Source organism: Salicola sp. AFF1 (assembly GCF_056783195.1).
Window position 1 is genome coordinate 1 of sequence record NZ_JBXAYL010000022.1, and the last position, 54,846, is coordinate 54,846.

Here is a 54,846-nt window from a genome sequence, read left to right on the forward strand (position 1 = left end):
CCGTTGTCACACCGGGTACGCTGAGCGCGGATATAGCTTGCTGGTGGGGGTGGTTTTGCTTAAGTTGATGGCATTGGCGACAGGGCACCGGCGGCTTATTGGGTCTTTGCGGAGCCTATTATGCTGGAGCTGCCTGAGACAGGGAGAGAGCGATTTAAATTGAATCGTTGCTGATAGAAAAGTAAAACTGAAATTTAATGATTTGCTCATTTTTGATTTCTGGTTATTGGGTTTGTGGTCAGGGTGGTTGCGGAGTTATAATGCTTCTAATTAGAATTGTTTTGTTGATTTTTGTTTTGTATTCTGATGTTGGTGTCAGCCATGCTTCAGCCTCCTGCTCATCGGGTGAGGTTGTAAAGAAAACACTTAAGAAGGATGGTATGACCCGCAACGTTGAAATGTCTCCGGATTGTATAATCGAAGGAAGAATGCAGTCCGATCTATCAAAAAAGAATAAAAATAACCTGAATCTCCTTGTAGAAATTCCTGGATTTAATAGGTGTGATTACAAAGATGTAGGTGTATCTTTTTTGGCAAGCAATAACTGCCATAGGCTGGTTCTGAGTCTAAAAACAAATTCAGGAAAAAAGCCTTTCGCAGATTCAAAAAAAGCTTGGAAAATTATTGGTGGCTCAGTTGAAAACGTGGCTTCCTATGAATCCTATGTTAGGAGTGAAGAAGGATCGGAAAGTCAGGCGTATTACCCAGAAGACTCTCATGATTTCTATGTCCAGTGCTTTTCGGAGCAAGAGTTTTGCGTAATGAAAGGATGGATTCAAAATTATAACATTTTTTATGTGACCTGGGTATCGAAAGGTGAGTTTCGGGAATGGCGGGGTATACATCACGAGATCGAAAAAGCGTTCCTCTGATATTTTGTATTGGATGATTTTGGTTAAATGGAGGTTTTTGTGTCTAATTCAAGAAATGGAAGTTTGGATATTAATTCTTCTGCTCGTGACCTTGTTGAGGTCGAGAAGAAAATGAATGAATCGCATCGCAAAACTATTGAAATTATGCGCACTGCGGTTGACAAGCTAGAGTCTGGGAAGGCTCTCGTTGAAGAGGGTGCTAGTTTGAGGGCGGGCGCCATTAAAGGTCTTTCAACGGGGCTAAAATTCTTTTTTACAGAGGTTATTGCTAAGGAGACCACAACTGTACCTGATGATGCTACATTTGAGGAAAATATAAAATATACTGAGAGGTATATAGAGCAAGCAGAACGTGCCATAGATAATAATGATATTTCGGATAGGGTTAGTCCAGAATCTTTTGATTATGTGAATTCTCAAATACAGAAGGCGACCATTAATAGACAACAAGAGCTTATCGAGCAGCAAGACGTCTCGAGCAAAATTAGTTTGGCGGTCGCGGAAAAGAGGTTTCAGGAAAAGAATCAGGCGTTTCATGACTTTAATGAAGACCTCGCAGGAGGTGAGATTACGAATGACGAACAATCAAAGAATGCGGAGCTGGCCCAGGAAGTCGCGGAAGCAAAGCAGAACTGGGTGGAAGCTCAGGATATTCGGAACACTATAGAAGATAGAAATAAGGACATTCAAAATAAGTTGGATTGGTTTAAAAACGAGGATGGGGATCTTAATCCGGATTCTTTGAATAATTATGAAAGGAATTATGTCCAAGATATACTTGACGGGTTTGATGAATACACGGTTGATAGTCAAAGCACGATTAAGGACACCGATGGTGACGGCGAAGTACTATTCGATGGCACTAGACTAGCAGGAGGGACCCGATCAGAAGACGATCCGGAAAACGTTTTTGAAAGCTCAAGCGGCCGCTATACTTACCGATTAGAGGGAAACACCCTAACCGTCAATAACGGTTTGACCATCGAGGGTTTTGAGAATGGTGAGTTGGGCATTCAATTGACCACCACGAGTCCGACCCCTGTTCCCGTTCCTCCGGTACCCGTACCCACCCCAGTGCCCACCCCGGCATCCCCGCTAACCCTGGACCTCGACGGCGATGGCGTAGAAACCGTTGGTCACGAAGCAGACATTCACTTCGACCACGGAGGCGACTCGTTCCACGAACTCTCCGGTTTCGTGGCTCCCGATGATGGGCTGCTTGCTATGGATCGCAATCAGGATGGCCAGATCAACAACGGCCGGGAACTGTTCGGAAGTTCTACCCTGCTTTCGGATGGTACGACGGCCTCCAATGGTTTCGAGGCGTTGAGCGAACTCGATTCCAACGCCGACGGTGTCGTGGATGCCAGCGACGATCTCTTTTCCGAGCTGGTTATTTTCCAAGATCAGAATCAAAACGGCGTTACCGACGAAGGTGAGCTGCAATCCCTGTCGGAAGCCGGCGTCGAAGAGCTGTTCCTCGATTACACTGAGCAGGCGTTTGAGGACGAGGCGGGTAACGAGCACAAGCAGACCGGTCGTTACACAAATGCCGAGGGACAGACCCTGACAATGACCGATGTTTGGTTTGATACCAACGTCACGGATTCTGTGGGTGAAGAGCTTGAACTTTCCCCGGAGATAACACTTCTGCCGGACGCCCGAGGGTTTGGGCAAGTGAACTCGCTGCACCAGGCGATGGCGCGTGATGACTCTGGCGAGCTGCAGGCTTTAGTTGAAAAATTCACCCAGGCTACGGAACATTCTGAGCGAATTCATCTCGTCGAAGAGGTCATTTTCAAATGGACTGGCCAGGAAGGAGATTACCAGAATCACTACCATTCTCCGGTGGATACGCGGAAAGTCCAGGCGATAGGCGATTTCCTTGGCATGGAGATTGATAATCCGAGAGGAACCGGTCAGGTGTACGCGAGAATGTATAAGGAAAAATTTGATGGTTTGGTATCCACTGTCTTCTTCCAAATGTCAGCGGATAGTCACCTCAAACCGTTCTTCGAAGATATTACCTGGACCGAGGATGCGTCCGGAATCTGGCAAGGGGACTTTTCGGAGGTTGTTCCGGAATTGTTTTCCTTCGCCGACGCCAACCCTGAGGCTGTGCAGGACACGATTGTTGGTTTTGTAAGGGCTGTCCAGGGTGTCAATATCAAAAACACGGTTAACCTTGAGCGGCTTCGCGATGCGGCCTCACAGTATGCTCAGGATCCCGCCAATGGTATTGATCTGACAAGCCCCACCCATGCTTTGGTGTATGCAGCGCTTAATCATGCTTCGAACGATCGTGATTCCGTTGATGGAGGAGCCGGCGACGACTACCTCTTTGGATTAAACGGAGACGATTCGCTTTATGGTCGTAGTGGCGACGACATTATGGTCGGCGGTAAAGGTGACGACGTCCTGAGGGGGCACTCAGGCAGTGATACCTACCGCTTTAGTGTAGGTGACGGACGAGATCGGGTGGTTAATAACGATTCGAGTGATGGCCGTGAGGACCTGGTTCACGTCTATGGTGGCTTGACGCCGGATGACGTTACCGTCTCCCGGCAAGGCAATGACCTTGTTGTTGAGCTCAATGTTGCCGATGACGCCATACGGGTATCCTCTCACTTTCGGGGTGAGGGCTCGGAACACCATCACATCGATGCGATCGTCTTTGATGACGGCAGCCGTATTGAAGTTGGACCGGATCACTTTGAGGAGATCAACGTCAAATCGCAGGCAATCACGGACGGTGACGATGAGCTCCATGGCACATACGTTAATGATGAACTTGATGGCTTGTCGGGGGAGGACCGAATCTACGGAAAAATCGGCGACGACCGCCTGATTGGAGGAGAAGGTGGCGATGAGCTCCACGGCGATGGTGGTAATGACACCCTGGTGGGAGGCCTGGGCGATGACCAGATCCATGGTGGCACCGGGAACGATGAACTTCGCGGTGGCAAAGAGCACGACAAAATCAAGGGCGGTGATGGCAATGACACCCTGATTGGTGGCGCTGGAGACGACCACCTGGTCGGTGGTGAAGGCGATGATACCTACCAGTTCAATCTGGGGGACGGCCTGGATTATATCGATAACCGCGGCAGTGACGACGATGTCGATGTGATCAAGTTCGGTGAAGGCATTCGGCCGGAAGATGTCCTGGTGCGTGGAACCGGCCGGGATCTGCTGCTGATGTTCCCGGAGTCGGGCGAGGAAATTCGGATTGCTGACTACTTCCGGGATGACGCTAAGAAGATCGACGCCGTGGTCTTTTCCGACCCTGACAGTTCGGCCGCTCAGTGGTCCTCGCAAGATCTGGACGTTTTGGCATTCACCGCCGGTGATGAGGATGACGAGCTTCATGGCGATGGGGAAGCGAATACGTTGGATGGCCTCGCGGGCGATGACAGCCTGTTCGGCCATAAAGGCAACGACACATTGATAGGCGGCGCCGGCGATGACACGCTCAAAGGCGGTGATGACAGCGATACTCTAAAAGGTGGTACCGGTGCGGACCAGCTCTTCGGTGGTCGGGGAGATGATACGCTCGAAGGTGATGCGGGTAACGATGTGCTCTCTGGCGGTTCAGGTAACGATGTCTACCTCATCAAGTCGGATGGCAGCCATGATGTGATTCAGGATTACGATGGCTGGACTACCGACATCGACAAGATCAAGCTGGAAGACGGGCTGACAACTGAGAATCTTAGCTATAGAAGAACAGCCAAGGATCTGGTCATTGAGATCACGAAGAACGGTGTGACGTCGTCGGTGACCGTCAAGGATGCGTTTGTAGATCCAGCGAATCTGGTCGATACGCTGGAGTTTGCAGATGGTTCCTCGATTCAGCTGATCGACGTCCTGCCTGAGAACGCGGAGTATGGAGGCAACAGCAGCGCCGAAGACATCTACGGCTACGCCGGCAACGACAAGCTTTGGGGTGCTGGCGGAGCGGACCGCCTTTACGGTCGTGAGGGTGACGACCAGCTGGTTGGCGACGAGGGTAATGACGCTCTGTTTGGCGAGGAAGGTGATGACCTCCTATTTGGGAAAGAGGGTGACGACTCCCTGAGAGGCGGCAATGGCCTTGATGAGCTCCAGGGCGGCTTGGGAAGTGACGATCTCAACGGCGGTGATGGCGAGGATAAACTCTTTGGTCAGGAAGGTGCGGATCGGCTCAAGGGCGGTGCTGGCAATGACAGTCTGAGCGGTGGTCTGGGCAATGATGACCTTTCTGGGGGCGCCGGCGACGACGACTATTACTTCACTCAGGGGCATGGACAAGACAGCATCCGTGACCATGAAGGCACGATCACCATCTATGTGTCCGAGATTGAGCTGGATGACGTGGTTTTCCGCCGTAACGGACTGGACCTGGACATTCTTTTCCAGGGATCACCGGACGACCAAATTACGATAGAGGATTATTACCCTGCCATCGGTCAACTGGCTTCCCGAGCTATCAGCTTCTATCAGTCGGGTTCGGACTACAGCCAGGTGTTCTCCGCCGAGGACATCAATAGCCGCTCAATGGACGCCACCGATCAAGACGACCTTATTCGGGGGGATTTCCAGGGCAACAGCATCGACGGACTAAAGGGTGACGATACCCTGTATGGCGGCAACGGAAACGACACCCTGAATGGAGAGGCTGGCAACGACACGCTCTTTGGTGAAACCGGTAACGATACTCTGAATGGGGGCGAAGGTGCGGACCATCTGGAAGGAGGTGACGGAGACGACACGCTCTCGGGCGGCGCCGGCGACGATCATTTCAGAGGAGGAGCAGGGAACGACACCTTCGTGGTCGGTTTCGGTGGTGGCGTGGATACCATCTATAACCGGGACATCGACGGTGCCGACGTCATCAGGTTTGCGCCGGGAGTGGCTCCGGCAGATGTGACCGTGACCCGGAGTGGTGTTGATCTGGTCGTCAAGCTGGGAGAGCAGGACCAGACCATTGTGCAACGGTTCTTCGTTAGCGAGGGCGTTAACGAGCACGTGATTTCAGCGATCGAATTCGAGGACGGCACAAGCTGGGATAAAGAGCAGTTGCTGGACATGGCATTGATCGGTCAGGAGTCGGACGACTTGCTGCTTGGCTACAGCACTGACGATCAATTGGCTGGCAATGGTGGAGCTGACGAGCTGCGTGGTGGTCAGGGCAATGACCGACTGGAAGGCGGCTCCGGGGCTGACGAGCTATTTGGTGGAGAGGGTGACGATACCTACCGTTTTGCCAAAGGCGATGGTGCCGATGTCATTTCTGATCTTGGAGGCCAAGACCGCATAGAGCTGGTTGATATAGCCTCAACGGAAGTCACTGTCAGGCGTGAAGGTGACAAGCTGAAAGTCATTGTGCCCGGCACCGCCGATAGCCTGCTAATTGAGAACCAGTTCGATGCCAGCGCTTCCGCTATCCAGTCGTCCAGCATTGAGACAGTTCAGTTTTCCGATGGTGTGTCACTGAGCTTTGAGGAGCTAGTGGCGCAGGCCACGGCAGGAACCGAAGCGGATGATGTCATCGAAGGCTTCGATTTAGGTGAGAGCATCAACGGCGGGGGCGGCGCCGATCATATCCAAGGCTTCGAGGGTGACGACACCATCCACGGTGGAGTTGGAAATGACACCGTGGAAGGAGGGCAAGGTCTCGACACGCTGCATGGTGATGCCGGTGACGACGAGCTGCATGGCGGCGGCTCCAACGATGCCCTGCATGGCGGTGAGGGCGTCGATACCCTGTACGGTGAAGCATCAGATGATGCTCTATTCGGTGAGCGAGGCCAGGATGCGCTTTACGGCGGTAATGGTGACGATGAACTCCACGGTGGCGTTGATGAGGACGAGCTATTCGGCAACTCAGGCAGTGACACCCTGTCCGGGGGAGAGGGTGCCGATACATTGCATGGCGGCAGCGGCAACGACTCCCTCAATGGCGACACCGGCAACGACCGGCTTAACGGCGACGGCGGTGTGGACCAGCTCTCCGGCGGCGGCGGCGACGACAAGCTGTACGGCAACGGAACGTTGAACGGCGATGCCGACCAGGACTACCTGGAAGGCACCGGCACCCTCTCCGGCGGTAGCGGCAACGACGAGCTGCATGGTCAGGGCTCGGATACCCTCCTCGGCGGCGCCGGGGCGGATACCTTGGTGGCCAATACCGATGCCTGGACCGAAACCATCAATACCCTGGCAGGAGGCAAAGGAAATGACACCCTCCGCGGTTCCTACGGCAACGATACCTACCGTTTCAACCTGGGTGATGGACAGGATACTTTGATTGAAACGCCGGAAGGCGAAGCCTACAGCAATGTTTCTCCATCGAAGGATACGTTGGAGTTCGGCCCCGGCATCTCGGCGCAAGACTTGTCCTTTGTCCGCTCCGGCAAAGAGCTTCAGATCAATCATGCCAACGGCACTGACAGTATCCGTATTAAAAACTGGTTCCAGGAGCCAAACGACCACTACAAAGTGAATCGTTTTGTCTTCACCGACGGAACAGAGTGGACGGATCTGGATGTGGAAAAAGCGTCCGTCACCGTCGGCACCGATAATGCCGACACACTGAGCGGCTATCGCAGCCTGAACGAAGAAGTGTTCGCAGGCGATGGTAACGATGAGGTCTGGGGCAGTGAAGGGAATGACATCCTTCGTGGCGAGGCCGGTGACGATTATCTCGACGGTGAAAAGGGGGATGATCGGCTGCTTGGTGGTGTCGGGAGCGACAATCTGGTTGGTCGAGCCGGCGAAGACAGCCTTGAAGGCGGTCTGGGCGACGACAAGTTGCAGGGCGGTGCTGGGCAAGATTCCTTGCTTGGTGGTTCTGGTGAGGACAGTCTGTTTGGTGGTGAAGGCAATGACCAGATCAACGGCGGTGCTGACAACGACTTCGTAGAGGCAGGTGGCGGAAACGATGTTGTTGAAGGCGGCGAAGGCGATGACCAGATCAACGGTGGTCTGGGTGACGACACTCTGACTGGTGGTAGCGGAGACGACAAATACGTTTTTGCGGCCGGTTCAGGTCATGACACCATCCATAACTCAGGCGGTGGCAAAGATGGTGTCTTTCTTTCAGGGGGAGCCACTGAAGATCGCATTAGTTTCACCCGCGAGGGGGACGATCTCGTTCTGCTGATCGACGATGGAGCTGAAGGTAGCCTCCGGGTAGTCAATCATTTCCTGGGGGGAGACGATGCCATCGACTGGGTACAGCCAGATGGCGGTAACATGATCCCAACGACCGAGATCAATCAGCGCGTTGCTGCTGGCGAGGCTAACGGTGACTTTGATTCGGTTGTCACGGGTACCAGCTCTGGTGAGGAGTTGGTCGGTGGAGGTAACAGCAACCTGATGGAAGGCCTCGAGGGTGACGATACGCTTTTTGCCATGGGAGGTGACGACCAGCTGAAAGGTGGAGCAGGTGCTGACCAGCTGTACGGTGGCAATGGTACTGGCTCTGGAAGTGGCAACGACACGCTGATCGGCGGTGGTGGCAATGACACTCTAGTTGGCGAAGACGGTGACGATTCGCTGGTAGGTGGCGCTGGCAACGACAGTTACTACTACAAAGCCGGGCAAGGAGTCGATGTTATCGATAACAGCGGCGGTGGTTCCGATGGCGTGTTCTTTCAGGACGGTCTCGACCGCAACCGCTTGAGCTACCATCAAGATGGAAACGACCTGGTTATCCTTGTTGACGAAGACCGCGGGCAGCAAGTCCGCGTTACCGATCATTTCCTTGGTGGTGAGAATGCCATCAGCTACATCCAGCCTACCGATGGCGGCAATGCCATTATGGCGAGCCAATTGCCAGAACTCCTGTCTGCAATGCCGGACGAGGACGGCAGCTCTGGCGGCGAAACGGGTGGTGGTTCTGAAGACGGTGATACCTCGGGAGGAGATGGCGATACCGGCTCCGGTACAGATCCCGGGACCACGCCGACACCTGAGCTTGGTGGTGACGATGTCCTGACGGGGGGTTCCGGCAATGACATTCTGATTGGCGGTGCTGGTGATGACACGCTCAGCGGTGCTCAGGGCAGTGACCGGCTTGAAGGCGGTAGCGGTACTGATACCTATGTCTTTACAGGCGGTCAGGATGTCATCACAGAAACAAGCGGTGCTGACACACTGCGATTCGGCGCTGGTATCAACTTTGATCAGGTTGCTTCGGATTTGAGGAAGTCTGGTGATGATCTGATTCTTAGGGTCAATGGTGGTCCGGATCAGGTGACACTGAACGACTTCTTCCTTGGTGGTGGCTCGGTCGTTGAAACCATCGAGTTCGAAACGGGCGGTCAGCTGACGTCGGACCAGGTTTTCGGCGCGTTTGGTATGTCGGAACCGACACCGGATTCTAGTTCTTTCCAGGTCACTGAGGGCACCTCCGGTGATGACAGTGCCTTAGCAGGTGGTGCTGATGCGGATTTGGTTCAAGGATTCGGGGGGGATGATAGCCTCTCAGGTGGTGCTGGCCATGACCAACTGGAAGGCGGTTTCGGCCACGATAGCCTCAGTGGTGGTGTCGGTGCCGACACCCTGATCGGTGGGCGCGGAAACGACACCTACTTGTTCAGCTCTGGCGACGGGCAGGATGTTATCGATAACAGGGGCGGTGGTGATGACACCCTTCGTTTTGAGGACATCTCCTTTAACCAGGTGGCTAGTAACCTGACGAAATCCGGCAACAACCTGGTGCTTGAGGTTGGCGGGGGATCGGACTCGGTCACCATCCGGGATTTCTTCAATGGTGGTGATCAGTCCATCGACCAAATTGAGTTCGGGCCCGGTGGCCAGATGTCATCGAGCGAGATCTTTAGTGCTTTCGGTTTGAGCAACCCCGATCCTCAGGGCTCGCCAGATGATCAGGATCTGCCTGACCAGCGTGGGTTTGGCAATCTGGTGAGTGGAACGGCATCTGCCGACAGCATTCTGACTTCATCCGATGCTGACTTTGTTGATGGCGGTTCAGGGGATGACGTTATCACTGCTGGCATTGGAGATGACTATCTACTCGGTGGTGATGATTCCGATACCTTTGTCTTCGAAACGACCAGTGAATTCGGGGATATTATTGGCGACTTCACCGTCGGGGGCACCGATGACGCTCTGGACACCAATGTTGCGGTCAGTGGTTCTGGCTTCAATACCGAAACCGCTGCTTCAGCCCTGGACTTTGGTACCAATGGCGTTAACGTTATCCAGGCGGATAGCGCGAGTGTCGGAAGCACCATGTCCGCTACTGAGGTGGCAACCGCCGCTATTAGTGGCTTCGGCAACATTGATGCTGATGAAGACTCCTACGTCGCCCTGACGGCCGACACTGATGCTGCTAGCCGGGTTGAGATTTACCAGATGACCGCGAACGCCGCCGGCGATGATATCGCAAGCGTTAACCAAGTGGTTACCCTGACCGGCGTGGTGGCGGATGACATCACTGCGGCCGATTTCGACGGTTTTTCCTAAACCAGGAAGGGAACTTTCCCTTGAGTAAAAGGTGAATGGCTTAGCCTATTAACCTCTCCGATACTTGAATCGGGGAAACCTGAAACGCCCCACTGCATCTGCGGTGGGGCGTTTTAATTGGTCACTAACAACGGGCAGCCGGAGAGCGAGTGCCCCGTAGGCCAGGATCAGAAGCGTGAGCAGGTTGCTGAGCAGGCGAATCGGCTTGCCAGGGCCATGTTGCATACCGTCCGGGTTGGTGTGTGCAGTCCAGCTTAGCATCGGCGCATCAGCCCGCCTAAGGCTGACGTGGCGCTACGCGCCCTTGTTGATCCCAAACCCGGCATGGCTGTAGAATCAAGAACCTGAGATAAAGCGGGCGTAGCTCAGTTGGTAGAGCATCAGCTTCCCAAGCTGAATGTCGCGAGTTCGAGCCTCGTCGCCCGCTCCATTCCTTCCTTCCCTGTTTCATTCATCCCCTTTGCCAAAAACGAATCGTGTCCCTGTGATAGGGATCACTGGAGCCGTCGGCGTTTCGACCAGCTCGGGGGGGGGGCGCCATTGGTGACTGATTGTACTGGGGCGTGGCATACTGCCGCTTCATTCTGCTCTGTGTCCTGACATGTCCCATACGCTCGTCAAACGTCTGTCCGGCCTGGCGATTCTGGGTGCCGCCGTGGTGGCTGCCCTGATTCTCGACAGTCTGGGCGAAGCGCAGCAGCCCAGCACCTACCGGGTTGGATTCGACGGTGGTGTGGACCTGGCCGAGGGAGCACTGCCGGAGATTGAGCGGGCGATTGAGGATGCCCTTGTGAGGGAACACGCGCGGGTGGTCATCAGTGGGCATACCGGCACGCGCGGCGATACCGCCGCCAATCAGGCGCTGTCTGAGAAACGGGCAGAGGCCGTGGCACAAAAGATGCTGAAAGCCGGGGTGGACGAGGACCGCGTTACCACCCTGGGCAAGGCGGGGAGTGAGCCCCTTGAGCAGCGTCCGGATGAATCCGAGCGGGCTTTCCAGCGCCGGCTCCCGCGTGCGGAAATCGTGGTGGCTCCGTAAGACGGAACTGGTGTGGCGATTCTGGCGATGGTGAGCAAGCTGTCCCCCGGAGTCGCACGCATGGCTTTATTCATCCTGCAAAGGAACTGAAAACAATGACGCGACAAGTAATCAGGCTGTCACTTCTGCTATTGGCCCTGGTGGCCGGCAAGGGGGTTGCGGTGGAGTTCATTACGCCCCAGCCGCTGGTTGACTCCGTGGACACGGCCGTCAAATCTTGCCGCCAGGCGGACCAGCTGCGGGTCCCCATGCGCACCTCGGGGATGGACCTGGTGCCGCTCTATGCCAACGACTACGCCCTTGAAACCCCCGAAGGGAGTCTGTTCGCGCGGAATGACCTGGACGTTAAGCTTCACCTGGAGAATGACATCCGCGCCCAGCTCGATGCCTACCTGAGCTGTGATGTCCCGATCATGCGCGGCAGCCAGAGCATGCTCAACGCCGTGGCCGATATCACCGAGGCGGATGCCCGCACCGAAATGGTGGGCATTTATCAGCACGGGTTCTCCAACGGTGCGGATGCCCTGGTGACGCGCGAATCCATCGAGAGCGTGACGGATCTTTCCGGCGCCCGTATCGCGATCCAGGCACATGGACCGCACCTGAATTACCTGAACCGGATTCTATCCGATGCCCGTGAGCAGGTTGAGGATGATGGCGGTGAATGGGAAGAGCCTACCCTGGCCTACACTGAGGAGCTGGTTGGCCTTTACGGCGATACGCCTGGCGCGGCCCTGCTGGAAGAGTCGTCCGTGGATGCCGCCGTGGTGACCGCCACCGATGGGCGCACCCTGACCAGTGGCGGCGAGGTGGGCACCGGCGCCGAAGGGTCGGTCAAGGGTGCCGAGATCATGCTTTCGTCGCGCTCGGCCAACCGGTTGATCTCCGAAGTCTATGTGGTGCGCGCGGATTATCTGGAACAGAACCGCGATCAGGTGCGGCGCTTTGTTAAATCGCTTCTGAACGCCGAGGAATCCGTACGCGAAGATGTGGTTAAACAGGTCATTGAATGGTCGTCGGTGGCCGGGGCGCTTCTGGAGGACCCCGGTGCCGTTGAGCCCGCGCGGCAGCTATGGCGGGATGTGGAAACCGTGGGGCTGCAGGGCAATATCGACTGGAATACCCCTGACAAGCGCCATTCCTGGAAGAACCTTAACGATTCGGTTCAGAGCACGCTGGTGGACAGGGGGCTGCTCAACAGCGCCTATACCCTGGGCTCGGCGGAGTGGAACTACAACGATTTCGCTGGCGGGATCTTTGACCAGCGGCGCAGTGAACTGCCGGGCTTTGACAATGACAAGGCCGCCTCCGTGGTTGAAGACATGCGTTCGGGGAAGGGCCTGGAAGAGAACGCGCTGGTGGAGTTCGAGATCCATTTCGAGCCCAATCAGACGCGCTTTGAAAGCGACGACTATCAGGACGAGTTCGACGAGGTACTGGAGCAGGCGGCGACCTATGGCGGCGCGGTCCTGATCGTGGAGGGCCATTCGGATCCGCTGAATTACCTCAAGAAAAAGCACAATGGTGCCAGCGCCCAGGAGCTGAAATCCATTCGCCAGGCCACCCGCAATCTGTCGATGAGCCGCGCGACCGAAGTGCGCGACGCATTGCTGTCCTATGCCCGGGAGCAGGGTGAGTCCATGGACAAAAGCCAGTTCGTGACCATGGGGCACGGCATCGATGAGCCCAAGACGGGCATGTGTGACGGCGATCCCTGTGCTCCGGAAACCAAGGCCGAATGGAAATCCAATATGCGGGTGGTTTTCCGGGTGGTGAACGTCGAAGCCGAAGCGGATACCTTTACGCCGGCCAATTCCTGGTAAGGAGAGACACGATGCGCCAAGGAACCGTGCTGCTTGTGCTTCTGGCTGGCCTGATGCTCAGCGGCTGCAGTGATAACAGTGGCACCACGGGTGAGGCTGGCAACAATAAGCCCGCTGATTTCACGCTGGCCAGCGCGAAAGCGCGCACCTGGCCGGAGGCCGGGGATCAGCCCGAACCCGAGCGGCTCGATACGCAGCTGACCCGAGCCAACTACATGGTGGTTCTGGATATGAGCGGCTCCATGTCCGCGCCGGAATGCGCTGGCTCGCACGAGTCCAAAGCCCATGCCGCCAAAGTCGCCATGGAGCGCTGGCTGGCCGGGGTGCCTGATGAGGCCAACCTGGGCCTGATTGTTTTTGGCCAGCAGGGCACTTCCATCCGCACACCGCTGGGGCGCAACAACCGCGGGCAGTTCCTCGAGGCCGTGAACGACGCCAGCCCCAAAGGTGGGACGCCGCTGCAGAGCGCGGTGGCCATGGCGCATCAGGAGCTTGAGCGCGGGGCCCGGCGCCAGCGTGGCTATGGGACCTATCGGCTGGTGGTGATCACCGATGGCAAACACAGCCGGGATGAGGACCCGCGCGAGGAAGTGGGGCTGATTGCCGGCAATCCCGCCAACCCCATTGAGATTCATACGCTGGGCTTCTGCATTGAGGATTCCGCGTTGAACCAGCCCGGGACCACCATTTACCGCAGCGCCCAGAACCCCGAGCAGCTTGCCCAGGGCCTTGACAGCGTGCTCGCGGAATCGCGTTCCTTTGTGCCGACCAAGGAGTTTGCTCAGGATGATCTTTAACACAAAGCGACTGACACAGAATCTCGGGGGCGTCGCGCTTGCAGCCACGCTGCTGGGCGCGTTGGCCCTGGTGCCGGCTGCGGCGCAGCAGCGCCAGCCGGATGTGGCCATTGGCTGGACCACCTGGGGCGATGCCGAGGTGGTGTCCAAGCTGGCTACAGTGATCCTGCAACAGGGCATGAACAAGGATGTGGAGCTGACGCTCGCGGACATTGCCATCCAGTACCGCGGCGTGGCCAATGGGGACCTGGACGCGATGCTGATGTCCTGGCAGCCCCAGACCCATAAAGCGTTTCTTGACCAGTATTCGGACCGGCTGACGGATCTCGGGCCGATTTATGAAGGTGCTGATCTGGGACTGGTCGTGCCCGCGTCGGTGCCGGAATCACAACTGAATTCCGTGGCCGACCTGGCGAAGGCGGGCGTCCGGGAAGAACTGGGTGGCCGGATCCAGGGCATCAGTAGCAACTCCGGCGTCATGGAGATGACCCGCCAGGCCGCCGAAGCCTATGGTTTTGACTATGAGCTGCAGACTGGAACAGGCCCCAGAATGGCCAAGGAGCTGGGCAAAGCGATCGACCGGGACGAATGGATTGTGGCTACGGGGTGGCGTCCGCACTGGAAATTCGACAGATACAAGCTGCGTTATCTCAAGGACCCGAAGGGCGTGTTCGGCGGCAGTGAATCGGTCCACGCCATGGTCAACAAGGGCTTTGAAGAGCGCCAGCCCCAGGTTGCGGGCTTTTTCCGGCGCATGGAGCTGAGCATTGCGGAAGTTGAGGCCCTGATGGCCTCAGCCCGGGAAACCAGCCATCGCCAGGCGATCCATGACTGGATCACGAACAATCGCGACCGGGTTGATTACTGGATGAACGGGGATCAGTGAGCCCGCATGGCCTTTGACGCAATGGATCAATGGCGGCCCACCGAGCTGCAACGCTCACTGTTGGCCGGTGCTGGGGCGAGCGTTGCATTCGGCGTGGCGCAGGGTGTTCTGACCATGCCATACCCGTCCATTCTGTATGCGACGGGGCTGGGTGTCATGGTGTTTGCGGGGCTGGGCCTGGTTCTGCCGAGACGGCGCAGCCTTTCCGAGGTTCTGGCGCAACGCCAGAATCTGGAAGGGGGCGACCTGACCAATGTGAGCCGCTTCGTGGAGGAGAACCGGGCCCAGGTTGCCCGCATGGAGGCCCTGCGCGATGACATGGACGAGCAGACCCGCGAGGTGATCGACGAGATTGTTGCGTGGGCGAACCGAATTATTGATGGTGTGGTGGACGATCCCGGGGATATTGCCCGATCCACGCGCTTTGAAGTCCATCTGGAAACGGCTGTGGAAGTGACCCAGAAGGTCGTGGACCTGCGGCGAACGGATAGCGCCAATGCCTCGGAAAGCGTTCAGGATGTGGTTGCGAAAAGCTACACGGTATTGTGCGACATAAGGGATCTGTTCATCCGGCAATACGAGAAGAATCTTGAAAACGACGTCCTGGATGTGGATGTGGATCTGGACGTACTGTCCAAGACGCTGAAAAGGGAAGGGTACTGAAAATGACGGAAGTGAGTGATGAAACGCTGCAGGATGTCACCGAGGCACAGACGGGCCTGGTTGATGACGAGGGCCAGCCGGGCAAGGATCTGTCGGAACTCAGCGAGGAGGAGCGCACCAGGGTCGAAGAGTTGATGGGCGAGCTTGTCCCAGGTGACTCCCATTCCATCGTGCACTTTGGCTCCGGCGCCCAGTCGGAGATGACCACCATCTCCCAGAACATGATGGAAGGCGTCAAGAACAAGGACTCCGGTCCCGCTGGCGACATCCTCAATGACATGATGACCAAGGTGCGGGGTCTGGATACCTCAGAGATCAAGGAGGGCAAGAAGCCGGGGTTCTTCCGCCGGATGCTGGGGGCCGTGGAGCCCATCGCCAAATTCATGCAGCAGTATGAAAGCGTTGAATCCCAGGTGGTGAGTGCCGAGAAACAGCTGCATAAGCAGATCCAGAAGCTCAGTGGCGATGTGGAGAAGCTGGATCGGCTTTATAACTCGACCCTGACCTATTACCGCGAACTTGAGTATTACATCATCGCCGGCGAGATGCGCCTTCAGAAGCTGGATGAGGAGGATATTCCTGCTGCGCGCGAAAAAGCGGAGCAGAGCGATGACATGGTCGACGCCCAATCGCAGAAGGACCTGCAGACCGCGCGTGACGACATCGAGCGCAAGATCCACGATCTCAAGCTGACCCGCCAGGCGGTGATGCAGTTCCTGCCCACGATCCGCATGACCCAGGAAGTGGACAAGTCGCTCATCAACAAGATGAACAGCTCCATCGTGAATACGCTCAACCTGTGGCGTACCCAGATGGCCCAGGCGATCGCTATTGCCAATACGCGCGAGGCAGCCGGGGTCCAGAAGACCGTGACCGATGCGAATAATGAGTTCCTCACGGCCAACGCGGAGAATCTCAAGGAAGCCAACGCCGAAGCGCGTAAGGAAATAGAGCGTGGCGCCTTCGACATTGAAAGCGTGGAGCAGGCGAACCAGACCCTGATCGACACCATTGAGGAATCGCTCGAGATCACCCGCGAGGGCCGTGAAAAACGCCAGGAAGCCGAACAACGGCTGGGCGATTGCGAAGTCTCGCTCAAAGAAGCGTTACGTACGGCCACATAGGACGCGTTTGTTTTCCGGGGGCACCGCGCACAGTGCTCCAGTTGGAGAGGGACACGTCCGCCAGAAGGTGGTATGACAGACAGTACCGAATAGTCACAGACCCAATCTGTTTGAGGTTCTAGAACAGTTTTTCCAGCAGGGCCCGCATCTCTGTGGCGAGCGATTGATGCTCACGGGGCGTGCCGGTGAGTTGGTTCTGCATCTGGCAACGGAAGAGCCCGTCAATGAGCGCGTAGCTGAACGTGCCGATGTCGGGGGTGGCTGTACCCGCTCTCTCGGCGGCTGTTTCGCTAATCTCGATCAGCGCGGCTTCCAGCTCACGCACCATGGGCCGGAAGGCCGGGTCGAACAGGGCCTGGCCTCGGATGTCGTACCAGAGGCGATGGGTGGAGGCGTCCTCGACGATGGAGGTCGCCAGCGCGTTGGCCAGCGTGTTGATGACCGGCTCCCTGCCACTGACGTCGCTGAGCGCCTCTTCCAGCCCGGAGATGAACGCGGCCTTGTAGAGCGAGACGCAGTGCAGGATCAGCTGGGTCCGGTCCTCGAAATAGTAGTGCAGCATGCCGAGCGACAGGTCCGCCTTGGCCGCGATATCGCGCAGGCTGGTGTTGGCGTACCCCAGCTCCTGGAGCGCCTGCATGGCACTGCGCGCGATCCGGTCCTTCTTCTCCTGGCGCTTGCGCGTCTTGCGGTCCGCGCGTGCCTGCAGTTTGTCGGGGGCAACCGTGCTCATGCGTACTACCTCGTCTGACCGTCCACGTGGAGCGCGGAAACTAGCCCATCAGCGCATTCAGGAAAATACCCGGAATCCGGTGCCAGGCCGGTCTGTACTCGAACTGGGTCAGCAGCTCGCCGAGCTTGTGCTGCCGGGTGTTGGTGATGAACCAGGGCGGCCGTGGCAGCAGGCTCCAGTGACCGGCGGCGACCGAGCGCGGGAAGGGCCGGAAGGGGGCTTCCACCACTGAGCGTTCGGCGGCGTCGAACATGAAGGTGTTGTGGACGGTGCCGATGCCGCTCTGGACGTCGTCCAGGGTGTGGCCGGGGAAGGCGCCCCAGGGGCAGACGGTGTTGAGGAAGCCCAGGCCCGTCCAGGCATTGATGGCGATGGTGCCGTAGTGCAGGTCCGCCAGCAGGGCCTCGAACCGCTCGCGGCCGATGGCTCGGATGGTGTCCGGGTGGATCACGATGTTGGCGCCCAGCGTGCCGTGGAGCTGGTTGTTGGCGAAGTCGATGGCGTTGCGCAGGTACTGTTCCGGGTCCGGGGCCTCCAGGTGCTGCACGGAGAGGGCCGGGGCGAACACCTCGTTCCAGCGGAACCGGTGGTGGTCTTCAAGGTTGTTGATCAACAGCTCCGGCGCCTGCCCCCGGCTGACCGCCTCCACCTCGCTGGCGTGCTCCCGGAACGCCGCCAGACGCTCCTCGGCGCCAGGGTAGTAGGTCGGGCGGGCGCAGTGGCGGATGACATCGCGGAGCTCGCCCATCAGCGCCTCTTCCTGGTCCCAGCCGCGCGGCATCAGCAGGGCCTGGCAGGCGACGCAGTTGAAGCCGGAGTTGTGCAGTTTCTGGGTGGCGATCTGTTCCGCCTGGAAGCGGATGTCCGCCTCTGACCAGTTGCCCGGGACCACGATGGTGGGGCAGACCGCGCCCAGCTCCGAGGTGATGCGTTTGTTCACGCGTGGCGTCCCGGCGGCGCGGCGCTGCTCGCCTTCCTCACCCTTGCCCCAGATGATCATGTCGTGGGTCGCCTGGGAGCCGGTGATGTGGATTTCCTCGACCAGCTCATGTTCCGTGAGCCAGGCGCCGACGTCGCCGCCGCCTTTCACGATGCGCAGGGCGTTGCGTTTGATCAGCGGGGCCAAGGCGGTTTCCAGGACCTCGGCGAGGTACTCGTTGACCGGGTTCATCTTGAGGATCACGACCTGGTGTTCCAGGAACAGCTTCTGGAAGACATCGAGCGGCGCGATGGCCGCGATGTTGCCAGCGCCCAGAACCAGCGAGACATGGCCCTGGCGCTGCTCGGCCGGGGTGTCGTAGGCGGTGGCGGTGTGCGCGGCGAGGTTGTCTTGGGTGATGCCCTCCTGCATCCAGACCTCGGCGCTGACGCCGGAGAGCAGGAGCCGGTCCCAGATGGTGTGGGGCGTGACGCGCGCGGCCACCTGACCGTTCGGCAGTGTCCGCAGGGGAATGCCGTCCAGGAAGGTCTTGCCCTCCATTTTGGAGAGCGTCTCGATCAGGCCGTTGCAGGCGCCCATCAGGGCGTAGGGGCCGGACATCCATTCCTCGCCCTCAAGAGGGGAGCCTGAAAGGCCCTTGGCGCTGGCGCCCTGCCGGGCCCAGTCACCGGCGACGCCCATTAGAGCGTCCTTGATTGATTCGAGGATGGTGATGCGCTCGTTCAGCGAGGTGCGGGCCCACTGGTCCTTAGCTGCGGCCAACGTGTCCAGTTGGGACTGCAGGGCCTCAAAGTCGGGTTGTGCGTTGTCATTGCTCATGTCCGGTGCTCCTGTGGTTCCTGCAAGACTACGTGGTCCGGGCGCTGCGGATCAGATCCGCCGCCTTTTCCGCGATCATGATGGTGGGTGCGTTGGTGTTGCCGCTTACCACGGTGGGCATGACGGAGGCGTCCACCACGCGCAGCCCCTGCATGCCCTGCACCTTCAGCTCCGGGTCGACCACTGCCATGGGGTCGCCTTCCGGCCCCATCCGGCAGGTGCCCACCGGGTGGTAGATGGTGTCGCCGCGCGAGCGGATCTGCTGTTCCCAGTCGGCGTCGCTCATGCCATCGCCCACCCCGAACAGCTCTTTCTGGCGCCAGGGCGCCAGTGCCGGTGCCTGGAGGATTTCCCGCGTCATCCGGGCGCCCTTGATCATGGTGTCCAGGTCGCGTTGATCGTCCAGGAATTTCGGGTCGATGCCCGGGTCGGCGAGGGGGTCCGCGCTCTTGAGGAAGACTTCGCCACGGGAGTGCGGGTTGAGGGCGCAGACATGGCAGCTGAAGCCGTGCCCCCAGTGCAACCGGCGTGCGTGGTCCTCGACGATCGAGATGACGAAATGGAGCTGGATGTCGGGCTTGTCCAGTTCCGGGTCCGTCTTCAGGAAGGCCGAGCCCTCGGCGAAGGGCGAGGCGAGCATGCCCGTGCCATCCCGGCGCCACTGGATCATGTGGCGCAGCATGTTGAGAAAGCCCGCTGCGCTGAAACCGAAGGTGTCGGTGTCCTTCGATTTGTAGGCCATGATCAGGTCCAGATGGTCCTGCAGGTTCTGACCCACGCCGGGAAGCTCATGAACCATCTCAATGCCATGGGACTGGATGTTGTCCGCGCGTCCGATCCCCGAGAGCTGGAGCAGTTGCGGCGAGTTGAAGGCGCCGCCCGAGAGCAGGACTTCCTGCCGCGCGTGGACGCTATGGTCCTGTTTACCCTGGCGGTACGCCACGCCGGTGGCGCGCTTGCCCTCGGTGAGGACGCGGGTGGCGTGGGCGCCGGTGATGACCGTCAGGTTGGGGCGGTCCATGACCGGATGAAGATAAGCGGCCGCCGCGGAACAGCGCTCACCGTTACGCTCAGCGCTGTGGAACTGGGTGACGGGAAAGAGAGCGATGCCCTCGTTGTCGCCGTCGTTGATGTCGTCCGTCTCCGCATGCCCGCATTCGGTGGCCGCCTTGATGAAAGCCCGGGTGATGGGGCGCGGCGATTTCTGGTTGCTGACGTGTAGGGGCCCGCTGTCGCCGTGGACGTCGTTGGCACCGCCTTCGTTGTTCTCGGATTGGCGGAAATAGGGCAGGACCTCGTTCCAGCTCCAGCCCTCGCAGCCCATCTCGGCCCACTGGTCGTAGTCCTTGCGGTGACCGCGCACACACAGCATGGCGTTGATGGCACTGGAGCCGCCCAGGCCCTTGCCCCGGGGCTGGTAGCCCTGGCGGCCATTGAAGCCGGCCTGGGGTTCGGTCCCGAACGCCCAGTTGTTGATTTTGCCGTGACCCGGGACCATGGCGACAACCGCCGCCGGCGTTCGGATCAGCAGGTGGTTGCCGTGTCCGCCCGCCTCCAGCAGGCAGACGCTCACGTCCGGGTCTTCACTCAGTCTGGAGGCGAGTACGGACCCGGCCGAGCCGCCGCCGACGATCACGTAGTCAAATGTCATGACCTCATCCTTCTCGCTTGTTTTGGGGGTTGAGGCTTGGTCTTCACGATCAAACTGTGATCAGCTAAGCATGAAACAGGACAGTTGTCCAAGTTTTCTGATTAATAGAATATAGAGCAACCCGCGCCATTTCCTCGCCTTCCGCCCCTCGCTATACTGCGTTCACTCTCGTGGATTGAGTGAGTTGCCTGATATGAACTCAATGGCCCGGTATGCGCTGCTGATCGCTGCGACAGGCGTTCTGGCGGGATGCTCGTTACTGGCCCCGGCACCGCCCTCGGACCAGGGCAACGTCTGCGAGATTTTCCGGGAGCAGCCCCAGTGGTATGACTACGCCCGCGCCTCGCAGCAGCGCTGGGGTACGCCGATTGCCACCCAGATGGCGTTCATCCGTCAGGAGTCGTCGTTCCGCAGCCATGTGCGTCCGCCCCGGCCCTGGCTTTGGGGCATCATTCCCTGGTTCCGCTCTTCCTCGGCCTACGGGTATGCCCAGGCCCAGGATCCGGTCTGGGGCGAGTACGAGGAGGCAGCGGGGAGTCTGTTTGCCAGCCGTACCGACATGGAGGACGCCACTGATTTCATTGGCTGGTACAACCGCCGGAGCCATGAGCGCCAGGGGATCTCGCTGTACAATCCCGAGCATCTCTACCTGGCGTACCATCAGGGGCCAACGGGGTACGAGCGGGGCAGCTATCGGTCCAGGCCCGGCGTCCAGCGTGTGGCCCGGAAGGTGGCTCGGCGGTCGGAGCGCTATTCCAGCCAGCTCGCCCGGTGTGAATCCGAGTTCCGTTGCCGCCATTTCTGGCAGTTCTGGCCCTTCTGTTCCCGCTGATCGGGGTTGAGGCGCCAACAGGTTGGCATTACAGCGATTTTACCCTGCATCCGGTTTTCCCATCGTCAGCGCTTCGTATAATCTGTGCCCTCAAAGAAAAACAGGACGGGAGCGTCGGTCATCTTGAAAAAGCCCATTGTCTGGGGGCTGGCAGGGCTCGTGGTGCTGGCCCTGCTGATGTTGCTGCCTCGGCCATCCCAACCGCCGGAGGCCCCTGATTCCGGCCAGGAGTCAGTGGATCTCCAGGAGACCATTGAGGAAACCGGGCGCCGTGGGGCACTGGTGGACGAGGTGGTCTTCACCCAGGAATCCGATGTGGGCAAGGTGGCCGGGCTGATTGAGCGGGGCCGTCACCAGGTCTATGCCCAGGGAATCACCAACATCACGGCCTATCGGCGTCTGCGCAATGCCCGCAAGAGTGGCTACGAGACCGCTTACGGGTCCAATACCGAGCTGGTGCTCAACCCCGCGGCGTTTGACGAAGGGTTCAATCTCTTCCGCAGCCGCCGTGTCCGCGAGGCCATGAACTGGCTGGTGGATCGCCGCCACGTGGCCGAGGAAATCTACGGCGGCATGGCCGTTCCCCGCTATCTGCCGATGAACACTGCCTTTCCGGATTACGCCCGCCTGGCGGAAACCGCCCGTTCACTGGAGCTCAAGTACGGCCATGACCCTGAGCGGGCGCGCCGGGTGATCACCGGGGAAATGAAGGCCATGGGCGCGCGCCGCCGGGATGGCCAGTGGTACCACGACGGAAAGCCGGTGACGTTGCGCGTTCTCATCCGCACCGAGGACGCCCGCAAGCAGGTGGGGGATTACATCAGCAACCTCATGAGTGAGCTCGGGTTTTCGGTGCGCCGCCAGTATCGCACGGCGGAGGAGGCGTCGAGCATCTGGATCGCCAGTGATCCTGCCGCCGGCCAGTGGCACATCTACACCGGCAGCTGGGTCTCTACCGCCATTAACCGCGATGTCTCCAGCAACCTGAGTCTCTACTACACCAAGCGCGGCCGCCCGGAACCGCTGTGGCAGGCCTACGAGCCGGCCGAGGCCCTGGACACCATTGCCCGTCGGCTCCAGCGCCGGGACTACACCAGCATGGCGGAGCGGCGCGACCTGATGGCGGAAGGCATGACGCTGGCGATGAAGGAGTCCTACCACATCTGGTTGGTGGATCAGCTCAGTATTGTGCCGCGTGCGGCCAATGTGGCGCTGGCGGCGGACCTGGCCGGAGGCATAGCCGGGTCCCGGATGTGGCCCTATACCCTGCGTTACCGGGATCGGCTGGGCGGCAGTATGACCTTCGCCGCGCCCAGTATGCTCACCGAGCCGTGGAACCCGGTTGCGGGGAGCAACTGGCTGTTCGATAACATGATCACGCGGGCCCTCAATGACCCGCCGCTGCTGCCGGATCCCTACACCGGGCTTTACAGACCCCAGCGGATCCAGGGGGCGCAGGTCACGGTAACCCAGGATAGTGTGACCCAGCGCAGCCAGGACTGGGTTGAGCTTGAACGCGCTGACCGCATTGAGGTGCCGGAGAGCGCCTGGATCGGCTGGAACGCGCAAGAGGGCCGTTTCCGAACGGTGGCGGATGCTCACCCTGAGGGCACCACCGCGCGTTCGCGGACCCGGATCCGCTATGAAGACGGCTATCTGGATGGCCAGTGGCACGACGGCACCGAGATGTCCCTGGCGGACGTCATATTGCCCTGGATCCTCAGCTTTGCACGGGCGGACGAGAACAGCCCCTTCTTTGATCCGGCGCACGTGCCGCGATTCAAGGTCTTCCAGAAGTATTTCAAGGGCTGGCGCATTGTCCAGCGCGAGCCGCTGGTGATTGAGGTCTACAGTGACCAGGTGTTCCCGGATGCGGAAACCATCGTGGCGCAGCAGGCCGTATCCGCCGAGCCCTGGCACATGCTGGCGCTGGGTATGAGGGCGGAAAAGGCCGGGGATCTGGCATTTTCCTCCCACAAGGCGGATGCCAACCGCGTCCCCTGGCTCAGCCTGGTGTCCGGCCCCAGCCTGGATGCCCTGGAGCGCCATCTCCGACGCGCCCGGGAGGAGGGCTATCTGCCTTTTGAGTCCGTGCTTGGGGAGATGACCGAGGGCGAGCATCCCGCCGCCCGGCGTTACACTGCCCTTGAGGACTGGTACCGCGAGCGCGGTCACTTCTGGGTGGGCAATGGGCCCTTCTACCTGCATTCGGTCCATCCGGTGGAGAAGACCGTGGTGCTGCGGCGCAACAAGGACTTCCCGGATCCGGCGGATAAATGGCTGGACCTGAGTGAGCCACAGATCCCCGAGGTGACCCTGGATGGGCCCATGATGGTTACGCATGGCGAGTCGGCCACTTTCAACGTGGACGTCACCTTCGAAGGAGAGCCCTACCCGGCGGACGCCATCAAGCGCCTCGATTACCTGCTGTACGACGCCGATGGCAATCTCCAGGCCGAGGGCGAGGCGGCGCGCGCCGGCAAAGGCCGCTGGCGCGTGTCCCTGGAGGCGGCAACCCTGTCGGACCTGGGAGAGGGTGCCAACAGTCTGGAGGTGGCGGTCACCTCATCCCGTGTTGCGCTGCCCGCCTTCGCCTCCCATGCGTTTGCCACCGTGCCCGACGGTACCCGGCTGATGGAGGTTGCTGATGACTGATCGGGCAAGGGACCTCCGTCGTCTGGCCTGGTTTACGCTGCGCCGGGTTCTGGCGCTGTTCATCACCGTTCTGATCGGGGTCTACCTCACCATCGTCATTGCCAACATGGGCGGCAAGGTGGATGAGCTGCGCAAGCTCCAGATCCGGGCGACGGTGTCGGAGTCCGTGCGGGCGGACCCGTCGTTCATGGATATGGACTCGCAGGCGCGTAACGAGCTGATCGAGGAACAGGTGCAGCTGCGGATTGAGCAGCGCAACCTGGACGAACCCTTCATCTGGCGCAGCTTCGATTACCTGTCCCAGGCAATCCAGCTGGATCTCGGGCGTGCCGAGGAGATGCACAGTGATTCCGGCTCGCGGGCCGTCTACGACATCATTGCGGAGCGTCTGCCGGCCACGCTGCTGCTGTTCGGCACAGCCAACCTGCTGGTGTTCCTCGTCTCCGTTTATGCCGCCCTTTACCTGTCCCGGCGTTACGGCAGCCGGCTTGACCGGGCGGTGATCGGGCTGGCACCGAGCTCGGCGGCGCCGGCCTGGTTCTACGGCATCTTCCTGATCCTGGTGTTTGCCTTTGTGGTACCGGTGCTGCCGGCCGGGGGCATGGTCGACATCCCGCCGCCCGAGGACCCCTGGGCCTATGCGGCAAGCGTTCTGGAGCATCTGGTGCTGCCGGTCATTGCCATGTTCGTGTCCTCCATCTTCATCTCCATTTACTCCTGGCGGACCTTCTTCCTGATCCATTCCAGCGAGGACTATGTGGAAATGGCACGGGCGAAGGGGCTGCCCTCGAACCTGATCCAGAGCCGCTATATTCTGCGCCCGACGCTGGCGCCCATCATCACCAACTTCCTGCTGATGCTGATCGGGCTGTGGAGCGGCGCCATCATCCTGGAGCAGGTGTTCAGCTGGCCGGGGCTGGGAACCCTGTTGTTCCAGGCCATCGGCCACCGGGATACGCCGGTGATCATTGGGGGCGTTGTGATCTTTGCCTATCTGCTGGCGGTCACGGTCTTCATGCTGGATTGCCTCTACGCCGTTCTCGACCCCCGGGTGCGGGTTGAAGGAGGTGAACAATGAGCCGCTGGATGCAGGGGCTGCGGGAGCTCAAGGGCTACCCGTCCGCCATCGGCGGGCTGGGCATCATCCTGTTCCTGGTGGCGCTGTCGCTCTATACCGTTATCACGATTCCCTATTCCGAGGCCCTGGACCGCTGGCGGGGCGGTGAACACTGGCGCATGAACCCGGTCAACGCCGGGCCGGTATGGGCAGACCGGCTGCTGGGGGGCAACCTGCCGCAGACCCGGGTCGTGAAGAGCGCCAATGCCGAAGTGCGCGAGGCGCCCTTTGAAGGCGGCAAGCAGGTACGGATTCCACTCACCTTCGAGTACGACAACGAGGGCTTTCCCAGTGAGCTCAACCTCTTCCTGAAGCAGAAGGGCACCCAGGAGGAGGCGTTCGTGCGCCTGACCTGGCATACGCCCTCGGGGGAGACCATCGCGCTCGGTAGCCAGCGGGTCTCGGAGGAGGACCGCATTTCCATCTCACAGAACCGCGCTCTGGACGCCCGGCTTGGCATGGTCCCGCATGTGGGCCTGTTCGCCGGTAACAGCGATCCGGCGGACCCCAGGGCTGAAAAGGGCCAGTACCGGCTCACGGTGGACGCCATGCTGTTTGACCCCAGCGCCGAGCTCAAGGCGGATCTGGCGGTCTATGGCCGGGTTCACGGGTTGGCCGGCACGGACTATCAGCGCCGCAACCTGATGCTGGCGTTGATGTGGGGTACGCCGGTGGCGCTGGCCTTCGGACTGCTGGCGGCGGTGGGCACCACGGTCACGACCCTGGTGATCGCTGCCACGGGCGTCTGGTTCCGGGGCTGGGTGGACGCACTGATCCAACGCCTGACCGAGGTGAACATGATCCTGCCCATGCTGCCGATACTGGTGATGGTGGGCACCCTCTATTCCACCAGCATCTGGCTCATGCTGGGCGTGGTCATTGCCCTGGGCATCTTCAGCGCCGGCATCAAGACTTACCGCGCCATGCTGCTGCCCATCCGCGAGGCGCCCTACATCGAGGCGGCACGGGCCTATGGCGCGGGCAATGCGCGCATCATTCTGCGTTACATGATCCCGCGCATCCTGCCGGTGCTGATCCCGACCTTCGTAACGCTGATCCCGACCTTCGTGTTCCTGGAGGCGTCGCTGGCGGTGCTGGGGCTGGGTGATCCGGAGCTGCCCACCTGGGGCAAGGTGCTGAATGACGCCCAGCAGCAGAGTGCCCTCTACAACGGCTTCTACTACTGGATGGTGGCGCCGGCGGTGCTGTTGATGCTGACCGGGTTGGGCTTTGCCATGTTCGGTTTCGCCCTGGACCGTGTCTTCAATCCGAGGCTGAGAACGCAATGACGGACGCTCGTGAGCCGCTGCTGCAGGTCCGAAACCTGCAGCTCCATTACCGCACCCGCCGGGGCACGGCCCGGGCGGTGGATGGTGTTGATCTGGACGTAGGGCGCAACGAGGCCCTGGTGGTGCTGGGCGAATCCGGCTCCGGCAAGAGCTCCCTGGCCAAGGCGCTGATGCGGTTGCTGCCGCGCAATGTGGCACGCTACAGCGGTCAGGTCATGCTGGGCAGCGACGAGCTCATGGGGATGAACGACGAGGCATTCCGTTCCGGGGTCCAGTGGAACCGCCTATCCATGGTTATGCAGGCGGCCATGAACGCGCTCAACCCGGTGGTCCGGGTGGGCGAGCAGGTGGCCGAGCCCCTGCGCGTGCACCGGGGGTGGTCGAAAGAGGCCGCCATGGAACGGGTGGTCGAGACCTTTGCCACGGTTGGGGTATCCCGGGATTTTGTGAGCCGCTTCCCGTTTGAGCTCTCCGGCGGCATGCGCCAGAGAGTGGTGCTGGCCATGGCGCTGGTGACCGAGCCGGAACTGGTGATCCTGGATGAACCCACCTCGGCCCTGGACGTGCTGACCCAGGCGAGCATCATGAATGTGCTCAAACGGATCAAGCGCGAGCAGGGCACCAGCTTCATCCTGATTACCCATGACGTGGCCACCTCCAGTGAACTGGCGGACCGGGTAGCTTTGATGTATGCGGGGCAGGTGGTGGAGCAGAGCGATGCCCGTGATTTCTTCCACCACCCCGCCCATCCCTATTCCAGGCTTCTGATGGACAGCGTGCCGCGCCTGCACCAGAGTGAGCCACCCGGCTACATTCCCGGCGAGCCGCCGGACCTGATCGATCCGCCGGCGGGCTGCCGCTTTGCGGACCGCTGCCCGAAGCGCTTCGGGCGCTGTAGCGAGGACCCGCCCGCCTTCGAACTGGAAGGTGAGCGCCGCGTACGCTGCTGGCTGCATGAGGAGGGCACCGACCATGACGGCTGAGGAACCACTGCTCCGGGCGACCAACCTGCATACCTGGTTCGAGCTGCGCCAGTGGGGCTTCCTGCGTGTGGGGTCGGTGCGCGCCGTGGATGGCGTGGACTTTGAGCTGGCGAAGGGGGAATCCGTGGCTTTCGTGGGCGAGAGCGGCTGCGGCAAGAGCTCCCTGGCCCGGACCCTGCTTGGTCTGCACAGGCCCAGCCATGGTGACGTGGTTTTTGAGGGTGAGCACCTCAGTGAATTGAAGGGCGAGGCCCGTCGTCAGTACCTGGCGCGGGTGGGCTATGTGCAGCAGGATCCGTTCGGCGCGCTGCCGCCGTTCATGGACGTGCGCCGTCTGCTCTCGGAGCCGCTGATCATCCATGGCGTTAAGGACCGCGACGAGCGCGAGCGCCGCATCCGCCAGGCGCTGGCGGAAGTGCGCCTGACCCAGGTGGACGAGATCCTGCCCAAGTTCCCGCATATGCTCAGCGGCGGCCAGCAGCAGCGGGTAGTGATTGCCCGGGCGCTGCTGCTGGAGCCGGCTATGCTGATCGCGGACGAGCCCGTTTCCATGCTGGACGCCTCGGTGCGCGTGGAAATCCTCAACCTCCTGCGGCGTATCCAGCAGGAGCGCGACCTGACACTGGCCTTTATCACCCATGATCTCTCAACCGTGCGCCACTACGCCGACCGCATCTTCGTGATGTACGCCGGCCGGGTGGTCGAGCAGGCGCCGGTGGAGGAACTTCTGGACAGACCCCAGCACCCCTACACCCGCGCCCTGCTGGCGGCGATCGCGGACGTGGATGCGGACAACGCGCTGGCCGAACGGGACGTGCCGGACGGCGAGCCGCCCAGCCTGCTGAACCCACCCGGGGGATGCCGCTTTCACCCGAGATGCCCACGGGCCATGGAAGGGCTCTGCGACCAGCAGGATCCGCCGGTGTTCGAGCCGGAGGCCGGGCACTATTCCGCCTGCTGGCTCCAGGACCCGGAGCGGGGCTGAGTTTTGCGGGCCATTGGCGTGCTGTTGATGCTGGCGGCGCTGGCGCCGCTGCTGGCCATGGTCTCCGGCGGGCTGGCCCCGTCGCTGGTGCTGTCGCTCGGGGCCTACGCCATGCTGTTGGGTGGCGCCTTCTGCTTTACGGCTGGAGTCCTGCGTAATCGCTAGCTTTCGGTCTCGGCGTCGCCATGGCGGTGGGCCATCGCCCGGGCCTGGCGCTGGAGGCTCAGCTGGAGCCGCTCAAGCAGCCCATTCAGCTGTGCGCGTGCGCGTTCATCCAGTGCGTCGCTGGCGGCAATCGCGCTATCCAGCTTCCGCGCTGCGGTGGCCACGTCGCCGGGCGCATGGCCCCGGGCACTGAGGAGGAACGCATCGGCGAGGGTCTCCAGCAGTGCGGCAAGGGCATCTTGGACGGGCTCCGATTCGCTGGTCAGCTGATGGCGCAGCTTCAGCCCTGAGACCCCCAGGTCCAGCCCGGTGAGGCCGAGCGTGAGAAGGTGACGGTGTTCCGCCTCAAGGAGATCGTCGTGGCGGGCCAGCCGGAGGAGGCGGTCCGCCATGCGGCCACTGAATCGCGCCTCGGTATCCGGGCGCAAAGGCTGGGCCAGCCTGCGCAGATCCGCGCCGATGGCGTGGATCAGCCGGCGCCGGCGCAAAGAGGCGCCGAGGCCGGGAATCAGGCGGAAGCCCATGGTTGCCACCGCGAGTCCCACCATGACCGCCAGCGCCCGGTTGGCAAAGCTGTCGAAGGCCAGGCTCATGTCGTTGCCGGGCATGATGAGCAGAATGTTGAAGATGGTGAATGGCAGTCCATAGCCCGTGAGCTGCGGGTGACCGGCTCCCAGCAGGCCAATGAACAATGGCGTGAGCACCAGCATGGCCAGCATCGGGAAGCCGCTGGCCTGCGCAAGCAGCACATGCCCGAACAGGAAGGCGCTGGGTATGGCCGCGAGCATGCCAATGAAGAAACGGGTGCAGACCGTGGCCGGGTTGTCCCGGTTGGCGAACAGCACCGACGGCAAGGTTGCCATGACCATCGCAATGGGGCCGCTGGGCCATTGCGTGGTGAGCCACAATACCGCCGTGGTTGCGAACGCCGCACCAGCCCGCAGCGCGTTCACCGCCGCGTCGCCATGGTCGCGGTGCCAGGTGGGCGTGGCGCTGCGCAGCTGATGGTGGCCAGGATGGGCGATGGCCTCGCGGGCATCGAGCATGACCATGGCGTGGCCGAGTAAGGCCCGCAACCCGGTAACAACCCGGCGCTGCAGCGGATCAAGGCCCTCCTCTGGAAAGGTCCGCGCCCGTTCACGCAGGCTCTGGAGGTGGCGCCGCGCGGCCGGGACACCCCGTGCCGATTGGGCGTCGCTGAATCCCTGTGCCATCTCGTTGGCGAGTGCCCGCAGTGAGGGGCCAATGCGGTCGGGGTGCTGGCGCAGCAGCTGCTGGATGCCGCTGAGGGCGGCGAACAGCCGCATGGCGCGGTGCGTAAGAACGTGGACGGCACGGATGCGGGCACCGCCGCCCGGGCCTTCGTAGCGGGCGGCCTGGCTGTCCGCCTCCAGCAGGTTCAGCGGGCCCAGGCTGGCGGTCAGGGACCGTTGCACTGTTGCCGGCGTGGTATCGGCATCCAGGCGCTGACCGGCATGGGTGAACGCCGAGTTGATCGCCGCGTCCGCCTGCTCGGCCAGATGGTCGGTTACGCGCACCGGCCACACCAGGGCGCTTACCAGGGTTGCGCAGATCCCGCCCAGGGCGAGCTCAGAAACGCGCGCCAGCGCCACGTCGAACACCTGGTCGGGCTGGTTGAGCGACAGCAATACGATAAGAAGCGCGGCAACGGCCGCCATGACGCAGCCATAGGAGGCGTTGCCGCGCAGTACCGAGCCCGCGTAGGCGCAGGCCATGACCCAGAGGGTGAGTGCGTAGAGCGCGGGAATCGCGGCCTGGGCGGCGGCCGCCATAACGGCGAATCCTGCAACGGCGCCGATCAGTGTGCCGCCGATCTGGCACAGTCCCTTCTCGATGACCATGCCGCTCATGGGCCGGATCTGCAGGAAGGCGGCGGCGATCAGGGCCCAGTAGGGACGGTCCAGATCAAACCAGAGGGCGGCGTAGAGTGCCAGGAGCATGGCCAGTGTGGCCTTGAACGCGAAGCGCAGGGCCTGGCGCGAGGGCGTGAGGTAAGCCTCTAGAAGCACCGGCATGAGGCGTCAGTCCGCGTCGGGATGGATGCGGACCGTGGCCGTCATCCCCGCGCTCAGTCGGGTGTCGGGGGGCACCTCATCCAGCGCGATCCGGACCGGGATGCGCTGGGCCAGGCGCACCCAGCTGAAGGAGGGCTGGACCTTCGGCAACAGCTGGCTGTTGGAGGAGGTGTTGGTATCGGCAATACCCCGGCTGATGCCGGCGACATGGCCCTCCAGGTGGACGTTGCCACTCATCAGGATGACCTCGGCGCTGTCGCCAACCTCAATGTGTGGCAGCTTGGTCTCCTCGAAATAGCCGGTGACGTAATACGAGCCGGACTTAACCAGGGCCATCACCGGTGAACCAGCCTTGGCGTAGTCTCCTTCGGCCAGCTTGAGGCTGAGCAGGTGTCCGGAGGCTGGTGCGGTAACCGTGGTGCGCTCCAGGTCCAGTTGGGCCTTGGCCAGCTCGGCCCTGGCCTGGGTCAGGGCGGCCTCGGCGATGCGCGTGTCGATGCGGGCGGCCTCGCGGTCCTCGGTGCTGATCGACTCCCGGCTCAGTCGGGACCGGCGCTTGGCGACGTGGCGTTTGCGCTCAAGCCGGGCCTCGGCCCTGGCGACGGCGGCTTCGGCCTCATCAACGGCCACCTCATAGCGTTCCCGGCCAATGTGGAAGAGCTCGTCGCCGCGTTCAACATGCTCGTTGTCCGTCACGTTCAGGGTGCGCACCCAGCCGGAGACGTCCGGGGCCACGGTGATCACGTCGGCGCGTACCCGGGCGTCGCGGGTCCAGGGTGAATACAGGTAGTAGTTCCAGAGCCAGGTACCAGCGGTAACAGCCAGTGCCATGGCAACGACAGTGACCAGGATCCGGGTCGGGGTTCCCATTCAACCACCCCCCGGCGCTGGAGCGCCCAGATAGGCGGTGCCGGCGGTAGCGATCACAAACAGGGCCGTATCGAACCACGCCTCCTGCCACAGCGCCCCATGGCCGGTGATGTAGTGAAGAAGCAGGCGCACACACACGGTGACGGTGAACCCAATCAGTACATAGATGAGCAGAGGGCTGATGAAGACGCCGCCGATGGTGATTTCGCGAAGGCCCATGGGTTTAACCTGTTGCTTGTATCAGTTTTGTTGTTGCCTATCCGTCAGGTTGGCGGATGTCCGGAGCCAGCCCGATCAGTAGCGAGGCCAGGACGGTGCCGCCGGCAAATCCGAGCGCCAGTCCGCCGGGCGTGGTGCCGGTGTCCAGAAGCAGCCCGGCCAGCACGGGCGAGCTGGCGGTGGACAGCACCATAAGCGCCTGCGCCAGGGAGCGGATGGCGCCGATGTGGCCAATCCCGTAGCGTTCCGGCCAGAGGGCATTGCCCGCCGTGCCCGCAAATCCCTGGCTCATCCCTACCAGTGCCAGGTAGAGGAAGGGCGTCCAGGCGGCGTGGGTCAGCGCCATCACCACCAGGCCGGCGGCCATGGGGTAGAGCCCGACCATCAGCGCCTTGCGGGCCCCGATCCGGTCCACCGTGGGGCCGGCGACAAACAGCATGGCGAAATGACCCAGCGCATAGCCGCTGAACGCCAGCGCAATGGTCTCCAGGGGCCAGCCCCGCAGCTCCGCAATGGCGGTCTGATGAAACAGGATAGCAGTAACCGTGAAGGGTACGGCCAGCGCGCCCGGCAGGATCATGTAGAGGCCGGGGTCCTTGAGGGCCTGGCGCCGCGTGAAGCCGCTGCCTTCACCGGTGTCATCCTGAGCAGACTGGGCGCGGACGGTTTCCGGGTGGGCGGCCTCGCGCGCGAGCCAGCGCATCAGCGGCAGCGCCAGCAACAGCAGGAATCCCGCCGCCAGCAGCCACGGGGCGCGCCAGCCCCAGGCGGCCAGTATCAGGCCGCCGGCGGCCGGCAGCAGGGCCTCCGAAAGAGGCAGTCCGGAGACGGTCAGGGCCATGATCTTGCCGCGATCGCGGTCAAAGTAGCGGCTGGCGGCGGTAAAACCGATGTGGGTCATCATGCCCTGGCCTCCCAGCCGGCCCAGAAAAAAGCCAGGGATCAGCAGGAGCCAGTGGGGGGCCAGACCCAGCAGTAAGCTGCTGGCTCCCAGCAGTGTGAGCGCCAGGGTGATGGTATTGGCCAGGGACCAGCGGTCCACGATGGTGCCCAGCCGCAGCAGCACCAGCGCGGAGGCCAGGGTCGCCAGACTGTAGTAGGTGCCGTAAGTGGCATTGCTCAGGGCGAATTCATCGCGCAGGCTGCTGCCGAATACGGAGATGAAGAAGGTCTGGCCGAAGCCGGAAAACGCGGTGGCCAGCAGCGCGAACAGCGCCAGCGACGGGTTGATCCGGATGAAACGGGGCAGAAACTGGATCAAAACGGGCTCCGTAGACGACAGAGCCCGTTATGATACGCCGTTGACGGAGCCCGGAACACCGGGCATGGGGTCAGGACCTTCCGAAACCGTTCTGGCGCAGCCGGTTGAGGGCGGCCATAACCTCGAACACCCGCGGCAGGGCGAGGTCGCCATCGGGGCGGTGGCTGAGTGCGGCGGGGCTTTCCAGAAGCCGGCGGGCGATGGCCTCCGGCGGCTGGTCCAGAGTGTCCCCGGATTTCGCGAGGCCGGCCAGGAGCTGGCCGATGGCGCGCACCTGGGAGGCGTCCGCAATCTGTTCCACGGAGCGCAGGTCCACGTCATCGCGCCCGAAGACCAGGGTATCACGGCCTCGGGCCTGTACCTTGGTCTTGCCGGGCTTGGTTTCCGCACTCAGGCGTTTGGCATTGAGGGGGCGAGGCTGGGGGCGGTTCAGTGTGTCCCGGGCTTCGGATTCACGGCCTGTGGCAAAGCGCTCCGCCACGGCACGGGCGTCGTCCGTAACGTCATGGGCGCGGTAGTCCTGCATCTGGAGGACGGTATCGGCGCAGTCGAAATAGTCCCCGGAACCGCCCATGACCAGCACGGTGGAGGTGGCCAGGTCGTCGCGCAGCTGGCGGATGCGGTCCACGAAGGGGGTTATGGGTTCGCTTTCCCGGGCCACCAGGGCCTGCATCCGCCGGTCGCGGATCATGAAGTTGGTGGCGGAGGTGTCTTCGTCCACCAGCAGGGTATCGGCGCCGGCTTCCAGGGCCTCCTGCAGTGCCGCCGCCTGGCTGGTGGAGCCGGAGGCCAGATCCGTGGCGAAGTGTTCCGTGGTCTTACCGAAGGGAAGCCGGTTGATGTAGGGCGACAGGTCCACGCCGTGTACAGCGCGGCCATCCTCGGCGCGGATCTTGACCGCGGCCGGGCGTGCGACCACCCGTTCACGGCCGTCATCCGGGATGTGGTCGTACACGCCCAGGCTGATGGCCGCCAGCAGGGTGGATTTGCCGTGGAAGCCGCCGCCGACGATCAGGGTGATGCCCTCTGGAACGCCCATGCCGGTGACAGGGCCCTGGTTGGGCGTATCCAGTGTCAGCGACAGCGAGGCGGGGGATTCGAAGGCGATGGCGTCCGCCAGTGGGCGATCATCCACGCCGGAGTGGCGGGGCAGGATGGCACCGTCTGCCACGAACGCCACCAGACTTTGCTCCGCCAGTTGGGCGCGCAGCGCCTGCTGGTCTTCCACGGTTGCCATGTGGCGTTCCAGGGCATCCAGGTTCAGTGAGCGCGCCGTGGCAGCGGTAAGCACGGCCTTCGGCAGGCGTTCACAGATCAGCTTGCGGGCCTGGTGCCCCAGGATGCTGCGCCCGCGCGCCGGCAGGCTCAGGCTCAGGCGCAGTTCCACCGCGCCGTCATCCAGCAGCACCGCCGTGCGCTCGATGACCGTCTGGGCGCCCGCGTCAATGGCCAGATCCTTGTCATCCCGGGTGGTCTGGCGGAAAGCCCGGGCGATGTAGTCCCTGGCCGCGCACTGGCGGGCCTGGGTGCTGAAGACGGCGTCCGGCAGATCCGCCGTGGCGGCGTCCACCCGGGCCCGGACGCGCGAGGGGGCCGCAAACGGGTCCGCCTGGACGTGGTCCACGATCAGGGTCCAGCCCTCGAACCGGTGCTCGCCGAGCAGGTCCTTGTAGGCTTTGTAGCTCTTGCCGTCGAGTCGGGTCAGCAGTGAGGTGAGTGCTTCCATTGGTTACTCTCAAACCGGAAAAACAGCATGGTAACAGGCGTGTATCGAACAGCTGTACAGCATCCAGGAGCAGTCTGAAACCCTTGGCAGCACCGCGGACTCCATTGACGCCATGGTACGCCAGTTCCGGGTGGAGTGAGTCTGGGATGGTACCGAGGCAGGAGGTGGGTTAAAGTCCCCGGCAATGTTTGGCAGGGGGGATGACCATGAATTCCATCTGTGTCTACTGTGGCTCACGCGCCGGGAACGGGGATGGCTATGAAGCGGCGGCGCGGGCACTTGGACAGGCCATGGCCCGGCAGGGGCTCGGGCTGGTCTATGGTGGTGCCTCCATCGGCATGATGGGGCTGATTGCGGATGAGGTGCTGGCGGCTGGCGGTGCCGTGACCGGCGTCATCCCCAGGTCACTGCAGGAGAAGGAGGTCGCCCATGAGGCGCTGACGGAACTGCTGGTCACCACGGACATGCACGAGCGCAAGCGCCTGATGGCCGAAAGGGCCGATGCCTTCATTGCCATGCCGGGTGGTCTGGGGACGCTGGAGGAGCTGTTCGAAATCCTTACCTGGGGCCAGCTGCGCTTTCACACCAAGCCCATTGGCCTGCTCAATACCCGTGGCTATTACGATGATCTGATCCGGTTTCTGGACGCCACCGTGAGCGAGGGCTTCGTGCACCCGCGCCATCGCGGTATGCTGAGGGTGGATGACACGCCTGAGGCATTGCTGGAGCGCCTCTGGCTGTGATGGCTGAATTCAACAGATAACCGGAGACCGTTTTGGAGCCGCAGTTCTGGTACGACATCTGGACCGAGCGCAAGATCGGATTCCACCGCTCGGACGTCCATCCCATGCTCCGCCGGCACTGGCCCGTTCTCGAGCGCGATGGCATGGATGTGCTGGTCCCGCTGTGCGGCAAGGCACTGGACATGCGCTGGCTGGCGGAAGCGGGGCACCGGGTGACTGGTATCGAGCTGGACCAGCGGGCGGTGGACGAGTTCTTCGCTGAATGGGGGTGCGAGCCCCGGGTGCATGAGCGCGCGGATGGGTTGCCCGTCTACAGTGCCGGTAATGTGGATCTGGCCGTGGGGGATTTTTTTGAGTTGCAGCCGGAGTCACCCTGGCATGCGTTCTACGATCGGGCTGCGCTGATCGCGCTTCCAGAGTCGATGCGCCCGCGTTATCTTCAGCGGCTGGCGGCACTGGTGGCGCCCGGGGCACAGGGGGTCCTGATCACCTTTGAATACCCCGATGCCGAAATGGATGGGCCGCCCTTCCCGGTGCGGCGCCCGGAGCTGGACGCCCAGAGTCTGTTCCGGGTCGAGCAGCTTGAGCGCCGGGAAGTGATTGAACACTACACCGGTCTCCAGAAGGCGGGTGTTACCTCCCTGGTGGAGACCGCTTACAGGCTGGTGCGTACGGATCAGCCGGCTTAGGTCAGGGCCCTGAGCGCGGCCTCATAATCCGGCTCCTCGCCAATCTCCGGAACCAGCTGGCTGTGCAGCACCTGGTTGTTCCCGTCCAGCACCACAACGGCGCGGGCACAGAGCCCACGGAAGGGACCGGAGGTCAGGTTGACGCCGTAGTCCTCGGGGAAGCGCTCGTTGCGGAAACACGACAGCGTCACCACATTGTTCAGTCCTTCCGCGCCACAGAAACGCGCTGCGGCAAACGGCAGGTCCGCCGAGACGACCAGTACCACGGTGTTGTCCAGGCCGCTTGCTTTTTCGTTGAAGGTACGGGTTGAGGCCGCACACACACCGGTGTCGATACTCGGGATGATGTTGAGGATCTTGCGCTGGCCCTGCCAGTCGCCCAGGGTTTTGTCTTCCATGTCCGGGTTGGTGAGGGTGAAATCCGGAGCGGTTTCGCCCGGTTGCGGGAGGTGGCCGCTGACCTCGACCGGATTGCCGCCAAGAGTGACCTGTGCCATTGCTGTTCTCCTTGCTCTTTGCATTGGTAACACGGCTGTGGGCTCGACTCCCGGATCAGCGGACCCCTTGATGAGCCCCTGATCAAGGGTCGAGCCTTCACTTCGGAACAAATCGGCTTCCAAGTCAAGCCCAAGGGAGCGACGAGCGCTCAGGTTGACGATGACGCCGTTGCCGTCTGTCTGGCGTTCGCTGGGCCGTCCTGGTGCAGGTGGAGCCAGGCCTCGTAGGTGCTGAGAAAGACCTGCCCGGTGAGCTGGTTCAGGAAGTCCGTCTCGCGCAGGCGGTCCGTGACCGGCCCTTTCACTTCCGCCAGATGCAGCTGGATGCCGTCCTCGCCGAGCCGGCGGTTGATGGTTTCCAGGGTTTCCAGCGCCGAGGTATCAATGTCGTTCACGGCCTGGCAGGCCAGCACAACGTGGCGGAGCCCACTGCGTGCTGCCGCGAGACTGAGAAGGCGCTCTTCCAGGGGGCGGGCATTGGCGAAGTAGAGGCTCTCGTCCACCCGGACCATCAGCAGCTGGTCATCGGTTTCCACCTGGTAGCGTTCCACATTGCGGAAATGTTCGGTGCCGGGTACCCGCCCGATTACAGCGCTGTGTGGCTGGCTGGTGCGGTACAGGTGGAGCGCCAGTGACAGGCCAACGCCGGTGAGAATGCCGGTTTCCACACCCAGAAGCAGGGTCAGGGCAATGGTGGCGAGCATGGCGGTGAACTCGGACCGGGCGTAGCGCCAGGTGCGGCGGATCAGCCGGGTATCAATCAGCGACATCACCGCGACAATGATGGTCGCCGCCAGGGTTGCCCGTGGCAGATGGGTCAGCAATGGCGTCAGCGTCAGGGTGGCGAGGCCGATGCCGACAGCGGTGAAGGCACCAGCCGCAGGCGTGGCAGCGCCGGCGTCGGCGTTGACCACCGAGCGCGAGAAGCCACCGGTGACCGGCATGCCGCCGGAAAAGGCCGCTCCCAGGTTGGAGGCGCCAAGGCCCAGCAGTTCCTGGTCCGGATCCAGCCGCTCACGGCGCCGGGTGGCGAGTGTTTCGGCGATCGAGACGGATTCCACAAAACCCACAATGCTGATCAGCAATGCTGCCACACCGAGTTCGCGCCAGAGCGAGGGGTCCATGGCGGGCAGGGTCAGTCCCGGCAGCCCGGTAGGGATGGCGCCGACTACGGCCACGCCCTCTTGCGCCAGCCCTGCCCACCAGCTGACGAAGGTGGTGACGCCCACGGCAACCAGTGGGGTTGCGCGTTTGAGCGCCTGGGGGTGCAGCCACCGGCGGGTAACGGCCAGGAAAAGGAGCGTCACCAGGCCGATGGCGGCTGTCATCGGCTCAAGTGCCGCACCATGCTGCCAGAGGCTGGTGAGCAGGCCGGGTAGCGTCTGGCCGTTGGCCTCAATGCCCAGTAGCGGACCCAGCTGGCCGGCGGCGATGATGAGCGCCGAGGCCGTGATGAACCCGGATATGACCGGGTGGCTGAGGAAGTTGGCCAGGAACCCCATGCGCGCCATGGCCATGCCCAGAAGGATCAGGCCCGAGAGGAAGGCCAGGGTCAGCACGATGCCGGTGTAGGCCGCCGTCCCCGGTTCGGCCAGGCTGCTGGCGGCGGACGCGGTCATGAGTGAGATGACCGCGACAGGCCCCACCGCCAGGGTGCTGCTGGTGCCGAAAAGGGCGTAGAGGGCCAGCGGCACGATGCTGGCGTAGAGGCCGACCTCGGCGGGCAGGCCGGCCAGCATGGCATAGGCCAGCGACTGTGGGATCAGCAGGACCGTGACGATCACTGCTGCCAGCAGGTCCCGCGCCAGGGTGGCCCGGTTGTAGTCCGGCGCCCAGCGCAGGATGGGCAGGAGTTGCTTTGGGGTCATGGCATCAGCCCCAGCTGGCGCCTTCCAGCGTGTCCAGTGGGATCTTGAGGTAGCGTCGGCCATTGGATTCCGCTGCCGGCAGCTGGCCGCCGTTGGTATTCACCTGCAGTGAGTGCAGGATCAGCTTGGGCATGGGCAACTGCTGGTCACGGCCCGTGCGCAGCTGGACGTAATCCGCCTCGGTATTGCCGTGGATGTGGGGGTTGGTTTCCCGCTGTTCCCTGACCGTGCTTTCCCATTGGGGCTCACGGCCATTCGGCATGTAGTCGTGGCCGGTGAACAGGCGGGTTTCGTCCGGCAGTGACAGGATCTGCTGGATGGAGCGCCACAGCTGGCCGGCGTCGCCGCCCGGGAAATCCGCCCTGGCGGTGCCGAAGTCGGGCTGGAAGAGAGTGTCATGGACAAAGGCCGCGTCGCCGATCACGTAGGTGATGGAGGCCAGCGTGTGCCCCGGCGAGAAGAGGATGCGCCCGTCCAGCTGGCCCAGCTGAAAGGTGTCGCCTTCGGCAAAGAGCTTGTCCCACTGGCGCCCGTCGTCCGGGAACTCTGGCCAGTTGTAGATGCCTTTCCAGAGTTTCTGGACCTCGGTGACCTGTTCACCGATGGCGGTTGGCGCACCGGTTTGGGACTGGAGATAACGCGCTGCCGAGAAGTGGTCCGCGTGGGGATGGGTATCCAGGATCCACTCAACGCTCAGCTCATGGCGTGCGACGTAATCCAGGATGGCGTCCGCGTTGAAGGTGGCGGTGGCACCGGATTTTTCCTCAAAGTCGAGCACTGGATCGATGATGGCACAGCGTTTGGTTGCCGGGTCGCTGACCACGTACTGGATGCTGAATGTCCGGGGATCGTAAAAACCGGCTACGTCGGGTTGGTCGGCGCGTTGTGATGGGGATTGGCGGAAGGTCTGCATAGCAACCTCACTAATGTTTATATGGTTATAACCATAATACAAAAGTGGCTATGGTTTGACCAGCCGGTTGTGTTTGAGCTTTCTGACAGCTTATAGTCATCGTCTGGATACGAATTGAACAGAACACAATAATGACCCCAAATGTGGCAACGGAGCGCCGTGATGCAGGAATGTGATCCGGTGGTGCCGGGGGATCTGGCTACTTTCGACCAGTGCGTAGCGAGCCCGGAGGCCCTGCTGACCATCCTCGATAACGTGGATGCCCTCATCTACGTCGCGGACATGGACACGCACGACATGCTGTTCATGAACGCCTATGGCCGCCGTCTCTGGGGCGATCCCAGAGGCCGCAAGTGCTGGGAAGTGATGCAGGGGCGCGACACCCCCTGCCCCTTCTGCACCAATCCCCAGCTGGTGGGCGAGGATGGCACTCTGGCGGAACCCGTGGTCTGGGAATTCCAGAATGAGGCGAACAGCCGCTGGTATCAGTGCCGCGACCAGGCTATCCAGTGGCCCGACGGTCGCGTGGTACGGCTTGAGATCGCCACCGACATTACCGAGCGCCGGCAAATGGAAGACGCGCTGAGGGCTGAGCGTGAGCGCGCGGACGCACTTGCACGTGAGGATGAGCTCACAGGGCTGAGTAATCGCCGGGCGTTTTTTGAGCTGGCGGCAAAGCTGTTACCGCAGGCTCAGCGCAGCGACCAGCCGCTGTCACTGCTCCAGTTTGATCTCGACTGGTTCAAGCGCATCAATGATGAGTACGGGCATGAAGCGGGTGACCATCTTCTTCAGCATGTTGGCGACCTGATCGGGCGTTTTGTGCGGGAAAGCGATGTGGCCGCGCGTGTGGGCGGTGAAGAGTTCGTCCTGCTGTTGCCGGACACGGAGCACGCCCAGGCCCATCAGCTCGCTCATCGCCTGCGTCACGGTCTTGCCAGTATTGCCATGGACTACCGGGGCCTGACCCTCGGCGTCAGCGCCAGCTTCGGGGTGGCCTCCCTGGCGCCCGGCGATACGGGCATTGATGATCTGCTGTTGCGCGCGGACCATGCCCTCTACCGGGCCAAACGGGCAGGGCGGGACTGCGTCTACGACTGACGGAACCAGGCGCTGGCCAGCCCATCAGCGCTTTCAAAGGCGCCTTCCACGCGGCCGCCGGCCAGCCAGTCGCCGCACAGGCCCAGACTGTTATCCGCGGTGCTCAGAAAGCCCGGCGTTGGACCGGCTCCGGGTCGCGCGTAGAGCCAGCGGTGGACCAGGTGGTCGGTGGCCACCTGGCGGATGTTCAAGCGTTGCCGGAAGGCGGTGGTCATGGCGGCCGCCACCTCGGTGGTGTCAGCGTCACGGTGCGCCTCCGACCAGGTGCCGTTGGCGTGCAATACCCACCATTCGGTGTCCCCGCGTTCTGGCTTGCTGGTGTTGCGGGCCACCCAGCCCAGGCATTCATGGGCCAGTTGCATGCCGTCAAAGCCTGGTGAAAGGGGCTCGTCGAAGCGCAGGGCCAGGCTCCAGCACGGCAGCATCCGGAAATTTTCCAGCGCCAGTGACGCCGTGGTGGCTTGCGGCAGCAGATTCCGTGCCTGTTCCGGCGGGGTCGTGATGATCACGCGCTCGAAAGGGCCCAGCTGGCCCTGGCTTGTTTCCAGCCACCAACCGTCGGGGGCGGGCACCACAGCGCTGAGGTGGGTCCCCGCCTGGATGGGGGCATGGGCCGCCAGGGCGCGGGTGATGGCCGTCATGCGGGGCGTGCCGACATAGCGCAGTGCCTGGTGGAAGCTGTCCACCCAGCCTTCCCCGTTCTCGTGCCAGAGGGTGGCGTCCCAGAGCCCGAAAGCTTCCCGTCCCGCGTAGTCCTCCAGCAGGGCCCTGAAACGCGGATTGCGCACGGTAAAGAACTGCGCCCCCATGTCCACGCTGGCCCCGTCCCGGGTGCGCTTGCTGGCCAGGCGGCCGCCGGGGCCACGGCTTTTTTCGAGCACGATGGGCGTCCATCCGGCCTCGCGGGCGCGAAGGGCGGCGGTGAGACCGGCCATGCCGGCACCAATGATGGCAATGTCTGCGTCTGGGTTCATGCAGGGGTATTCGTTCAGCGAAGGGGCTTGGATGAGTGGCACGCCACGGGTTGATCCGTAGCATACCCCAGGCGTGTGCTGTCGGGAAGCACACGCCTGGCAGGCAGGGGAGGGACGGGCCTAGAAGGAGGCCTGGATCCAGAGCCAGCCCTTGTCCGCGTCCCGGTTGAAGGCTTTGCCAGCGTCCTGGCTGAAGCCGTCGGCATCATAGGCAGCGTACTTCACGCCCAGGGAATAGGTCTCGTTGAGGCTGCAGGTTGCCTGCAGTGCTGCTTCCGAGCCGTAATCGCCGTTGCCTTCATCGCTTTCAAACTGATGGTAGACGGCCATCAGGTTCACGCCGTTCAGGGCTCCCGAGAGGCTGGCATAGCGGTCCACCAGTCCGGCCGCCGGCGTTGAGAGGAAACGGTCGGTGAAGCCATTGAACGCATGCAGCGTTGCGAGCGGTGTCTGGAAAGCGGCATTGCCATCGTCACTGCCCAGCATTTCCTGGCCGAGCTTGAACCGGACGCCGGCGGCATCGACACCGAGGTTAAGGTGGTAATAGCTCTGGTCCAGGCTGCGGCTGTTATCGTCGTAATCGCTCTGCTGGGCGTATTCCAGAGTGTACAGCGCGCTCAGGTTGTCGCTGAGCGGGGCATCACCGGTATAGCGCAGCCCGTGGGTCTGGGTTGAGGCGTTCGGTTGGTTATCCAGGGAGACCAGGTAGCTGTAGGCCGACAGCGAACCGGCATCCAATCCGTCGTAGCGCAGGTTCAGGATGCCGGTGTCCATGGCGAGGTCGCCATTGGGGCTGGCATCGGAGAAGATGCGGTTGGCGTTATGGATGTAGCCCGCCGTGATGGTTGTGCCCGGCAGTGAGGTGTTGACCAGGGTGGTCCCGTCGAAGGTCTGTTCGTTCTGGCGCCAACCCACGTTGCCGATGAAGCGGTCGTTGTCGAGTTTCAGGCGCTGGCGGCCAACCTTGAGTTGCGTATCCTTCAGGCCGCTGTAAGCCAGATAGGCGCGGTTGAGTTCGGTTTCGGTGGGATCGGCTACGACCGGGCGCCCGGTCTTCTGGTTGAGCGTGCTGTTGTAGTTCTCGGGGCCTATGGATGTGACATGCTCCATCTCCAGAAAGCCCGTGGTATTGCTGACCTCGGCGGTTTCATAGCCCAGCGTGGCCTTGAGGGTGGAAGCCCGGGCATCATCGGAGAAACCGTCCTCGTCGACGTTTTCAAAGCGGTACCGGGTATCCAGTGAGGGTGTGCCATTGGCGATGGCATCCGTTATGGGGTCGGCGCAGGCAATACCGGATAGGGCGGTAACAGCCACAACAAGGGGCGCCTTGCGAACGGTTGTGCGCAGGGCGGTCGTCAGGGTTGGTCGATTGGTCATGGTTCGTCATCTCCACTGGGCGTCTGAATAATGGATCCTCAGTTCAGTATCCGCCCAGAAAGAAATATTTTAAATGAGTCTTATCAATGATTTCGGATAGGGCCCAGGTTTCTGTCTGAGCCGAGTGTTGCGTAGGGGCAGGGAATGCCACGTCATGGGTAGACGGGAAAGCATTGGACGCCCCCCCTTGGGGAGGGCGCCCATCGGTCAGAGTCCGTGGCTTACAACGCGCCTTCCGGTTCCGGCGCGCTCTGCTGGAGCTGCTGCTCGTAGGTGGGGTAGTCGGTGTAGCCCTGGGCGCTGCCACCGTACATTGTCGCCGGGTCCACCTTGTTCCAGGGGAGCTCATGCCGGATGCGATGGGGCAGATCCGGGTTGGCGATGAAGGGTTTGCCGAATGCGAACAGATCACCATAGCCCGCTTTCAGCATGCGCAGGGCTTTCTCTGGCGTATAGCGGCCGGCAAAAATCAGCGCGCCACTGAACGCGTCCCGTAATGCCTGGCAGAAGCTGTCCGGCAGTTCGGGGGCGTTGTCCCAGTCAGCCTCGGCAATCGAGATGTAGGCGATGCCCTGGCGGTCCAGCATTTTGGCCGCTTCCACATAGGTTTCGTGGGGGTCGGATTCAACCAGCCCGAGGTAGACGCGCTCCTCGTCCGTGCTCTCGAACAGCGGCGAGAACCGGACACCAAGGCGGTTGGCGCCCACTTCCCGGGAAACCGCGCTGACGATCTCCTCAAGGAAGCGCAACCGGTTGCGCAGGCTGCCGCCGTATTGGTCAGTGCGGTGGTTGCTGTGTTCGGAGATGAACTGGTTGACCAGGTAGCCATTGGCGCTGTGGATTTCCACCCCGTCAAAGCCGGCTTCCATGGCGTTGCGTGCCGCCCGGGCGTACAGCTCAACCATTTCGCCGACTTCATCAGTGCTCAGGGCGCGGGGCTCGTCGGAATCCGTGATCATGCCTTCACCGGGCCCGGTCTCAACAAACACCTTAACGGTCTCGTTGCGGATGGCGGACGGGGCCACTGGCGCTGCCCGTTCAGGTTGCAGTGAGCGGTGCGAGATCCGCCCCACATGCCAGAGCTGGCAGAAGATGGTGCCGCCCTGGTCGTGAACGGCCTTGGTCACCTTTTTCCAGCCCTCGACCTGCTCAGGGGTGGAAATACCAGGCGTCCAGGCATAGCCCTGGCCCCGGGGTTCGACCTGGGTGCCTTCCGAGACCATGAAGCCGGCCGACGCCCGCTGGGCGTAATAGGTCGCCATCATGTCGTTGGGCACGTTGCCCGGCTGTGTGCTCCTGGAGCGCGTCAGCGGTGGCAGCACGATGCGGTTTGTCAGTGTCAGATCGCCGAGCCTGACGGATTCAAAAAGCGATTCCGTATTCATGGGGTTGAAACCTGTTCTGTTGAATGGGGAAATGGAACCGGGGCCTGCCCACTGGGTGGCAGGCCCCATGAAGGAAGGTTCAGAAGAGACCAGTGGTGGACTCGTTCAGGCTGATGATGACGCTCTTGGTCTCGGTATAGTCGTGCAGCATCATCTTGTGGGTCTCGCGCCCGATGCCGGACTTCTTGTAGCCGCCGAAAGGCGCGTGGGCCGGCAGTTCATGGTAGGTATTGACCCACATCCGGCCTGTTCGAACAGCGCGTGCCACCCGAAGGGCGCGATTGATGTCCTGCGTCCAGACAGCACCTGCGAGCCCGTACTCTGAGTCATTGGCCAGTTCAATCGCGTGGTCCTCGTCATCGAAGGGCATGACCACCAGAACCGGGCCGAAGATCTCCTCCTGGGAGACCCGCATCTCATTGTTGGCATCCACAATGATAGTGGGCTCGACGAAGCAGCCGTTGCTGTGGGCGTCATCCTCAAGACGCTTGCCGCCGGTCAGGATGGTGGCCCCTTCCTGGGATGCGAGGTCGATGTAGCCCAGGATGCGTTCCGTCTGCTGCTGGCTCACCTGGCTGCCCATCTGGGTCGTTGGATCCATGGGGTCGCCGACCTTGATGTTTTCGAACCGGTTCTTCAGCGACTCCAGGAAGTCATCCAGCATGGACCGGTGCACCAGCAGGCGGGCGCCGGATTCGCAGGCCTGGCCCTGGTTGAGAAGGATCGACAGGGCGGCGCCTTCCAGCGCTTTGTCCTGGTTGGCATCCGGGAAGACGATGTTCGCGGACTTACCACCCAGCTCCAGAGTGGTGGGCGCGAGCTTGTCCGCCGCGGCCCTGGCCACGCGATAGCCCACGTCGGTGGAGCCGGTAAACGCCAGCTTATCGACGTCCGGATGGTCGAGCAGCGCCTGACCGGCTTCGGAGCCTTTACCCGTGATGATGTTGACGGTCCCGGCGGGCAGCACCTCGTTCAGGATTTCGCCCAGCGTCAGCAGCGTGATGGAGGTCATCTCCGCTGGTTTGATGACGACGGTGTTGCCGGTGGCAATGGCCGGTGCCAGTTTCCAGGCCGCCATCAACAGCGGGTAGTTCCAGGGGATGACCTGCCCGACGACGCCCATGGGCTCACTCAGCACCAGGCTCAGCGTATTCTCGTCAAGCTGCGTTGCTTCGTCGCTGTGCGAGCGGATGACACCGGCAAAGTAGCGGAAGTGATCAATTGCCGCCGGGATATCGAGCTGACTCGACTCCCTGATGGGCTTGCCATTATCCAGCGTCTCCAGGTGGAAGAACTCCTGTGAACGCGCCTCCAGCCGGTCCGCGATCGCCAGCAGTGCCTGTTGGCGCTGTTCAGGTGAGGTCTGTCGCCAGACGGGGAAAGCCTCGCGTGCTGCCCTGACGGCCCGGTCAACATCATCAGCATCCGCCAGGGGCAGGTGTGAGAGGGTTTCGCCGGTCGCGGGGTTGAGCGTCGCAATGGTCCGGGAGGAGGCGCTATCAGTCCACTCGCCCCCGATCAGCATCTGGTAGCCGGGCTTGATGAGGTTCTGGCGTTGCTCTTTCGTCAGTATGTCGACCATGTCGTACTCCTGTCTCGGTTCGAGCCTGGCGCGCGTCAGGCGGACTGGCGCAGAGGGCTGCGTGTCCGTTGAATGACTGTCATGACAGGAGCAAGACTAAGGGTGTATTCTCACAAACAGAAACATTATTTTTTGGTGAGAAATACAAGCATGAGTGGTATCGGCAACATCGACCTGAAACAGCTGCGTGTGCTCAGGACCCTGCTCAAGGAGAGAAGCCTGACGCGGACCGCCAGCCAGATGGGGATGACCCAGCAGGCGGTAAGCGCGCAACTGAACAAGCTGCGCGACATCTTTCAGGATCGCCTGTTCCTGCGCTCGCGCCAGGGCGTTGTACCTACGTCCTTCGCGGAACAGCTCGAGCCGAGAGTGAACGCCGTCTTTGCCAGCATCGAGCAGCTGATTCCTCCCGACCGGTTTGATCCGGCCAGCGTGCAGGGAACCTATGTCATCTCGGCAACGGATTACGCGGACGAGGTGGTGCTGCCCAAGCTGGTGGCCCGGATCCGCAAGCAGGCCCCGGGCCTGAAGCTGATCGTCAGGGATTTCGAGAGCGATCGCCTGAATGCGATGCTGGCTTCCGGAGAGCTGGATCTGGCCCTGACGTTCCCGGATTTCGCGCCGGACAGCTGCCAGACCAAGCTGTTGTTCTCGGAGTACCACATCTGTGTGGCGGGCAATGACTCGCCGCTTCACGAGCAGAAGCTGACCATTGGGGATATTGCCGAACTGCCCCAGCTGATCGTCTCCCCGACGCGGGCCAACCTCGTGGGATCGGCTGATGACTGGTTTGCCCGCAAGGGCTACAGGCGCAATATCGTGATGTCGGTGCCGAGCTTCTCGGCGGCGCCAACCTGTGTGGCATCCAGTGACTGCGTTGCCTTCCTGCCCTCAAGGATCCTGCCCCATCCGCTGGTACGCCCCATTGAGCTGGAGGAGTCGCCCCCTTGTTTCGATGTGATTGCCGCCTGGCATCCCCGTACCAGCCAGGATCCGTTGCAGCAGTGGATATTATCGCTTCTGGATGAGGCGTTTTCGGGCTAGACCGTTCCGCTTTCAGTCTGGTTCGAAGTAGACGCAGAGCGCGCTGGGATCGTCCACGGGCAACGCCTGATCGTCCAGTCGGCAGATGCCTTCATCCGTCTCCTGTGTGTTGGGAGTAAAGTGGACGCAGTCATGACAGCATCCAAAGCAATGATGACCGCCTTTCTCCGAGAGAGTGGTGGCAAGCTGTTGAATGATCTGTCCCAGAGACTGCCTCTGATCTTCAGGTAGGTCCTGAACCGCATTTTTAAGACGGAGAACCGGGTCATTGAGCGCCATATTGTCACCGGCTTCAGTCAGCGAGAAGCGCACGCTCCGGCCATCGCGGCTGTCCTTTTCCCGCTTCGCCAGCCCTGCCGATTCGAGTGATTTCAGCGTCTGCGAGGCCGTGCCGCGGGTGGTTCCGTGAAATTCGGCAAAGGCCGACGGTTTGCGCGATATCGCATTCGAACGTGCGAGAAACCGGACGGCGGCCCACTGGGCGCCACTCAGTTCACACTCGCGGCCATCCTCAGAGCTGTGGCTCTGCCAGGCGAGATGGATGATCCGGTCGGCAATGATGGCGCTGGCGTTGTCACTCATACGTTAATGGTAGCGAAACGACATCAGATTGACAAAAGTCTCACCGCCCAATTAATGTCGATGCAAAACTAGACAGCGGGATTGTTCATGAATTCTGTCAGCAGTCATAACCTGCAATCGGGTGATGCTAGGGCTGTATGGCCGGGCCTGGCACTGGATAACAGTTACGCTCGGCTGCCAAAGGTGATGTACAGCCCGGCGGATCCGGAACCCTTGGCGGAGCCTGAGCTGCTGTGGTTTAACGCCCCGCTTGCCGAGGCACTCGGTCTTGGTGACCAACCGCGGGAGCTGATCACGGCATTTGCCAGTGGCCACCGGGTACCATTTGGTGCCCGGCCCATCAGACGCAACGTCGCACAACGGCCCTGGGGTGCCCCCGAGCCACGCCATGGAGCCACGGCTGAGATTGCTCTGGGCGAGCATATTGATCGTTGCTTCCAGCGGTGCGACCTGTCATTGCAGCAGCGCGAAGACAGTGATCATGAGTCGGCTGGCGCTGCACTCTCAGTCAGAAACGGCTTACATCAGCTTTTAATGGGGGAAGTGCTCAGCGCGATGGGGGTTAAAGCGCCGCGGATACTCGCGGTTGCCTATGACAATACGAGTGAAGGCCTGGATCAGGCTCGTGCATCGGTCATCAAGACTGACGAGTCACCGTTGACCATCGGCGCGTTTGAGTACGCCTCCAGGAAACTGGGGGTGGCGGAGCTTGAGCGTCTTGCCGATTATGCCATTGCTCGGATCGATCCCACTCTGATCAATAGCGATACACCCTACACAGCGCTTTTTGAAAACGTCTGCGATCAGCTTGCTGTGACGATGGCACAGTGGGCAAGCATCGGTTTCATCCACAGCAAACTCGATACGCACCTGACAGCGGTTGATGGTGGCGTGTCCCTGACCCCCTGGTCGGGGTTCATGGACAACCATGACCCCGATCGGATCAGGCACCCCTTGGACGCAACAGGCCGTTATGCGTTTTCCGCTCAACCCATCGCCGCCCATTGGAACCTGTGCCGGTTTGCCAACATCCTGCGGCCATTAACCAGGCTTGAGGGAAAAGGCAGCGGCAGCCGCATACAGGGGCGTCTGGATCACTTTTTCAACCGCTATGAGCAGCATCGCATTAGCTATCTACAGCGCCCCGCGGTCGAGCTCACCAGAGGCATTCCCAGACCGCGCACGTTGTCAGCAACCGTTGAGGAGGTTGTAGGGGGTGACCGGTCGTCAATCGATCGATTTCTGACAGCCTATGCGGGCCAGACGTTGGCCGGTGACAGGGACCCTAGTTTCAAACCTTATTAATCTGTCGCCAGGGGAGCCTCGCGACAATGCGGGGCTGAGAGGGTAAAACGCCGACCCTGGAACCTGATCCGGTTGATACCGGCGGAGGAAGTGCGAATGACTTATCTGACGTTGGCCGTGCTCGGTGCGGCACTGGCGCTTTTTGGGACGCTCGGTCTGCGCGCAAGCCGGGCGGGTATCCGCCTTGATGACTATGTGACGGCCCGCAACTCCCAGGGGACTCAGGCGATTGGGCTCTCGTTTCTTGCATCAAGCATGGGGGCCTGGATTCTTTTTGCGCCACCGGAGATTGCAGCATTCGTGGGTCCGGTTGGGTTGGCTGGTTACGCGATTGGCGCCGCGCTGCCCTTTGTCGTTCTGGGGCTTTATGGGCCAGCGATCCGAAGGCGCCTGCCCGAAGGGCGCAGCATCAGTGAGTTTGCCGAGGCCTGTTACGGCCCCGGTGTGCGCCGGTGGGTCGCCCTTGTCTCGGTTGCCTATATGGCCTGTTTCCTGGCAGCCGAACTGACCGCCATCGGTTCCATTGCCGGACTGCTTTCCGACGTTGATCCGTCACTGATTATCATCGGTATTGCCCTGGTCACACTTGTCTACACAACCCTGGGCGGGTTACGCGCCAGTATGGCAACGGATCGCTGGCAGGCCTGGTTGCTTCTGGCGCTGTTGCTGCTCGTGGCCGCGGTGGCGTGGTGGGGGCTCCCGCCTTTGCCGCCGGAAGCGACAATGCCTTCGGCGCCCATGGGAAGCGCGCTCTCGGTGGGGGTTACTCTGGTGATTGCGGTCACTGCGGCCAATCTGTTCCATCAGGGCTATTGGCAGCGGGTCTGGGCCGCCGAGAATGATCGGGCTCTGGGGCGTGGCGCCCTCTTTGGCGCCGTTGCCACCCTGGTCGTGGTGATGATCGTCGGCGGACTGGGGATGCTGGCGGCCATGCAGGCGTTATCGCTGGGCGAGCCGCCCATCCCGTTTTTTGCCCTCGTTTCGGCGGCCCCGGGTTGGCTGAGCCTGCCGGCGCTTGTATTGGCGGTAACCCTTGTCGCCTCCAGTGTGGATACCCTGCAGAACGCCATTGCCTCCATGGCAGTCGCCAGCACCGGTCGCAAGGGGCTGTCGATGCGTGGCGCGCAGTGGATCACCGTTTTGCTGATGGTGCCCGTCGTCTGGGTGGGTCTCCAGGGGTTTTCAGTACTCCGTCTGTTTCTGATTGCTGATCTGCTGTGTGCGGCAATCGTGATGCCGGTGTTGCTCGGGCCCTGGCGGCGCATGTCCGCCCTGGCGGCTCTGGCTGGCGGCGTGGCTGGTCTTCTTGGGGCAATACTGCCGGGTTGGGTCACAACAGGCAGCCTTACCGGCGGCGTATTGGCGGCGAGTTTCCCGGATAGTGTGCCAACACTGGGGCCTTTCCTGGGCGCATTGCTGGCATCGACTGGCGTAAGTGTGCTCATCGCCTTGCTGCGCCCGACGGGGGCTTCAGACCCGCATTGACAGGCTTTTGATGTCGATACGACACTAAAAAAACACGTCCGGTTATGCCTCACAAGCCTGATTGACCGGCAACACGTTTTGCATGAATAGGGGCGATAAGGTGGCCGAACAAACCTCATTCACCGTTGCGAGCCTCAATGACCTCGCACAGGTGACGGATTACTCGTTCATGGACCGACTCAACGCCGACCCGGAAGCGAACGCCAGCGGGAAGGACCATGAGCCGCGCCAGGTCTTCAGGGGTCATTATGTGCCGGTTACCCCCACGCCGATTAAGGACCCGGAATACGTTGCCCACAGCAAGGACCTGTTTCGCGAGCTGGGCTTCGCCGACAGCATGGCGCAATCTGCCGACTTCGTCTCTCTTTTTTCAGGCGACATCACGCCCGTTCCGGAGTCGATGAGAAAGGTCGGCTGGGCCTGTGGTTATGCCCTTTCCATCTATGGCACTGAATTGGTCCAGCAGTGCCCCTTCCAGACCGGAAATGGTTACGGCGACGGTCGAGCCATTTCCGTCGTGGAGCTCGTCATCGAGGGACAACGCTGGGAAATGCAGCTTAAAGGGGCGGGCCGGACGCCTTACTGCCGGGGTGCAGACGGTCGTGCTGTTCTTCGTTCGAGTGCGCGGGAGTTCCTGGCACAGGAACATATGCATGCGCTCGGCGTTCCCACGTCGCGATCCCTGAGCCTGTATGTTTCGAAAACTGAAACGGTCAGGCGGCCGTGGTACTCGGGCGGCTCACGCTCGACAGAGCCGGATACGGTTATTGCCGAGCCAGTGGCGATCACCACCCGGGTTGCTCCCTCGTTCATCCGGGTGGGCCAACTGGAGCTGTTCAGCCGTCGTGCCCGCAGGAATGAGCATCCACACGCGATGGAAGAGCTCGAAAAGATCGTGTTGCACTTGATTGGCACGGAGTATGGGGAGGTTATCGATCATGAGCTCGATCTACCCCAGAAAGTGCTGTCGCTTGCGCGCGAGTTCCGCAGTCGGCTCACGGCTCTTATCGCCAACTGGATCCGGGTCGGCTACTGCCAGGGCAACTTCAACAGTGACAACTGCGCGGCCGGTGGCTTCACGCTGGACTATGGGCCTTTCGGCTTCTGCGAGGTTTTTGATCCGTACTATCAGCCCTGGACCGGTGGCGGCGATCACTTCTCGTTCCTGAATCAACCCGAGGCAGCGCACCGTAACTTCCAGAGCTTTTGCTCCGCCTTGCGTCCACTGCTGGCGGGGAACCAGGATCATCTCTGGCAACTCGATCAGATCGAACGAGCGTTCCCCACGCACATGCAGGCCCAAATGGAAGCGATGTGGGCGTCGAAACTGGGCCTTGATGCCTTTGACGCCGAGCTGTTCGGTGAGCTCAAGACGCTGATGGCGCAGACCCCTGTGGATTACACGGTCTTCTTCCGGGAGCTCTCGAAGATACCCGACGATATTGGTCCGCTCAGGACAAGCTTTTACAGGGCATTGGACAGCGAGGGAGCCGTGGACGCTTCAATGGCGAATGCGGACCGCGACGGTCTGGAAAAGCGCTGGTCAGAATGGCTCAGGAAATGGCGGTCACTGGTTGGTGTCGACAACATGAGCGATTCAAGCGCGGACCTGCAGGGCCGTCGTGAGGCACTTGCCCACCGGATGAAACGTGTAAACCCCAAATATACGCTGCGCGAGTGGTTCGTTGTACCGGCTTACCAGGAGGCGTCGAAGGGGCACTACGCGCCACTTCGGGCGCTTCAGGACGTCATGACCCAGCCTTACGCCGAGCAGTCGACCGAGGTTGAGGCGGCATTCTACAGACTGAAGCCGCCGGAGTTGTTCAATGTTGGCGGTGTGTCCTATTACAACTGTTCGTCATGAGTGGAGAAATGCAGCGATGGATCTTTTTGACACGCTCAAACACCAATGCCCGGAAGAGTGGCACGCCTACATTGACCATCCGTTCCCCGCCCGCCTGGCCGAGGGATCGCTGCCGCGCTCGGCCTTCCAGCATTATCTGATCCAGGACTATATCTTCCTGAAGCATTTCAGCCGTGCCTGGGCGCTGGTTGTGTACAAGGCCGATTCCATCTCAACCATGCAGTCAGCTGTGACGGTTCTGGATGGGCTTTTGAATCATGAGATGGCGATGCACGTTGAGTATTGCGGGCAATGGGGGATATCGGAGGAGGAGATCGAGCAGGCGCAGGAAGCCCGGGCCAATATGGCGTACACGCGGTACGTGCTGGATGCAGGCCTGTCCGGTGATCTGCTGGATCTTTTGACGGCCCTGGCTCCCTGTGTACTGGGCTATGCCGAGATCGGGCGGAATTGCGCTGAGAAGGTGGGCGGCGACGTTGAAGCTCATCCGTTCGGGAAGTGGATTGAGACCTATTCGGGGGATGAGTTCCAGGAACTTGCCACAAGCGTCCAGCAACTGATGAACGACCTTTATGGGCAGCAAGCCCAATCAGCACGATTCAACAGGCTGTCACGGATCTTCACCGACGCAACGAGATTGGAGCAGGCGTTCTGGGATATGGAACTTGAGGTGGGTGATGAATAAGGCCGATCAATGCAGGTAGAAAGACTTTTAAAGGAATTACTCGTATGAGTGTTGATGTGGAGATCAGCGACACGGCCCGGGATTATCTGACCAGCCTTCTGGAAAAACAGGAAATCCCTGGTATTGCGGCGCGGATGTTCGTGCATAATGGCGGTACATCGAAAGCGGAGACCTGTCTGGCGTTCTGCCCGCCCGGAGAGGAGCAAACCAGTGATACCCCGCTGACGTTTGGCGATTTGACCCTTTATCTGGATGCGCCGAGCCTCCCTTATCTGAGGGAAAGTCGCATCGACCTTGAGGCAGCGGGCGATTCCAAGACGCTGACCATCAAGGCGCCCTACGCCAAGCAGCCAGCGACGCCGCCCAAAGAGTTGGCCCTGCCAATGGCGTGTGTGGCGCGGCGTGTGCCCCATGGCAATGAGGTTACCCTGCCAGAGGGCGCCGAAGTCTCTGTGACCCAGGCACTCGGTGGCAGTGTAACGGTCAAGCACGAAGGCAATCTCTACCGCCTCTCGCCAGAGGAGGCGGGCAAGGTGGGTCTGCGCAGTGACGTGGCCATATTCGAAACCCCGGAGGATGGGCAGATCAGCGAGGATCAGTGCTGGCAGGCGCTGGAGCAGGTGTACGACCCGGAAATTCCGGTGAGTATCGTCAGTCTGGGCCTTGTCTACGAGCTGACTGTTGATGCGCAACAGAACGCGGTGTATCTGAGGATGACGCTGACCTCGCCAGGCTGTGGCATGGGCGATGTGATTGCTGGTGATGCCCGTAACCGGCTGATGGAAGTGCCGTTCGTGGAAAGCGCTGAGGTGGACATTGTCTTTGATCCGCCCTGGACCTTTGACATGGTCAGCGACGCAGCCCGGCTGGAGCTGGGGCTTCTCTGAGCGCTTTCAAAGGAATCAGCCCACTCAATCGGCGGGGCACTGGTTAGGGCCAAACAGCAGGCGCGGGTGTAGCGCCACCACAGAATGGTGTTCTCTCGGTGGTTTTATGGTGGGGGTTGCTGACGGCCATGATCGCTGGTGTGTGGGTTTGGCTTCTTTGGTGACCTGTATCAGGGAAAACGTCCCTGGCTCAATTGCTACTTGAGCCAGGGACGTTTTCCTTAAGCCGCACCTTGGTTGTGGCGAAGCTGAAAGAGGTCGTGATTCGCCTGCATGGAAAGCCAGAACTCAGCGCTTCCCGCACCGATCTGTTCCAGTGCCAACGCCATTTCCGGCGTTACGGAGGCACTGCCATTGAGCACCCGGTTCAGGGTATTGCGGTGGCAGCCCAGTCGTTCAGCAGCTACGGCCACACTGTCAATCTTATGGCCGTCTTCATCCTCGATCAGGCGCTGCCGGATGATTCGGCCCGGATGCGACGGATTATGCATCGCCATGGTTTCGTCTCCGATTTAGTGATAGTCGTCGTAATCCAGCAGATAGACATTGCCATCCCGGAATTCAAAGAACAGTCGCCAGTTGCCGGATACCTTGATTGCATACTGACCTTTCAGTTTTCCGCTCAGCGGATGCAGGCCCCAATTGCCGGCTGCAATGTCGTCGAGGCACGTGGCAGCGTCCAGTACCGTCAATCGGTCACGGAGGCGGTCAACGTGATCCCTCTGGATACCTTTTGTACTTCCGGTCTCAAAAAACTGTTTCAGTCCTTTGTGTTTAATGCTCTTGATCATTCCTTTATGAGCTCGTCCTGAACGTTGCTCAGAGCACTTGTCAATGGCCATCTATTTTGACCCACCTTTGGCCAATAAAATTGACCCACCCTTCATAGTCTAGGTCTTGGTTTTC

Annotated in this window: 42 protein-coding genes, 1 tRNA gene and 1 riboswitch; of the genes, 25 read left to right on the forward strand and 18 right to left on the reverse strand. The window is 61.3% G+C overall.

Going from position 1 to position 54,846, the window contains the following annotated elements; translation table 11 throughout:
• Positions 1–260 precede the first annotated feature (260 nt).
• The 9 genes from AC1RQI_RS13275 (at position 261) to AC1RQI_RS13315 (ending at position 16,678) form a co-directional block, all read left to right on the forward strand.
• A complete protein-coding gene (locus AC1RQI_RS13275) occupies positions 261–872 on the forward strand; it encodes a hypothetical protein (protein WP_481905147.1) in 612 nt (203 codons plus the stop codon).
• Between the two features lie 63 nt (positions 873–935).
• A complete protein-coding gene (locus tag AC1RQI_RS13280; RefSeq protein WP_481905148.1) occupies positions 936–10,346 on the forward strand; it encodes a calcium-binding protein in 9,411 nt (3,136 codons plus the stop codon).
• 354 nt (positions 10,347–10,700) lie between these two features.
• A tRNA-Gly gene (locus AC1RQI_RS13285) sits at positions 10,701–10,776 on the forward strand.
• A 171-nt stretch (positions 10,777–10,947) separates the two neighbouring features.
• A complete protein-coding gene (locus AC1RQI_RS13290; RefSeq protein ID WP_481905149.1) occupies positions 10,948–11,385 on the forward strand; it encodes an OmpA family protein in 438 nt (145 codons plus the stop codon).
• Positions 11,386–11,480: 95 nt separating this feature from the next.
• Positions 11,481–13,208, forward strand: a complete 1,728-nt coding sequence (locus tag AC1RQI_RS13295) for a hypothetical protein (RefSeq protein WP_481905150.1) — start codon at positions 11,481–11,483, stop codon at positions 13,206–13,208.
• An 11-nt stretch (positions 13,209–13,219) separates the two neighbouring features.
• Positions 13,220–14,005 carry a vWA domain-containing protein gene (locus AC1RQI_RS13300; RefSeq protein ID WP_481905151.1) on the forward strand — a complete coding sequence of 262 codons (786 nt, stop codon included), beginning with the start codon at positions 13,220–13,222 and terminating at the stop codon, positions 14,003–14,005.
• Positions 13,995–14,891: a glycine betaine ABC transporter substrate-binding protein gene (locus tag AC1RQI_RS13305; protein WP_481905152.1), complete on the forward strand. Its 897-nt coding sequence runs from the start codon at positions 13,995–13,997 to the stop codon at positions 14,889–14,891. Before AC1RQI_RS13300 ends, AC1RQI_RS13305 begins: the two co-directional genes overlap by 11 nt.
• A 6-nt stretch (positions 14,892–14,897) precedes the next feature.
• Positions 14,898–15,554: a 5-bromo-4-chloroindolyl phosphate hydrolysis family protein gene (locus tag AC1RQI_RS13310; RefSeq protein ID WP_481905153.1), complete on the forward strand. Its 657-nt coding sequence runs from the start codon at positions 14,898–14,900 to the stop codon at positions 15,552–15,554.
• A 2-nt stretch (positions 15,555–15,556) separates the two neighbouring features.
• Positions 15,557–16,678 (forward strand): toxic anion resistance protein, encoded by a 1,122-nt coding sequence (locus AC1RQI_RS13315; RefSeq protein WP_481905154.1) that lies wholly within the window; start codon positions 15,557–15,559, stop codon positions 16,676–16,678.
• Between the two features lie 118 nt (positions 16,679–16,796).
• Here the strand turns inward: AC1RQI_RS13315 and AC1RQI_RS13320 are convergent, their stop codons facing one another.
• The 3 genes from AC1RQI_RS13320 to AC1RQI_RS13330 are packed head-to-tail and all read right to left on the reverse strand — an operon-like array spanning position 16,797 to position 20,821.
• Positions 16,797–17,411, reverse strand: coding sequence for a TetR/AcrR family transcriptional regulator (locus AC1RQI_RS13320; RefSeq protein WP_481905155.1), 615 nt, complete (start codon positions 17,409–17,411; stop codon positions 16,797–16,799).
• Positions 17,412–17,451: 40 nt separating this feature from the next.
• Positions 17,452–19,170, reverse strand: a complete 1,719-nt coding sequence (locus tag AC1RQI_RS13325; protein WP_481905156.1) for an aldehyde dehydrogenase family protein — start codon at positions 19,168–19,170, stop codon at positions 17,452–17,454.
• 28 nt (positions 19,171–19,198) lie between these two features.
• A complete protein-coding gene (locus tag AC1RQI_RS13330; protein ID WP_481905157.1) occupies positions 19,199–20,821 on the reverse strand; it encodes a GMC family oxidoreductase in 1,623 nt (540 codons plus the stop codon).
• Positions 20,822–21,014: 193 nt separating this feature from the next.
• Between AC1RQI_RS13330 and AC1RQI_RS13335 the strand changes: the two genes are divergently transcribed.
• From AC1RQI_RS13335 to AC1RQI_RS13365, 7 genes are all read left to right on the forward strand, one after another.
• Positions 21,015–21,653, forward strand: coding sequence for a transglycosylase SLT domain-containing protein (locus AC1RQI_RS13335; protein ID WP_481905158.1), 639 nt, complete (start codon positions 21,015–21,017; stop codon positions 21,651–21,653).
• A 123-nt stretch (positions 21,654–21,776) separates the two neighbouring features.
• Positions 21,777–24,308, forward strand: coding sequence for an ABC transporter substrate-binding protein (locus tag AC1RQI_RS13340; RefSeq protein ID WP_481905159.1), 2,532 nt, complete (start codon positions 21,777–21,779; stop codon positions 24,306–24,308).
• On the forward strand, positions 24,301–25,386 hold the full coding sequence (locus AC1RQI_RS13345; protein WP_481905160.1) for an ABC transporter permease: 1,086 nt from the start codon (positions 24,301–24,303) through the stop codon (positions 25,384–25,386). Before AC1RQI_RS13340 ends, AC1RQI_RS13345 begins: the two co-directional genes overlap by 8 nt.
• Positions 25,383–26,714: an ABC transporter permease gene (locus AC1RQI_RS13350; protein ID WP_481905161.1), complete on the forward strand. Its 1,332-nt coding sequence runs from the start codon at positions 25,383–25,385 to the stop codon at positions 26,712–26,714. The genes AC1RQI_RS13345 and AC1RQI_RS13350 overlap by 4 nt, the downstream gene beginning before the upstream one ends.
• A complete protein-coding gene (locus AC1RQI_RS13355; RefSeq protein WP_481905162.1) occupies positions 26,711–27,697 on the forward strand; it encodes an ABC transporter ATP-binding protein in 987 nt (328 codons plus the stop codon). The genes AC1RQI_RS13350 and AC1RQI_RS13355 overlap by 4 nt, the downstream gene beginning before the upstream one ends.
• Positions 27,687–28,682, forward strand: a complete 996-nt coding sequence (locus AC1RQI_RS13360) for an ABC transporter ATP-binding protein (protein ID WP_481905163.1) — start codon at positions 27,687–27,689, stop codon at positions 28,680–28,682. The genes AC1RQI_RS13355 and AC1RQI_RS13360 overlap by 11 nt, the downstream gene beginning before the upstream one ends.
• Positions 28,683–28,685: 3 nt before the next feature.
• On the forward strand, positions 28,686–28,847 hold the full coding sequence (locus tag AC1RQI_RS13365; RefSeq protein ID WP_416632637.1) for a hypothetical protein: 162 nt from the start codon (positions 28,686–28,688) through the stop codon (positions 28,845–28,847).
• Here AC1RQI_RS13365 and AC1RQI_RS13370 read toward each other — a convergent pair.
• The 5 genes from AC1RQI_RS13370 to AC1RQI_RS13390 form a co-directional block, all read right to left on the reverse strand.
• Positions 28,844–30,883 carry an FUSC family protein gene (locus AC1RQI_RS13370; RefSeq protein ID WP_481905164.1) on the reverse strand — a complete coding sequence of 680 codons (2,040 nt, stop codon included), beginning with the start codon at positions 30,881–30,883 and terminating at the stop codon, positions 28,844–28,846. The two genes, AC1RQI_RS13365 and AC1RQI_RS13370, sit on opposite strands and share 4 nt — an antisense overlap.
• 6 nt (positions 30,884–30,889) lie before the next feature.
• Positions 30,890–31,753 (reverse strand): efflux RND transporter periplasmic adaptor subunit, encoded by an 864-nt coding sequence (locus AC1RQI_RS13375; RefSeq protein WP_481905165.1) that lies wholly within the window; start codon positions 31,751–31,753, stop codon positions 30,890–30,892.
• Entirely contained in the window at positions 31,754–31,972 is a 219-nt protein-coding gene (locus AC1RQI_RS13380; protein WP_416632634.1) for a DUF1656 domain-containing protein, read from the reverse strand. It abuts the gene before it with no gap.
• Positions 31,973–32,009: 37 nt separating this feature from the next.
• Positions 32,010–33,233, reverse strand: a complete 1,224-nt coding sequence (locus AC1RQI_RS13385) for an MFS transporter (RefSeq protein ID WP_481905166.1) — start codon at positions 33,231–33,233, stop codon at positions 32,010–32,012.
• A gap of 70 nt (positions 33,234–33,303) precedes the next feature.
• A complete protein-coding gene (locus tag AC1RQI_RS13390) occupies positions 33,304–34,959 on the reverse strand; it encodes an ABC-ATPase domain-containing protein (protein ID WP_481905167.1) in 1,656 nt (551 codons plus the stop codon).
• Between the two features lie 206 nt (positions 34,960–35,165).
• Between AC1RQI_RS13390 and AC1RQI_RS13395 the strand changes: the two genes are divergently transcribed.
• The gene (locus tag AC1RQI_RS13395; RefSeq protein WP_416632631.1) at positions 35,166–35,702 is read left to right on the forward strand and encodes an LOG family protein; all 537 of its coding nucleotides are present in this window, start codon (positions 35,166–35,168) and stop codon (positions 35,700–35,702) included.
• A 32-nt stretch (positions 35,703–35,734) separates the two neighbouring features.
• Positions 35,735–36,391 (forward strand): thiopurine S-methyltransferase, encoded by a 657-nt coding sequence (locus AC1RQI_RS13400; RefSeq protein WP_481905168.1) that lies wholly within the window; start codon positions 35,735–35,737, stop codon positions 36,389–36,391.
• Here AC1RQI_RS13400 and tpx read toward each other — a convergent pair.
• From tpx to AC1RQI_RS13415, 3 genes are all read right to left on the reverse strand, one after another.
• Positions 36,388–36,888: a thiol peroxidase gene (tpx, locus tag AC1RQI_RS13405; protein WP_416632629.1), complete on the reverse strand. Its 501-nt coding sequence runs from the start codon at positions 36,886–36,888 to the stop codon at positions 36,388–36,390. The genes AC1RQI_RS13400 and tpx overlap by 4 nt on opposite strands.
• Before the next feature lie 149 nt (positions 36,889–37,037).
• Positions 37,038–38,756 carry a SulP family inorganic anion transporter gene (locus tag AC1RQI_RS13410; RefSeq protein WP_481905169.1) on the reverse strand — a complete coding sequence of 573 codons (1,719 nt, stop codon included), beginning with the start codon at positions 38,754–38,756 and terminating at the stop codon, positions 37,038–37,040.
• A 4-nt stretch (positions 38,757–38,760) separates the two neighbouring features.
• Entirely contained in the window at positions 38,761–39,669 is a 909-nt protein-coding gene (locus tag AC1RQI_RS13415; protein ID WP_481905170.1) for an MBL fold metallo-hydrolase, read from the reverse strand.
• Positions 39,670–39,831: 162 nt separating this feature from the next.
• Here AC1RQI_RS13415 and AC1RQI_RS13420 point away from each other — a divergent pair, with 162 nt between their 5' ends.
• Positions 39,832–40,770, forward strand: a complete 939-nt coding sequence (locus AC1RQI_RS13420; protein ID WP_481905171.1) for a sensor domain-containing diguanylate cyclase — start codon at positions 39,832–39,834, stop codon at positions 40,768–40,770.
• On the opposite strand, the gene AC1RQI_RS13425 is transcribed toward AC1RQI_RS13420, so the two are convergent.
• From AC1RQI_RS13425 to AC1RQI_RS13440, 4 genes are all read right to left on the reverse strand, one after another.
• Entirely contained in the window at positions 40,761–41,744 is a 984-nt protein-coding gene (locus tag AC1RQI_RS13425; protein WP_481905172.1) for an NAD(P)/FAD-dependent oxidoreductase, read from the reverse strand. The two genes, AC1RQI_RS13420 and AC1RQI_RS13425, sit on opposite strands and share 10 nt — an antisense overlap.
• Before the next feature lie 120 nt (positions 41,745–41,864).
• The gene (locus tag AC1RQI_RS13430) at positions 41,865–43,121 is read right to left on the reverse strand and encodes an alginate export family protein (protein WP_481905173.1); all 1,257 of its coding nucleotides are present in this window, start codon (positions 43,119–43,121) and stop codon (positions 41,865–41,867) included.
• Between the two features lie 221 nt (positions 43,122–43,342).
• Positions 43,343–44,506 carry an alkene reductase gene (locus AC1RQI_RS13435; RefSeq protein ID WP_481905174.1) on the reverse strand — a complete coding sequence of 388 codons (1,164 nt, stop codon included), beginning with the start codon at positions 44,504–44,506 and terminating at the stop codon, positions 43,343–43,345.
• A 79-nt stretch (positions 44,507–44,585) separates the two neighbouring features.
• A complete protein-coding gene (locus tag AC1RQI_RS13440; protein WP_481905175.1) occupies positions 44,586–46,088 on the reverse strand; it encodes an aldehyde dehydrogenase family protein in 1,503 nt (500 codons plus the stop codon).
• 150 nt (positions 46,089–46,238) lie between these two features.
• Between AC1RQI_RS13440 and AC1RQI_RS13445 the strand changes: the two genes are divergently transcribed.
• Positions 46,239–47,132 (forward strand): LysR family transcriptional regulator, encoded by an 894-nt coding sequence (locus tag AC1RQI_RS13445; protein ID WP_481905176.1) that lies wholly within the window; start codon positions 46,239–46,241, stop codon positions 47,130–47,132.
• Between the two features lie 12 nt (positions 47,133–47,144).
• Here AC1RQI_RS13445 and AC1RQI_RS13450 read toward each other — a convergent pair whose 3' ends face one another.
• Positions 47,145–47,714, reverse strand: a complete 570-nt coding sequence (locus AC1RQI_RS13450; protein WP_481905177.1) for a MarR family winged helix-turn-helix transcriptional regulator — start codon at positions 47,712–47,714, stop codon at positions 47,145–47,147.
• A gap of 456 nt (positions 47,715–48,170) precedes the next feature.
• Between AC1RQI_RS13450 and AC1RQI_RS13455 the strand changes: the two genes are divergently transcribed.
• The 5 genes from AC1RQI_RS13455 (at position 48,171) to AC1RQI_RS13475 (ending at position 53,940) form a co-directional block, all read left to right on the forward strand.
• The gene (locus tag AC1RQI_RS13455; RefSeq protein WP_481905178.1) at positions 48,171–49,019 is read left to right on the forward strand and encodes a protein adenylyltransferase SelO family protein; all 849 of its coding nucleotides are present in this window, start codon (positions 48,171–48,173) and stop codon (positions 49,017–49,019) included.
• Positions 49,019–49,127, forward strand: a riboswitch (TPP riboswitch). It overlaps the preceding gene by 1 nt.
• Entirely contained in the window at positions 49,116–50,504 is a 1,389-nt protein-coding gene (locus AC1RQI_RS13460; RefSeq protein ID WP_481905179.1) for a sodium:solute symporter family transporter, read from the forward strand. (Overlaps the previous riboswitch by 12 nt.)
• Before the next feature lie 100 nt (positions 50,505–50,604).
• Complete coding sequence (locus tag AC1RQI_RS13465; protein ID WP_481905180.1) at positions 50,605–52,368, forward strand: protein adenylyltransferase SelO; 1,764 nt, start codon at positions 50,605–50,607, stop codon at positions 52,366–52,368.
• A gap of 16 nt (positions 52,369–52,384) precedes the next feature.
• Positions 52,385–53,053, forward strand: a complete 669-nt coding sequence (tenA, locus tag AC1RQI_RS13470) for a thiaminase II (protein WP_481905181.1) — start codon at positions 52,385–52,387, stop codon at positions 53,051–53,053.
• Between the two features lie 44 nt (positions 53,054–53,097).
• Positions 53,098–53,940 carry an iron-sulfur cluster assembly protein gene (locus AC1RQI_RS13475; RefSeq protein ID WP_481905182.1) on the forward strand — a complete coding sequence of 281 codons (843 nt, stop codon included), beginning with the start codon at positions 53,098–53,100 and terminating at the stop codon, positions 53,938–53,940.
• 221 nt (positions 53,941–54,161) lie between these two features.
• Here the strand turns inward: AC1RQI_RS13475 and AC1RQI_RS13480 are convergent, their stop codons facing one another.
• On the reverse strand, positions 54,162–54,437 hold the full coding sequence (locus tag AC1RQI_RS13480) for a HigA family addiction module antitoxin (RefSeq protein WP_481905183.1): 276 nt from the start codon (positions 54,435–54,437) through the stop codon (positions 54,162–54,164).
• Between the two features lie 15 nt (positions 54,438–54,452).
• Positions 54,453–54,782, reverse strand: coding sequence for a type II toxin-antitoxin system RelE/ParE family toxin (locus AC1RQI_RS13485; RefSeq protein WP_481905184.1), 330 nt, complete (start codon positions 54,780–54,782; stop codon positions 54,453–54,455).
• Positions 54,783–54,846: the final 64 nt, after the last annotated feature.

What these genes read in the sequence shown, in the direction of transcription:
- AC1RQI_RS13275 (WP_481905147.1), top strand. Translation starts at nt 261, where the DNA reads ATGCTTCTAATTAGAATTGTTTTGTTGATTTTTGTTTTGTATTCTGAT.
- AC1RQI_RS13290 (WP_481905149.1), top strand. Translation starts at nt 10,948, where the DNA reads ATGTCCCATACGCTCGTCAAACGTCTGTCCGGCCTGGCGATTCTGGGT.
- AC1RQI_RS13295 (WP_481905150.1), top strand. Translation starts at nt 11,481, where the DNA reads ATGACGCGACAAGTAATCAGGCTGTCACTTCTGCTATTGGCCCTGGTG.
- AC1RQI_RS13300 (WP_481905151.1), top strand. Translation starts at nt 13,220, where the DNA reads ATGCGCCAAGGAACCGTGCTGCTTGTGCTTCTGGCTGGCCTGATGCTC.
- AC1RQI_RS13305 (WP_481905152.1), top strand. Translation starts at nt 13,995, where the DNA reads ATGATCTTTAACACAAAGCGACTGACACAGAATCTCGGGGGCGTCGCG.
- AC1RQI_RS13310 (WP_481905153.1), top strand. Translation starts at nt 14,898, where the DNA reads ATGGCCTTTGACGCAATGGATCAATGGCGGCCCACCGAGCTGCAACGC.
- AC1RQI_RS13315 (WP_481905154.1), top strand. Translation starts at nt 15,557, where the DNA reads ATGACGGAAGTGAGTGATGAAACGCTGCAGGATGTCACCGAGGCACAG.
- AC1RQI_RS13320 (WP_481905155.1), bottom strand. Translation starts at nt 17,411, where the DNA reads ATGAGCACGGTTGCCCCCGACAAACTGCAGGCACGCGCGGACCGCAAG.
- AC1RQI_RS13325 (WP_481905156.1), bottom strand. Translation starts at nt 19,170, where the DNA reads ATGAGCAATGACAACGCACAACCCGACTTTGAGGCCCTGCAGTCCCAA.
- AC1RQI_RS13330 (WP_481905157.1), bottom strand. Translation starts at nt 20,821, where the DNA reads ATGACATTTGACTACGTGATCGTCGGCGGCGGCTCGGCCGGGTCCGTA.
- AC1RQI_RS13335 (WP_481905158.1), top strand. Translation starts at nt 21,015, where the DNA reads ATGAACTCAATGGCCCGGTATGCGCTGCTGATCGCTGCGACAGGCGTT.
- AC1RQI_RS13345 (WP_481905160.1), top strand. Translation starts at nt 24,301, where the DNA reads ATGACTGATCGGGCAAGGGACCTCCGTCGTCTGGCCTGGTTTACGCTG.
- AC1RQI_RS13350 (WP_481905161.1), top strand. Translation starts at nt 25,383, where the DNA reads ATGAGCCGCTGGATGCAGGGGCTGCGGGAGCTCAAGGGCTACCCGTCC.
- AC1RQI_RS13355 (WP_481905162.1), top strand. Translation starts at nt 26,711, where the DNA reads ATGACGGACGCTCGTGAGCCGCTGCTGCAGGTCCGAAACCTGCAGCTC.
- AC1RQI_RS13360 (WP_481905163.1), top strand. Translation starts at nt 27,687, where the DNA reads ATGACGGCTGAGGAACCACTGCTCCGGGCGACCAACCTGCATACCTGG.
- AC1RQI_RS13370 (WP_481905164.1), bottom strand. Translation starts at nt 30,883, where the DNA reads ATGCCGGTGCTTCTAGAGGCTTACCTCACGCCCTCGCGCCAGGCCCTG.
- AC1RQI_RS13375 (WP_481905165.1), bottom strand. Translation starts at nt 31,753, where the DNA reads ATGGGAACCCCGACCCGGATCCTGGTCACTGTCGTTGCCATGGCACTG.
- AC1RQI_RS13380 (WP_416632634.1), bottom strand. Translation starts at nt 31,972, where the DNA reads ATGGGCCTTCGCGAAATCACCATCGGCGGCGTCTTCATCAGCCCTCTG.
- AC1RQI_RS13390 (WP_481905167.1), bottom strand. Translation starts at nt 34,959, where the DNA reads ATGGAAGCACTCACCTCACTGCTGACCCGACTCGACGGCAAGAGCTAC.
- AC1RQI_RS13395 (WP_416632631.1), top strand. Translation starts at nt 35,166, where the DNA reads ATGAATTCCATCTGTGTCTACTGTGGCTCACGCGCCGGGAACGGGGAT.
- tpx (WP_416632629.1), bottom strand. Translation starts at nt 36,888, where the DNA reads ATGGCACAGGTCACTCTTGGCGGCAATCCGGTCGAGGTCAGCGGCCAC.
- AC1RQI_RS13410 (WP_481905169.1), bottom strand. Translation starts at nt 38,756, where the DNA reads ATGACCCCAAAGCAACTCCTGCCCATCCTGCGCTGGGCGCCGGACTAC.
- AC1RQI_RS13415 (WP_481905170.1), bottom strand. Translation starts at nt 39,669, where the DNA reads ATGCAGACCTTCCGCCAATCCCCATCACAACGCGCCGACCAACCCGAC.
- AC1RQI_RS13420 (WP_481905171.1), top strand. Translation starts at nt 39,832, where the DNA reads ATGCAGGAATGTGATCCGGTGGTGCCGGGGGATCTGGCTACTTTCGAC.
- AC1RQI_RS13425 (WP_481905172.1), bottom strand. Translation starts at nt 41,744, where the DNA reads ATGAACCCAGACGCAGACATTGCCATCATTGGTGCCGGCATGGCCGGT.
- AC1RQI_RS13430 (WP_481905173.1), bottom strand. Translation starts at nt 43,121, where the DNA reads ATGACCAATCGACCAACCCTGACGACCGCCCTGCGCACAACCGTTCGC.
- AC1RQI_RS13435 (WP_481905174.1), bottom strand. Translation starts at nt 44,506, where the DNA reads ATGAATACGGAATCGCTTTTTGAATCCGTCAGGCTCGGCGATCTGACA.
- AC1RQI_RS13440 (WP_481905175.1), bottom strand. Translation starts at nt 46,088, where the DNA reads ATGGTCGACATACTGACGAAAGAGCAACGCCAGAACCTCATCAAGCCC.
- AC1RQI_RS13445 (WP_481905176.1), top strand. Translation starts at nt 46,239, where the DNA reads ATGAGTGGTATCGGCAACATCGACCTGAAACAGCTGCGTGTGCTCAGG.
- AC1RQI_RS13450 (WP_481905177.1), bottom strand. Translation starts at nt 47,714, where the DNA reads ATGAGTGACAACGCCAGCGCCATCATTGCCGACCGGATCATCCATCTC.
- AC1RQI_RS13460 (WP_481905179.1), top strand. Translation starts at nt 49,116, where the DNA reads ATGACTTATCTGACGTTGGCCGTGCTCGGTGCGGCACTGGCGCTTTTT.
- tenA (WP_481905181.1), top strand. Translation starts at nt 52,385, where the DNA reads ATGGATCTTTTTGACACGCTCAAACACCAATGCCCGGAAGAGTGGCAC.
- AC1RQI_RS13475 (WP_481905182.1), top strand. Translation starts at nt 53,098, where the DNA reads ATGAGTGTTGATGTGGAGATCAGCGACACGGCCCGGGATTATCTGACC.
- AC1RQI_RS13480 (WP_481905183.1), bottom strand. Translation starts at nt 54,437, where the DNA reads ATGGCGATGCATAATCCGTCGCATCCGGGCCGAATCATCCGGCAGCGC.
- AC1RQI_RS13485 (WP_481905184.1), bottom strand. Translation starts at nt 54,782, where the DNA reads ATGGCCATTGACAAGTGCTCTGAGCAACGTTCAGGACGAGCTCATAAA.